Below are 56847 nucleotides of genomic sequence, written 5' to 3'. Positions count from 1 at the left end.
AGCGTGATCGTCCTTCTGGCCCTGATCGTCGCTGTCGCGTGCTGCGGTTCCGCGACCAAACGGTTTCGCACGCGCTGGGCGGCCGTCACACTGGACATTCCCTCCCGGGGAAGCCTCGTATCGCAGCTTATTTTCGGCGTGATCGATGTGGTGGGGGCGGGCGCTGCGTTGTGGGTGTTCTTGCCCGGCACGCACGCCGGTTTCATGAGCTTTCTTGCCATCTACTCGGCGTCGCTTCTGCTCGGTATCGTGGGCCATACGCCCGGGGGCGTCGGCGTATTCGAATCCGTGATGGTCTTCGCGTTGCGCGGCGACATCGCTACCCCATCGCTTCTGGCGGCGCTGCTGGCCTATCGCGCCGTCTATTTCGGTCTGCCGCTCGTACTCTCCGCGGCCGTGCTGGTGGGCTACGAAGCGCGGGCGCTGCGCAAACGCTTGCCGCTGCGTACGGTGGCGCGCTTGGGCCGCATTGCGCCGCTGTTTCTGTGCTTGATCACGTTCGTGGTCGGCTCGATGTTGATCGTGTCGAGTGCGACGCCGGCGCTGGCCCATCGCCTCGCGTTGTTGCGTGAGCTCGTGCCGTTGTGGGCGCTCGAAGGTTCGCAGTTGGTGAGCGGCGTGTTCGGCGTATTGCTGCTGTTCGTGTCGCGCGGGTTGCTGCGCCGGCTCGATGCCGCATGGTGGCTGGCCGTCGTACTGACGGCCGTCAGTCTCGTGTTGTCGGTCATCAAAGGATTGGCTTTCGTCGAGGCGGGCGTGCTCGCCTCGTTGCTCGTCTTGTTGCTCTGCACGCATCGGGGCTTTACCCGGCGCGCGGCGTTGTTCGCCGAGCCGTTTACGCCCGGATGGTTGATTTCCGTGGCGATCGTGCTGATTTGCTCGGCATGGGTGATGTTTTTCGCGTACCGCAACGTGCCGTATCGAACGGATCTGTGGTGGGAGTTCGCGTTCCATGCGCCCGTGTCTCGCTCGCTGCGGGCGATGCTCGCGTCGAGCCTGGTCGCCACGGCTTTCGCCGTGTGGCAGCTTTTGCGCCCCGCGGCCGGACGCTTCGTTCATCCTAGCGCCGCGGACCTGAGCGATGCCGTCAGGATCATTCGTTCGCAAGAGCGCAGCGATGCCGGGCTGGCCATGATGGGCGACAAGAGTTTCTTGTTCTCCGATTCGCGCGAAGCGTTCCTGATGTTCGCCAAGCATGGCCGCACGTGGGCGGCGTTGCACGATCCTGTCGGCCCGCGCGCCGAATGGCCCGAACTGATTCGCAAGTTCGTCATGCTCGCGCACAAGCACGGGGGACGGGCCGCTTTTTATCAAGTCAGAGCCGACTCGTTGCCGTTGTATCTGGATTCCGGGCTGACTCTGATGAAACTCGGCGAAGAGGCGCAACTCGCGCTCGAGCAATTCGATCTGAGCGGACCGAAGCGCGCGGCGTTGCGTTACTCGATGCGCCGGGCCGAGCGCGACGGCTGCGCCGTGGAGGTCATCGACGCCGCGGCCATGCCCCAGCATATGGATTCTCTGCGCCGGATTTCGGATGGCTGGCTCGACAGCCGTTCCGCGCGGGAGAAGAGCTTCTCGGTGGCGGCTTTCAGCGATGCGTATCTCGCGGCGCAATCGGTCATGCTCGTTCGGCAAAACGGCGTCCCCGTTGCATTCACGACGTTTATGACCACCGATCTGAACGTCGAGGCGACGGTGGGGGTCATGCGTCATGTGGCCGATGCCTCGCCGTTCGTGATGGATTATCTGTTCGTGCAACTGGCGATGCACTTGAAGGACGCGGGTTATCGCCATTTGAGTCTCGGTGTCGCGCCGTTTTCCGGGGTGCGCCCGATGCCGCTCGGTTCGCCGCTTCACCAACTGGGCTCGCTCGTCTGGCGTTTCGGCGGCCGCTTCTACAACTTTCAAGGCCTGCGGGCTTTCAAGGGTAAGTTCCAGCCGCGCTGGGAGCCGCGTTATCTCGCGGTATCGGGTTGGGCGAGCGCGGTCCTGACGCTACTCGATCTTTCGATTCTGGCGGGGGGCCGCCGTTCATGACACTTCACGCAGTATTGAAATCGTTCAAATGGCTGGCGTTGTTCGCGAGCGTGTCGTCTGTTTGTATCGGTGCGCAAGCGGCTGAAACACAGATTTCGGGCGGACGTTACGGCGATGTCATCGTCCAATGGCCGCAAGGAGAAATGCGCGGCTTCGTCGTTCTGTTCTCCGCGGGCAAGGGCTGGACCGCGGCCGATTCGCAAGCGGCACACGCGTTGGCCGAGCAAGGCGCGTTGACCGTGGGCGTGGATACCGGGCGCTATGCGGCGAACCTCGCGGCGGCGGACAAGGCATGCCGGCATTTGGATGGAGATGCGGAAGCGGTCAGCCATCAGCTCGAACGCCAGTTGAAGTCGAATCGATATTTCGCGCCGATCATGGCGGGCACGGGGCAAGGGGCGACGCTCGCGCTGCACGTGCTCGCGCAGGCGCCCGCGAATACGATCGCCGGCGCGGCGGCCGTCGATGCGCAAGGCAAACTGAACGCGGACTTCGCGCAATGCCCGCCCGATCCGACGATCAGCCGCGGCAGTGCGTTGCCCGGCTTCGTCGAGGTGGGCGTAAGCAAGCCAAGCGCGATCGGTGCGATGCAAGCCGCCGAGCGCTCCGCCGTGAAGGAAGGGGCCGATACGCCGGGATTCAATTTCGGGAAGAACGCGGATAGCATGGCGGCGCCGTTGTTGGCCAAAGCGCCTCGCATGTTCCCGGCCGCGACGACGAGAGCCGATCAGCTCGTCGCATTGATCAAGCCGCATTTGTTGGCCGAAACGGTGGGCGAGCAAGACGTCTCCGATCTGCCGCTCGTCGAATTGCCCGCGGCGCATCCGCGCGGGATGCTTGCGATCGTCATGTCGGGCGACGGCGGATGGCGCGACCTCGACAAGACCATCGGCGAGCAACTGCAAAAAGACGGTGTGTCGGTCGTGGGTTGGGATAGCTTGCGTTATTTCTGGAGCGAGAAAAGCCCCGAGCAAGTAAGCCGTGATTTGAGCCGCGTGCTACGTGCTTATGGCGCGCGCTGGCATGCAACGTCGTTCGCGCTGATCGGCTATTCGTTCGGCGCCGACGTGATGCCTTTCGCCTACAACTTACTGCCCGCCACGTTGCGCAATCAAGTTTCGATCGTTTCGCTGCTCGGCTTCGCGCCCGCCGCCGATTTCCAGGTGCGCGTGACGGGCTGGCTGGGCATGCCGGCGAGCGACAAGGCGCTGCAAGCGAAGCCGGCCATGGATCGGCTTCCCGCCGGGCTCGTTCAGTGCTTCTACGGCGAAAACGAGACCGACACGTTGTGCCCCGCATTGACCGCTACGCAAGAAGTGATACGTACGCCGGGCGGACACCATTTCGATCACGGCTACGACGTGTTGGAACGGCGCATCCTCACCGGCTGGGAAAAACGTATGCATGGCGATGGCGGCACGCACGCGAGCCAATAGCGCAAAAGTGCCGAACGGTAGAACGCCCACGGTTCAAGCGGGACCGGCCGAACGAGCGGTCGACTTGGATGCCATGCACAAGGCATTGGCGGGGCGGCCGGACGCGCAAGCGCAACTGCAGCGCACTACAGCGGCGCGAAGAACGTTCGGGCGATCACGCGGTGGCTTGTCGATCACGGCTTTGCGCAACCGAACCGTTTGCTCGTCTACGGGACGAGCGCGGGCGGTTATGGTGCGCTTGCCAACTACTCCACTGCACAACATGCTGCAGCCGCAAGCGCATAGCTCGATGCTCGACGACCGGATCGGGTATTCATGAAAACGGCATCGATGCCGACGTAGGCACCTTCGTCGCCGATTTGCTGGATCAGCGACGTTCCTCGCGTGGGTGGATGGCATCCTCAATTTGACGGGCGCGGCCGGACCGATCTCGGGGCATGGCGCCTAACGAGCGCTATGGCTTCGAGGCGGACACGGCCTCGCTCGACGGCTGCATTGCATCGGCAGCCGTTACTCTGTCATATCGGGGCGGTACGCCCGAACCAACGATACGAATTGTTCTTTGTATCCTAGCGTGTCCGGGTATGACGCCACATGACTGATGAGGTCGAACACGGTCACCAGATCTCTGCGGATGCTTTCATCCAACGCCCATCCGTCGAGGAAATCGAAGCGGCCGTATTTTTCCGGATCCCACCACGCAAGCAGGAAATTGGCGACGCGAGCCGCCTGGTGGTTATCGCGGTCTTTGGTAATTTCGAGCAGGCGCGAGAGTGCTTGTTTTTCGGCCGTCAGCATGAAACGCTGCTGCATTTCTTCGGGGTTCAGTGCGGTTCTCCTGGCCTATTGAACCGATTGTTCGCGGTATTCGTAATCGTCGATGCCCGCCGCGGCAGTGACGCCGCGGCGGGCTATGCGATTCGCCACACTCGCGAAACGGGGTTTACCAACGATAACCGACGCCCGCGCCCGCACCGATGGAGCCGTGGCCGGAAACGCCCGTCGTCATGGACCCCTTGACGATCCATTTGCCCGTCGCGACGGAGAGCCCGAGCGCCATTGCGCTCTGTCCGCCGTAGGTCCCCGCGCCGAGCGCCACGACCTTTTCTCCCGGCAACACGGCTTGCGGCAAGTTCGCCATCGCGATGGCCGAGGCCGAGCCGGCGTTTGCATCGCGGCGATACTTCTGCATGTCGTCGCGAACGCTGCTGATGGCGCTATTGAGTTGGCGCACGTTCACCGCATCGGTGGGAGCCGTACCGTCTGCCACGTTGGTAATTTGACGCTCAGCACCCGGCGCACCGACCGAAACCGTGTTGTCCCGGTCAGCGATTGAATTTGCACCCAGGGCAACCGAATTGTTGCCGGTGACGCTGCTGTTCGAGCCGATTGCGGTTCCGTTCGTACCCGTAACACTGGCGTTCGTGCCGACAGCCGTGCCGTTGGTCGAAGTGACGACCGCTTGATGGCCGACCGCGGTACCGCCGTCAGCGGTAACGTTGCTGGTCGAACCCACGGACGTTGCATTGACGGCATCCGCCGTTGCGCCCGTACCGGTCGCCGTGCCCGTCGCGTCGAGAACGTTGGTGTTTCCACCCGGCAGCGAATTGACTTTTCCGACTAGCGACGACAGTTGCGTGGCGATGCCGAAGAGTTGCGAACCGTTCACCCCGTCGGTGCTGGTGGCGGTGATCTGCCCCGCGGCAACGTTCTGCAGCTGATGTTCCTGACCGACCGCACCGATGCTCACGACGCCGGTCGGCGTCGCACCCGCGAAGCCACTGTAGGTCACTCCGCCTACCGTGGCGCCGCTCACGTTAGTTGCAGCACGTGTCACCGCGCCGGAACCGAGAGCCGTCGATTCGGCTGTCGACGCTGCGGCTGCGTTACCGATCGCAATGGAGTTGGCGCCCGTCGCCTGAGTGAGCGTACCCAGCGCAATCGCATTAGCCGATGCCGCGTTTGAACTAAAGCCAATCGCAACGGACGTTTGTTGCGATGCGGTCGAAGATTGCCCGATTGCCACGGCCGATCCACCGCTAGACAGGGCTGAGTTGCCGATCGCCGTCGAACTGCCGCCGCTTGCATTGGCCGAGATACCCACTGCCGTGGCGGCTTGGGATGCGGTTGCAAGCGTGCCTAACGCGGTTGCATCGGCGCCGTTCGCGGCCGATGCGCGGCCAAACGCTACGGCGTCGTTCGAGTTCGCGACCGAATTCGCGCCTTGTGCGATCGCGCCGCTTGCCGTTGCTGCTGCGCCTTCGCCAATAGCGATAGCGTTCGTCGCGGTCGCCTGCGCCCGGGAAATTGCAACGCTGCCCGTGCCGGATGCAACCGAGTCTACGCCGACGGACGTTGCATCGCTCGCATTCGCGCTCGCTTGGAAACCCACGGCGGTACCGCCGGCGGCCGAGGTATTGGTACCGATCGCCGTTGAGAAGTCGGAGGTGGTGTGCGCTTGAGCGCCAATTGCCGTCGAATCGCCGTTCGTTGTGCTCGCGGCTCCCCCGAACGCCACCGAGTTCGTACCGATTGCGCTGGAATTTGCGCCCACGGTCGTCGCGTTCGTACCGGTTGCCGTAGCGCGGTCACCGACGGCCGTAGCCTGTCCGCCCTGCGCCGCGACCGCATTGCCCACCGCGGTATTCTGGCTCGAGCCGTCTGCGCCGGCGACAGCCGGGTTCGTCCCGCCTGTCGTTGCCGTCGGCGCGGCGGCAGCACCGCCGACCGTGGAGACGAGGCCCTGAGACTCGCCGCCCACCGCGAGGTTGTCCGCGTGCGCATAACCCGCGGTTAGCGCCAACGCCGTGACGATCGCGAGTGACACCTTCGATCGCAGAAGGGGGGCTGCTCCTCGCGTCTCGTCAGCAGCTACCAGCGTCTCAACGCTACTATTCGAAAGCACAGCTTGTCGGTTCATGTTCATTGCGTTTCCGGTTCTGACTTTTTTAATGGGCAAAAGAATTTCCTTTTGCGCTCTCCGTGGTGGCGCCGCAGGCAATGGGGTGTGCGCGTGCCTCCGCTCGGCTGCTGCCGCCGCTGTTATCGCCGCAGTCAAAGCCGCTCCTCACAGGCGCTTTCCAAGCAACGCGTGGAAATGCCGTGTCAGGACGTAGAGAATTATGGGAAGGGCCATTCGCCCGGGTGTTTGCTGGAGGGACGAATGGCTTTGCTGGAGGGAAAATTCTGTCTTTATCGGTCAGAAACCCGGCTCGATAAGCCGTCGCAAGCGGTTTGCCGTCCGACGCGATTCGATGTCGCGAGCAGCGGACGGCTACATGAATCGATGCGAATTCGAAGCTTGTCAGATCGCCAAGCCGCCCGATACCTCGATGCGTTGGGCGTTGACCCACCGGTTGTCATCGGCGAGCAGCGAAGCGATCATGGGCCCGATGTCGTCGGGCAAACCTGCGCGGCCGAGCGCCGTCGCTTCGGCGACGAACCGATTGATTTCCGGGTTGTCGCGCACCATGCCGCCGCTGAAATCCGTTTCGATTGCGCCCGGTGCCACCGTGTTGACGGCGATTCGACGCGGCCCGAGTTCCTTGGCCAGATAACGCGTCAGCACTTCGACGGCCCCTTTCATCGAAGCGTAAGATGCACTGCCTGCGATCGAGATGCGCGTCAGGCCCGATGAGATATTGACGATCCGCCCGCCGTCATTGATGAGGGGCAGCAGCTTTTGCGTGAGGAAGAACACGCCTTTGAAGTGGACGTTGTAAAGATCGTCCAAGTCTTGCTCGGTCGTAGTTTCGATGGGCGCGTGATGCGAAATGCCGGCGTTATTCACGAGATAGTCGAAGCGATCGGCGCCCCACTGCGTGAGCGATTCACGTACGCTTGCGACGAATGCATCGAACGTCTCACACTTGCCGGTATCGAGCGGCAGCGCGACGGCGCGCTGGCCGGCTTGTTCGACCTGATGCACGACGGCCTCGGCTTCGGCTCGATTCGCTCGATAAGTGAAAATCGAATCCACGCCGCGACTCGCGAGGTGGAGCACGGTATTGCGCCCCAGCCCGCGGCTCCCGCCTGTCACGATCGCTATCTTGCTCGGGTTGTTTGCAGTAATTCCCACCGTCATCGTTGCGCTCCAAGTTGATCAGGATGAGCGCAAGCTTAGGCGGGCCGTGCGGCGAACTGAATGCCGGATTCGGCTGCGTTCTTGCCTAATCGTGCTCGGCTGCCGGCGCCACCGAAGCGCCGGCTATTCCGTGCCTTTCGAGCGCCTCGGCGACGAAGCCCGATGCCTTCATCTCTTCGACGAACGTGCGCAATGCTTGCGCGGCCGCGTCACCGCGACGCTTCGGCGTACCCATGGCCTGCCGGATCACCATGAAGCGCTCGCTCAGCAATCGAAGCCCCGGTGCAGTTCGCGCGTCGGCTTCCAGTTGCTGCTTCACGCCCGCCGCCACCTCGAGATTGCGTGCGAGGAACGTCGACACCACGGCCTGCGAAGACGGCGCGCGAACGATCTGCGCTGCCTTCAGTTCTCGCGTAAGGAAAAGGTCATATGCGCTGCCGTTGCCGACTGCAACGCGGTTGTGCGATCGATCGACGTCTTCGTTGGTTCTGATTGGCGCGTCGTCACGCACTAGATAGAAGCCCTCGATCAGTACATAGGGCGCGGTAAATTCGATTCTCTCGCCGCGCAGGGGATCGATCGCGAAAAAGCCGAAATCGGCGCGCTCTTCGCTGACCGCCTCGAGCGATTTTCCGGCCGTATCGAATGCCACCAGTTCGAGGTCGACGCCGAGCCGTTCCGCAAAGGCATGAGCGAGATCGATCGAGACGCCGATCGGCTCGCCGGTGCCGGGATCTATATTGGCGAGGATCGGGTTGCCGAGATTGATCGAGGCGCGCAGCTTGCCGGTGGGGGTAAAAGCACTCACGATGGACGGATCGATGGGCATGGTCGCTCGCGTTTAAATGGGCTTGCGCGCTGAACGGCTGAGTAAGGTTTCCATTTCAGCGACGACTGCACGGCAATGGACGAAGTATAAGAGACGAAAAAAGTTGAGCGCCAAGCAGGCGCTCGGCATTGATCACGGTTCGCGCTTAACGCATGCGGCGTGCGCGGCATCTGATCCGCGCAGGCAGTAACATAGCGGAACGCCAACGTATGGGGAATTAGATGACGCGCGCATTAGTGGAAAGCGTCAAACGCTATACCGAGAGTCAAAGTGGGCAAAGTCCTTTCGTCACGCCTATCGAAGGCGTGACGATTTTGCGCTCGGATCATGAAAGACATCCGTCGCACCTCCTCATGAAACCGGCGCTATGCGTCGTCGTGCAAGGTGCGAAATGGACGACCTTCGGTGGCAAACGATACGACTATCGTGCAGGGCAAGCGCTGGTCGTCAGCGTCGAATTGCCGGCGATGAGCCGGATCGTCCAGGCAAGCCCCGATGAGCCTTACCTGTGCGTGGTGATCGAGTTGGACCTGGCTGTCATGCGCGAGGTGATGGAACAACTCGATCGTCCCCCGGTGCCCGATGGCGAACTCGGGCATGGCGTATTCGTCGCGGACTTCGACGGGCCGCTTGCCGATTGCGTGCAGCGCACGATGCGATTGCTCGATACGCCGCACGCGATCCCCGTCATCGCGCCGATGATCATGCGTGAGATCTGCTACTGGCTATTGACCGGACGTTACGGCGCGGAAGTGGCCAAGCTCGTTCTCGCGAATGGGCATGTCGAGCGGGTCGTCAGCGCAATCCATGATCTGCGGCATCGATTCGCCGAGACGGTACGCATCGAAGAACTCGCTTCGGTGGCGCAAATGAGTTTGTCGGCATTTCATCGTCAGTTCAAGGCACTCACTTCGATGACGCCGCTGCAATATCAAAAGCAGCTTCGCCTGCTCGAGGCGCGCCATCTAATGTTGACGGGCGCAGCGAACGCCGAAGCGGCCGCGTATCGCGTGGGTTACGAAAGTCCTTCGCAATTTAGCCGCGAGTACGCTCGAATGTTCGGCGCGCCGCCGCGGCGCGATATCGCTGCTTTGAGTGCAGCTTAATTGCCGTGATTGCCCGTTAGTCCTTCGGTAATGCAGCCTTGCGGCTGCCCTTCGGCTTCGGTTCGACACCGATACGCGGATCGCGCGCGAGCACGATGGAGACGACTCGCGCGACGACCGATTCGAACTCCGGATGCGCCTGCGAAACATAAAGCCATTTTCCGATGACGGGATGCACTTGCAAGGCGGGCATCGCTTCGATAAGCGAGGCGTGATGATCTTGCGACGTGCAGACGAGCATGCCGTTCCAGGGCTCCTTTCGGTCGCCGGCGGTAATGCATAGGCGAGCGTCGATATAAGCCGCGTCCATGCTGAACATTCGCTTGGGAACATAAGTAGGATCGCGTTCGAATGCGTCGAGGATCCAAGACAGCGAGTTGCGAATCGAGGCTGGCATACGCGGATTTCCGATTCCGATGTTAATGTGCGCGGCGGGCCGCTTGTCGTGCCTCCCAGGCCTCGAGCGCCGCTTCGTATCGATCGAGCGCTTCTTCGTAAAGCTCGAATACGCAAGGCGAGCAACCGCTGTGGCAGCAATCGTCTTCGTCGGGACGTTGCGGCGGCGTTGGGCGAGGATCGTCGTTGGACGGCTCCGGACGGGAAAGCTTGGGCACGGCGCTCGGCGAGTGAGTTCGAGCGCTTAGTATAGATTCGTTTGCTTCGCGTTATTCGGCGCGGCGGCGCTCGTCGACACCGAGGCGCCGCGCGGCCCGAATGATATTTAGCCGCCGGTCATGCGAGCAATGCCTCGGCGTGCGCGTACGGTTGCCCCAGTGCTTTGGCGACGGCCTCGTGCGTGACCTGGCCCTCGCACACATTCAAGCCGGCACGCAGGTGCGGATCGTCGCTCATTGCGCGCTTCCATCCCTTGTTCGCCAATGCAATCGCGTGGCCGAGCGTGGCGTTCGTCAGTGCGAACGTCGAGGTTCGCGCGACGGCTCCTGGCATGTTCGCAACGCAATAATGGATGACGCCGTCCACTACAAAGGTAGGTTCCGCATGCGTCGTCGGGTGGGACGTTTCGAAGCATCCGCCTTGATCGATGGCGACGTCGACCACGACGGCTCCCTTCTTCATCGTCGAGATCATGGCGCGGGTGACGAGCCTAGGCGCGGTCGCACCGGGGATCAGTACCGCGCCGATGACGGCATCCGCGCTCGCGACGCATCGTTCCAGCGCGTGTGCGCTCGAGAACATCGTCGTGATGCGATTGCCGAAGATCAAGTCGAGTTGGCGCAGGCGCTCGACGTTCGTATCGAGAATCGTGACCCGCGCGCCCATACCGACAGCCATTTGCAATGCATTCGTCCCGACCGTTCCGCCGCCGATCACGACGACGTGTCCGGGCGCGACGCCGGGCACGCCGGCCAGCAGCAATCCCATGCCGCCGGCGGGCTTCTCCAAGTGGGCGGCCGTCACTTGAATCGACATGCGGCCCGCCACTTCGCTCATCGGCGCCAGCAAGGGAAGCCCTCCGCCTGCGCCGGTAATCGTCTCGTACGCGACGCACACGGCGCCCGAAGCGATGAGATCGGTGGCTTGTTCGCGGTCCGGAGCGAGGTGGAGATAGGTGTAAAGGATTTGACCGCGCCGCAACATGGCGCGCTCGACGGCTTGCGGCTCTTTGACTTTGATGATCATGTCGGCGCGCGCGAAGATTTCTTGTGCGTCGCCGCATACCGTGGCGCCGGCCGCCGCGTAGGCTTCATCGGGAAGGCCGACGGCGGCTCCCGCATCTTTTTGAACGAGCACTTGATGCCCGCGGCTGACTAGCTCGCGCGTGCCCGCGGGGGTTAGGCCAACGCGGTATTCCTGGTTTTTGATCTCTTTGGGAATGCCGACCAGCATGATGCACCTCCTCCGTGTACGGAATCGATTGATCGAATTGTCAGCCCGGGCTTGTGGCATGGGATGACGTCGGTCAAGTTTTTGGCTTGCATGACCGCATTGGGCAGGGGAATGCGAGTGTTGCCATTTCGCTTTCGTGCGTCGCTCGTGCTGCTTCGCAAGGGCTAAGCGAATTCGTAGTTCGAAGCGATTTCGACAAGGGCATGGCCTGCTGAACGACATACTACGCCGTTGCACGCGATGTGCGCGGGGGGATGAGGCTTGGTGGGAACGAGCGGGACCGCATGGCGGAGGGGTTCACAGCACGCCGCGCTTCTGCCATGATTCGCACATGGAACCCTTTAACGAACTGATTGACTCCCATGGTCATCACGGCCGCTCAAGACCGCGCCGTGGTTCGTTACGTCCATAGCATCGAGCGCAGGGATCAAGAAAACCCTGTCTCGTGCGACACCACCCAGGCGCCAATTTAGATGGCGCCTTTTTTTATTTCTACGGAGTCACTATGACGATGCTGCGCGGAACCCGTTTCGTTGTTGGAAAAGAAGCCGCTGCCATGCGGACCCTCGAGAGCCGCTTCCGGAGTTACCTTCATCGAACGTGGCGCTGAAGAGGCGATCGTTCCGGCGCTGTGGTCGCAAGATACGTTTATCGAAAAAGCCGGCGGCAGTGAAATCATCGATCAGATGTGGGCCTTTCCCGATAAGAAGGGGCGCGCCTGCTGTCTGATTCCGGAAGCGACCGCTTTGTTTCAAGAGCGATACGAGCAATTGATCGATGGCAAGCGAGAGCGCTTGCTTTTTTATGTGGCGCGCTGTTATCGATACGAGCGGCCGCAGGCGGGACGCTACCGCGAATTCACACAATTGGGCTTCGAATGCCTAAGCGAGGAGCCCCGGCGCGCGTCGGAGTTGAGCCAGCGTATCGCGAAAGGGTTCTTCGATTCGTTGGGCCTTCGCTACACGTTCGATAGCGCGGCTAGAAGAGGGCTCAGCTATTACCTGGACGGTCAGGGCTTCGAAATGCGCTGTAGCGAGCTTGGCGCTCAGCAGCAAGTAGCCGGCGGCGGCGCATACCGGGAAGGCGCAGGTTTCGGCATAGGCCTCGACCGGTTATTGCTCGCGATGTCGGCCCAGCGATTGCTGGAGTGAAAAGACCCCGGGACTCGGCCGGCTGATGCGGCCGATGGCTAACGCGCGCATTACGCGCGCGTTGGTCGAATAGCGACGCTTAGAGATAGCTGCAAACGTAATCGAGCGTCTCGATCACGTCGATATCGAAGCGGCTCTTGCCCGGCACTGAAAACGACTCGCCGGCACCGTACGTCGCCCACTGATCGCTGCCTTCCAGGCGGATGCGGCATTGTCCGGCTTGCACTTCCATGAGTTCGGGCGCGTCGGTGCCGAAGTTCAGCGTGCCGGGCAGGATGACGCCCAGCGTTTTGCGAGTACCGTCCGGGAACAGCACGGTGTGCGAGACGCATTTGCCGTCGAAGTAGACGTTGGCGCGTTTGATAACGGAAACCTGATCGAATTGCGTTGCTGCCGTCATGGCGGTCTTCCTCCTGGTGGTCGCGAGTGGATAGGCTTGCGCCGCATTGCGCCATTGCGCAACGGGAACGCGCTAAGGAAATGCGCAAACCCGCCATCATACCGGTTGCGCTTACGGCGTTCCGTACGCGCCTTGCTCGAAATACATTGGTCGGCCATATGGCACCGAGTATGATGCCCCTTTAAAAAGGGTACGGCCTCGGCATGCTAGCGCTCAAACTCACGCTTGTTCCGCTATTCCTACTGATCGTATCGATGTCGGGCAAGTGGTGGGGGCCGTCGATTGCCGGTTGGTTGGCCGGGCTACCCGTCGTGGCCGGCCCCATTCTCTACCTACTGGTACTGACGCACGGTTCGATTTTTGGCGCCCATGCCGCCGAGCGCTCACTTTCCGCGGTGTTCGCATCCGAGGCGTTCAATTTCGCCTACGCCTGGACGTGCCGTTCTCGCCGATGGTCAATCGCGTTGACAGCGGCGCTCACCGCGTGGTTTGGCGCCGCCTACGGTCTATCGCTATTGCCCGCTTCGACGGGGTGGGGCGCCCTGACGGCATTCGTCGCCGTATGTTTCGGTCAATCGTTCTTGCCGCGAACGAGCGCCGCCGCGGTTGCCGTATCGCTGTCCCGCGCCGATCTGGCGGCACGGATGGCGGCCGGGGCGATCCTGACGCTGATCGTGACTTCGATTTCCGGCCGGGTCGGCCCAGCATGGAGCGGTCTGCTTGCCGTATTCCCTTTACTCGGAATCATTTTGTCGGTGTCTTCCCACCGCGCGCACGGCGAGCAATTCGTTATTTCTTTGTTCCGAGGCATGGTCCTCGGCCGGTTCTCGTTTGCGGCCTTTTGCTTGACGCTATCGTTCTCCCTACCTCGCCAGGCTACGCTGCCGGCCTTCGCGGAAGCAGCGGTTCTTGCGATGACCGTGCAGTGGTGTACGAGGCAAGCCGCGAAAATACGACGCTCCAAGCCGAGCGTCCTTCCCGTCGCGGCACGCGACTGACGCCGTCGCTTATCGATCGAATTGTCCAAGACCGATTCGCGGACAGCGCGATCGGTTTCGGCTACCATCGATCGCTTGCTTAGGGGCCGTTGTATAAGGCAAACCTCGAGCAGAACCCGCCATCCTTTCGACGACTCTTCATGAAACGCGCTCGACGGTTTTTCGATGAACTGAATCGCGAATATTCGCAGCTTTTAAAAGCCGAGGGCGATCTGTACTGGTCGGTCTATACAGGTCTGAGCGATGCGAACGCCGAGTTGGCCGAGGCAACATTAAGGCGCAAAACGTTTGCCGGCGATGCGTCGCGCCTCGAGAACGCGCGCGCGCATTGTGCGCGCATTCTCGACGAGGATGCCTCCCCGGAGCGCGATGCACTCGCCACCGGGCTTCAAGGATGGATCGCCGTACTCGAAGCTGGCGCGATCGGAAGCGGCCGCGCCGCGCAGTTGCTGAGCGAGTTGACCGCGTTGGACGCCGATCTTTTCGCAAGACGCCAAGCCTACAAGATGACGCACGTCAACGCCGAGGGGCGGCGCGAAGACGCGTCGCCATCGGCATTGCGAAACAACCTGGCATCGAACCCCGACGAGTCGGCCCGCAAGAGTTCGCACGATGCGCTGCATGGCCTCGAGCGATGGGTGGCAACGAGCGGTTTCGTCGAGATCGTGAGCAAGCGCAACGCGCTCGCGCGAGAGCTTGGATTCCGCAATTTCTTCGACTATCGGCTACAGAAAAATAGCGGTCTCACCCCCGAACAACTATTCTCCGTTTTCGATGAGTTCGAGCGAAGCACGCGTGACACGCATCAAAGCGCATTAGCGCGTTTGGTGGCGCAACAGGGCCCGAATGCATTGCTGCCGCACAATCTGGCGTATGCCATGCAAGGCGGCACGGCGCGGGATACCGACACCTACTTCCCGCTCGGCAAGGCGCCGGAGCGCTGGGCCGAATCTTTTCGACGGATGGGCGTCTCGTACCAAGGTGCCCAGATCGAAATCGACCTACTCGAGCGCCAAGGAAAGTTTCCTACGGGATTTTGTGTTTCGCCGGAACCCGGATATCGCGACGATGTATTGGGCCCGGTAGCCGCGGACGTTAGATTTACGTCTACGGCGTGTCCGGGGCAACCCGGTGCCGGCTTGCGCGGGCTGACCGTTCTTTTTCACGAGGCCGGTCACGCCGCTCATTTCGCCAACGTTACGATGAACTCGCCTTGCTTTTCACAGGCTTTTCCGCCGAGTTCTCCCGCTTTGCTCGAGGCACAAGCGAAATTCTTCGATGCGTTCCCGACGGATCCTTGTTGGATGAAACGGTACGCGAAGGACTATGCGGGGAACCCAATGCCCGATGACGTGATTCGGGCGCGGGTAGAAGCGCGTCAAGCCTTCCTGGCCTACTATGAACGCCGCGATCTCATCCCGACATATTTCGAGTGGGAAATGTACAGCATGGATGACGCCGAACGAACGGCCGATTCCATACTCGAGCTGGCGAAGTCCGTGACGCATAGGGTGCTCGGCATTGCGGGACATACGGATTACGTCTTGGCGACGCCACATCCGATTTATCATGATATCGCCGTCTATTACCAAGGCTATTTGCTGGCCAAGATGGCCGCTGCTCAGGTTCGCGCGTACCTCACGAAATCGTTGGGTTACATCGTGGATAATCCTCGGGTCGGCCCGCTGCTTGCCGCGCACTGTTGGGCGCCCGGCAATAGCGTGACCCTCGATCGGATGCTGATGGACTTGACGGGTGAGCCGTTGAATCCGTCCTATCTTGCGATGGAGTGTAATTGCTCACCGCAAGCCGCTTGGGATCAAGCCATGCAGGCATTCGACCGAAACCGTCGAGCGGATCGGGAGCAGGCGCCGAGTGAACTCGATGCCTCGATTTCTCTAGTCCACGGCGACGAACGAATTGCTGATAACAGCGTGTCGTTGCCCGCCATGTACGTGGCGTTCGAAGACTGGATCGAACGATATTCCGCGAGGTCTTCATATGCGAGCGCATCTTAGAGTTGCCCGGCCCGCAAGCGATCTGGCTCGTACCGAGCGTATGTATTGCGAGGCGTTCGGGTTCTCGGTCCTGGCGCGATTCCAGGATCACCAAGGTTTCGATGGCGTGATGCTGGGTAACGCCGGGATGGATTATCACTTCGAGTTCACCCAGTGCGCGGGCCATCCTGTCACACCGAGTCCGACGAGCGAAGACTTGACGGTGTTTTATCTCCCCGATCGGCAGGTGTGGCAGGCGGCATGCGACCGCGCCGAGGCGAGCGGATTCATCCGAGTGACGTCGTTCAATCCATACTGGGACGTGTCGGGGCGGACTTACGAGGACCCCGACGGCTACCGGATCGTATTGCAACACGGAGCTTGGACAGCATGAATACGGATGTGCCGCGCTCATTGCATACGGAGGCCGTATGAAGTTTATGTTGACGTTATTGCTTTGCCTTTCCGCCACGATCTCGGAGGCTGCGGGCATCAAGTTCGCCGAGATTCCCGCCAGCGCCGAGGGTCCCGCATTGAAGGTGGCAATTTGGACGCCGTGTGCGTTCGCCGCGGAAGCGATGACGCTCGGACCCTACGTCATGAAAGCGCGGCCCGATTGTCCGACCGCCGGTGAACACCTTCCGTTGGTCGTGATTTCACATGGTCACGGCGGATCGCTGCTCAATCATTACGATCTGGCTCAAACGCTGGCCGACTCAGGATATGTTGTCGCGGCAATCAATCATCCGGGCGATAACTTTTCGGACCTGAGCCGTACCGCCGACGAGTCGGTTTTCATCGAGCGCCCGAAGGACATCAAACGCTTGATCGATTACATGCTCGGCGCGGCGCCGGACGCATCGAAGATCGACCGGGAGAAGATCGGCTTTTTCGGGTTTTCTCGTGGCGGCTACACAGGGTTGGTGTTGGCCGGCGGCAATCCCGACTTCCTCCACGCGAATGTCCCTTGCCCCGACCCAACGCTCCCGGTTTGCCGGCAATTGCGGCATAAGCAGGTTCCTCGCGAACCGCTGACCCACGATTCACGGATCAAGGTCTTCGTTCTAGCAGACCCGCTGGACGAGTTTCCGAGTGCGAAGACTTTGAAAGACGTCAAAGCGCCGATTCAGCTCTGGGCCTCTCAGTTCGGCGGCGGCGGCGTGCTGCCCGAAACGATGCCGGCGCTTGCCCGCGCGCTTCCGGCTGAGCCCGATTACCACTTGGTGGCCGAGGCGGGACATTTTGCGTTTCTTCCCCCGTGCACCCCACAACACGCGAAGGCTTCGCCGAACTTGTGCGTCGATGCGAAAACCTTCGATCGCGTCACTTTCCATCAGGCGTTCGACGAAGAGGTGCTGAAGTTTTTCGACGTGCATCTGCGCTAAACCTAAGTGGGAAAAGACGTCGAACCGTGACAGGCGGGGCGCGCTCGCCCCGTTACGAGCTGCGTTCCGCTCACGGCCCCGCGCCGCCTCCGTCAGTAAAAATGCCGCCAAATATTGACGACATTTTTATGCCGCGCGGCAATAGTTTTTCGGCATCTTTGCGTGCGATTTGCTGCAATGTCACTATCGACAACGACCGGTGAGGCAGCCAAGTGCTCAAGCTCATGATCCCCGTACTTTACGGCGGTGGCGCCCCCGAAGCCGCGCGGCACGCAGCCTTTCTGTTCGCCGAGCGGTGTGTATCGGAGGTCGAACTGATCGAGGTACTCGACGATGCAAATCAAGGGCGCGCGGCCGCATTCCATTCCCCCGGAGACTTACGGCGCAGAGAGATGTGGTCGGTGCGTGACGCACTGACGACTACCCGGGCGATCTTGGAAGATGCCGGCGTACCTTATACGTTCAAGCGCGTATTCGGGCCTGCGGAGCGCACCATCGCGGAGCATGCGGCAAGCGATCACGCCGACATCGTCGTGCTCGACGCGGGACGACTCGGCTTTTTTCGAAGATGGGGAACGTTCGCGCGATTGTGGCGGTTATGCTCGAAGCCTGTCACGATGATTCATTGAGACCGGACCTTCCAGGTCGATCCACGCCGGGATGCGTGCAACGCGTATGAGCGCTTCCCCGGGCCGGGCCTAGGGCGCCGTCGACTCTTCTTGGTAGACTTGCGCTTCGAGCAAGTCAACGGGGGAGCACGTGAGCCTCGAGGAATACTACAAGCGGCTGGAACTGCCGGGCACTGCCACGCCGGCGGACGTCAAGCGCGCGTACCGGCGGCTCAGAGCGAAGTACCATCCGGATCGCAATAAAGGGCGCGAAGCAACGGTCGAACCGGTATTCAAGCGCATCCAAGAGGCATTCGAAATCCTTATCGGCGAACGAAAGGCGCCGGTTTCGGTCACGGCGCAGCCGGCGCGTGCGGCGACACCGACGCCCAAGCCTCCCCCCAGACCCGCGCCGCAGTGGACCTGGGCGTGGGGTCAGACGTCGGAAGAGAGCCGCGCTGAAACGGAGCCGCCGCCGCGTAACCCTCGCAGCGGGCCGCCTCTGCGAGGGGCCAATTGCCTGACGGAGCTGTTCGTGCCGCTGGAGGCCGCGATCCATGGCGGCGACGTGGAGGTCAGCTACGAGGTGCAAGGCGTCTGCGGGCAATGCCACGGTCACGCGCGCGGACGTTGCCCCGTGTGCTTCGGCAAGGGCGTCGTGTCCTATCGCAAGTGCGAGACGATCAAGGTCGAACCGGGAGCTTGGGATGGGCAACGTATCGTCGTCGAGGGGGCCGGGCACCCGGGGACCAACGGCGGTGCGGCCGGCGATGCGATTTTTACGATCGTGATCGTCTGCAGTTCGGCTTTCCGGCGCGACGGATTGAGTGTCGCCTGCGATATCGAGGTGGACTTCGTCACGGCCATGCTCGGCGGAAGTTACGAAGTGAACGTGCTGGGACGCGCATTGCCTATCTCGATCGAGCCGAACTCCGGTGCGGGCACGGCGATCCGGTTACGTGGACAGGGGCTGTCGGACCGCCACGGCACGCGAGGCGACTTGACGTTGCGCATCGCGCTCGCCATGCCGGCCGCCGCCGCACACCTCACCGAACAAGAGCGCGATACGTTGCGCGCGCTATTCGCGGCGGCACAGCGCCGGGTCACATGAACTCCCGCCGGACGGAAGGCGAAACAAGCTATGTGTTCGTCAGCGTCCCCTCCGACGTGGACTGGGCTCGCCGAACCGTCCTTGAATTGGCCGAGCGCGAGCGTTTCACGCCTAAGCGGGCCGGTGCCTTGGCGACCGCCGTCACTGAAATCGCGCGCAATATCGTCGTGCATGCGGGGAGGGGCCGCATATCGTTCGCGCCTGTCACCGACGGGGCGCGGCGGGGGATTGTCGCCGTGGCGAGCGATGAAGGGCCCGGCATTCCCGACATCGAGCGCGCGATGCAAGATGGATTTTCCACCCAGGGCAGTCTCGGCTTAGGGCTTTCGGGCGCGAAGCGCCTCGTCGATGAATTCGAAATCGAATCTCTCGCCGGCACCGGCGTGAAGGTTGTGTTGACGCAGTGGAATGAAGACGATCCTTTCGAAGAATGACGCGCAGCTCATCGTGCGTCCTTGGTTTCGATAGAGGCGAGCGGAAAAATCGCCGTCAATACGAATCCCGCCCCGGGCTGCGTCAGGATACGAATTTCTCCGCCGAGCAGCGTCGCGCGTTCGCGCATGCCGAGCAGACCGAACGAATGGCGGCCTTTCGATCCATCGTGTACCGCGCCGCGTCCGTTGTCGGCGATGCGTACGATGCAATGCGGGTCTTCTCGCAAGAATTCCAATACCACCTCGGTCGCGCCCGAATGGCGCGCGACGTTGGTCAACGCTTCCTGTACGATCCGGAACATCTCGATACGGCATTCGCGATTGAACGCGATCGTGCCCGCTTCGATGCGGCGAACGACGCGAATGCGGTAGCGCGCCGAAAATTCGTCGATCAAGTTTTCGATCGCGGGAATCAATCCCAAATCCTCGAGAATGACGGGATGCAAGTCGGCTGCGATGTGCCGAACGGATCGAACGAGTTCGTCGATCATCGCGTAGATGCCGCCTAGCGCCTCTTTCGGCGGCCATGGCTTTTTGCCGTCGGCGCGATAGTCCAACATCGATGTCGCCATTTTCAACGCTGTCAATTGCTGACCTAGATCGTCGTGAAGTTCGCGGGCGATCCGCGCTTTCTCTTCTTCTCTCACGTGCTGAACGTGCGCGGACAAGCGCCGCATTTCTTCGCGCGAAGCGTGCAATGCTTCTTCGTTGCGTTTGCGATCGGTGATGTCGAGAATCCAGCCAACCATGCGATAGGGCACGCCGTTCTCATTCCACATCGCTTGACCCTGAGCGTGCACCCAGCGCAGTTCGCCGAGCTTCGTGCGGATGCGGTATTCGACGTCGTAGACACGTCGCTCATCTAAGTGCGACTGCAACGATTGCGTGATTCTCTCCAGGTCTTGCACCTCGATGGCCTGGAGATGCGCTTGACGTTCGTTGGGCAATTCGCTGTCGTCATAGCCCATGATCCGCTTGAAGTGCGGCGAGAAATAGATCTCATCGGTTTGCGGATTCCAATCCCAAAGCCCCGCCATTGCGCCGCTGACCGCTAATTGAAAGCGTTCTTCGCTGGCGGCGAGCGCGGCGCGATAGCCTTCGATGGACAGCTCGAACGGCGCGAGAAGCTCGTTGAAAAAGGTGCTCGCGGCCTCCAGCAAGCGTGCCCGATCGGCAGCCGGGGCCGGCAGGACGAACGCATCGAGTGCGGCGCGGTGCAAGGCCGCCATATCGAGCAGGCCCATTGCGTCGATCATTGCTTGCCGCCCGAGTTCGTAGGCCTGGGCGAAGCCGGCCTCGCTTTCTCGTTCGAGGTAAGCACGTAGGGCGCTGAGGTATTCGGCACGCAGTACGCTGAGCGGCGTGGTCATGGCGGCGCCCCAACGTAACGGGCGACCAGGACATGCGCATCGTCCGTTCCCTTGGCGTATCGCGCCAAAATCGACTCGGCGATTTCTTGCACGCCGAATTGCATGGTGATGCCTTTGCCAAACGAGCTTTGAATACCGTCGGTCGCCATCACGAGCGTGTCTCCGCGCGCCACGGGATGGCGCTCCACGCGTAGCGACGGCAGGCGGTAGCCCACCACGCCGCCGCGCGCGGCGATCGCTTCGTCGCGCAACGAGGCACTCGGGCCGGCGCGGATGAGCAGGCTATCGACGTTGCCGACCCCTGCCCAGGTCATCGATGCATCGCATGCGTCGAACCATGCCACGCTCATCACGGCACCGCGCGTCTTGCGTAGCGCCTCATGGCATCGTTGCACGAGTTCGGTCAACGATGCACCCGCGTGCGCCTCCATGACCGGCATTGCGGCGCTGACCGCCTTCGCCGCATCCGGTCCGTGCCCGAGGCCGTCGAGCAGCGCGACGAGCGCACCATGTTCGTGCTCGACGACGGCGTGCATATCGCCGGAGACGTGCTCGAGCGCGCGGCCGGCCCATCCCCATTCGATGACCGAGCGCCCCGGCGAGACGACAGCCTTCATCGCACCCACCTCTTCATGCGTACGGTGGTGCCTTTCCCCACGACGGACGTGAGTTGGAATTCGTCCATGATGCGTTTCGTGCCCGGCAGTCCTACGCCGAGGCTTTTGGCCGTCGAATATCCATCGCGCATCGCGAGTTCGATGTCGGGGATGCCGGGGCCCTCGTCCTCGGCCACGATTGAAATCCCGATGCGCCCGCCATCGTCGATCCGGCATAGGATGACTTCGCCTCGGTGCGCATAGCTGACGATGTTGCGTGCGATCTCCGAAATCGCGAGGGCGATGATCGTGCGATCGGTATTCGAAAACCCCACGTCGGCGGCCAATTCGCGCCCCTTTTGGCGTGCGACGACGACATCCGACTCGCGCTCGATCGGCACGCGAATTTCAGTTGTCATGATCCTCGCTCCTGCTCGCGCTCTTGTCATCGCTACTGCAATTGCGCAGGTAGTCGAGGCCTTCGTCCAAGTCGAGCGCCGTCGCCACGTCCTCGAGATCAAGACCCAATTGCACCATCGCGAACGCGACTTCGGGCTGAATGCCGACGACAACCGTCGTGGCCCCGCGCAGCTTCGCCACATACGCAATGCCGCGTAGCGTTCGCGTGGCGAACGAATCGAGGACGTCGAGCGCCGTCACGTCGATGACGACCCCGCGGCTTCGGAATCGCCCGACCTTCTCCGCGAAATCGTCGCGCAGTTCGATCAGGTCCTGATCCGAGAGTGCCGACTGAATGGTCGTGATGAGTACGTCGCCGAGCTTGAGGATGGGAACGGACACTGTTTCAACTCGCCACGTTGGCGAGCGCGGGCGCCGGCTCGCCGGGTATCACTCGATAGCCGAGATTGCGCTCGGCCAGCTCGATGCCGCCTTGCAGATCGCCGACCGTATCGAGGCCGCCAAGCTCGATGCCGAGCGCGACGAGCGACTGCGCCACCGGCGCGGAGATGCCGGTCACGATGACCTTCGCGCCCATCAGGCGCGCGGCCGTGACCGTTTGCAGGATGTGGTTCGCGACCCGTGAGTCGATCGTCGCGACGCCCGTGATGTCCATCACGACCATCTTCGCGCGGTTGGACCGTATCGCCTCCAGCAAGCTCTCGGTAATGAGGCGCGCGCGGTAGGTATCGATCACGCCGATGATGGGCAATAGCAACAAGCGATCGCGCAATTGCAGCACCGGCGTGGAGAGTTCGCGTATGGCGTCTTGCTGTTGACGAATGATCCGCTCGCGCTCGAAAACGAGTACGTCGACGATGAGGCCGAGGTCGAAGAAAGCGACCTTCTTCAACGACATGAACGCTTCAAATGCATCGACCGGCGCGCGATTGGCGTGCCGCACGATCTGGGTGCCGATATGCCGGAGCAGGTTCAGAAAGGCGCCGAGAAAGACGCGCGTGTCGAGCCCCGCTGCCGCGTACAGAAGCCCCAATTCGATTCGTTGCTCGACGTATCGCTCCCCGTAGTCGCCGGATACGAGACCGCGCAAATGTTCGAGCTTCAGTTGCCGCGCTCTTTCCGCAAGAGCGCGATTCTCGATCAAAGGACGCGCCTCCTCGAGCTTCGCTAAATGGTCGAAGAAGGCCGCTGCGTAGTCGTCCAACTCCCGCAACACGACGTCTTTGATGGTCTCGATTCGCTCCAAATCGACCGGGGTGAGCCCGACGATCTGTTTGCGGCGCTCGATCGCACCGCTCGTCAGCCCCATTTGATGCATCAAGGCGAGCGATTCGCGTGAGTCTGCGTGGCCTGGCATGCGCACCTCCTCGGTTGCCACCGGAGCGAGATACGCCCCTGAGCACACATCGGATTGGGGGTTCTGACACGGCTCGCCGGCAGCGCTTGGCCTACCGGCGGCACACCGCGCCGCCATGAAGACGGCGGTCCGGTATGCCATGCGAATACATTTCACGCCACGACGGCGATGACGGTTAGCGGTATGCGTTTTAGCCGAATCGCACCCATTCAACCCGATAATTGGGCAATTGATCGAAGTATAGACACGGGTGACGAACTGGCAAGGTTGATGCCCGCGACCATCGAAACCATCCGCTCATCGCTTCCTCGGTCCCGTCGACTCGCGCACGATCAACTCGGGCGCGCGGACCACGTAACGCTCCTGCGTCGGCGCGGTGCCTTCCACCATCTCCAGTGCCAGGGCGACCGAGCGCGCGGCGATGTCCGCCGTGGGCAACCTGATCGTCGTCAATGCGGGACGAAACTGATGCGCAAGGGTAATGTCGGTGAGGCCGATCACGGAAAGGTCGTCCGGCACGCGCTTGCCGAGATCCGCGGCGGCTTGCATCGCCCCGATCGCCATCAAATCGTTCGTCGCGAAGATGGCCGTCACCGCGGGCTTGCCGCGCATGAGTTGCATGGCGCCTTCGTATCCGCTTTCGATCGAATCGTGCGACTGAACGACGGCTAGCGACTTCTCCGGGTGGCCATGCGCCGCGAGCGCGGCGGCGAAGCCGTCGAGCCGGATCGTTTGAGGGCCACCGGAGCCCGCACCGACGAGCGCGCCGAACTTGCGATGCCCGAGCCCCGATAAATGCGCCGCGGCCAGCGCGCCCGCCGCGGCGAAATCCACCGTGACGCAGGGCAGCGCGAGCGAGGCTTGCACGTGCTCCCACATGCAAAGGACGACGGCGATGCCCTTGCGCGCAATGTCTGTCAACTCCCGCTCGCCGAGGTCGGTATTCATGACGATGACCCCCGAGGCAAGCGAACCGGCGATTTGGTCCAAATACGCGCGCGTGATGGCGGGATCGTCGTCGGTATTGCAGACGAGCAGAAAATAACCGCGTTTGCGCGCTTCCCGTTCGGCCGCCAATACGAACTCGGGATAGAACGGATTCGTGATGTTCGACAGCATCAACGCAAGGGTCGAGGTACGCCCTCGTGCCAATGCGCGCGCGGTGAGATTGGGCCGGTATCCGAGTTCGCGGATCGCCGCCATCACCCGCTCGACGGTTTCCGGTTTCACTTTCTGCGGATTGCGCAATACGTTCGAGACGGTTGCGCCCGTGACTTTCGCGCGTCGCGCGACTTCGGCCAGCGTCACCACAAACTGTTTCCCCCGACTTCAAACGACGAAAAGCGCCGGCGCGGCGGCGCAAAATGCGCGCATTGTTCAAATGCTGGGACGGTTTCCCAAACGTTGCGCAACCTCGATCGATTGCGCTACGTTCCATCCCATCGAGACAGCATTGCATAACAGCGGAGACGACATGGTACGAGCATATGGGCGGTTTTGGCGACAGAAATTTAAGCGCTTAAATTCGTTTGTCACCGGCGCAACGTCTGCGCAGCGGAGGGGCTGATGGCGTCTATTTCGTTGCGGCATGTTTCGAAGCAGTACGGGCAGCACGCGCCTGTGCTGCGCGAAGTCAACTTGGATATTGCGCAGCATGAGTTCTGTGTGTTTCTGGGACCGTCGGGCTGCGGCAAGTCCACGCTGTTGCGCATCATCGCGGGCCTCGAGGACTTGACCACCGGTGAATTGTGCATCGCGGGCGAGCGGATGAACGAGACGCCGCCGGCAGAGCGTGGCGTCGCCATGGTGTTTCAAAGCTATGCGCTGTTTCCGCATATGTCGGTGTTCGAGAACATGGGTTTCGGCTTGCGCATCGCTCGTGTGCCTAAAGACGAGATCCGCCGCCGTGTAGTGGAGGCGGCCCGCGTGCTGCAACTCGAGGCATTGCTTGCGCGCAAGCCGCGAGAACTCTCGGGCGGCCAGCGCCAGCGCGTGGCGATCGGGCGTGCCATCGTGCGCGAGCCGAAAGTGTTTCTTTTCGACGAGCCGCTGTCGAATCTCGACGCGGCATTGCGCGGCCAAACGCGCATCGAAATCGCGCGCCTCCATAGCCGTTTTCGCGAGGCGAGTTCGGTGTACGTCACGCACGATCAAGTCGAGGCGATGACGCTCGCCGACAAAATCGTCCTGCTGCGCGCCGGAGAGGAAGTCGCCCGCTCGGGCAGCATCGCGCAGATCGGCGCGCCGCTCGATCTCTATCATCGGCCCGCGAGCTTGTTCGTGGCGGGCTTTATCGGATCGCCCCGGATGAACTTTCTCCCCGCCACGATCGAATCGGCCGGCGACGATTGGGTCGGACTTCGATTGAACGATAGCGACGAACGCTTGATGCTGCCGGGGAACGCAATGAATCTACCGCTTGCGGCCGGGCAGCCCGTCACGTTGGGCATTCGCCCTGAGCACCTTTCGGCTGCGCCCGAGGTCGACGTGGCGGCGCGCAGGCGATCGATCGTGCGCACGGTGCAACTCGTCGAGCAACTGGGCGAGGCGGCCTACGTCCACCTCGATCAACCCGGCGGCGCGCCGTTGCTGGCCAAGGCGCAGGGCACCTGCGCGCTGCACCCCGGCGATCGGCAGGCGTTTCACTTGACCGACGGCGCTTGGCACTTATTCGACGAAACAGGCAATGCAATCGAACTCGCTCGTACGCGCGACGCGCTGATGACCGCATAGCAAACCGCCGCAGCAAACGGTCGGCTGACCGACCCCAAGACCAACGAAAGGAGACAGAGATGAAGTTACCCGTTCGCATGCTCGCGCTCGCTTGCATGACTTGTGCAACCTTCGCCGCAGTATCCAACGCGCAGGCCGGAACGCTGAACGTCACGGTATCGGCGCGAGGCAATCAGCGTTCGACGTGGCAAAACGCGTTCGACGAATTCAAGAAGGCCAATCCGGATGTGGATTTGAAAGTCAGCTACGTGGGCGAGGAGGCTTACAAGGTGCAGATGTCGGGCTGGCTTGCGACAGATCCGCCCGACGTGCTCAGTTGGCACAACGGCGAGCGCATGGCCTATTTCGCCAAGCGCGGGTTGCTGGCGGATTTGACGCCGGATTGGCAGAAGAACGGCTGGAATCAGACGTATGCCTCGGTCAAGAGTTCGTCGACGTATGCGGGCAAGCAGTACAGCGTGCCGCTCGGCACCGACGCGTACGGTTTCTTCTACCGAAAGGACTTGTTTCAAAAGGCCGGTATTACCTCTGAGCCCACGACTTGGGCGCAACTGCTGGACGACTGCAAGAAGCTGAAGGCAGCAGGCATTGCTCCGATTGCCGTTCCCGCGCGCGATGCATGGACGTTGGCCGCGTGGTTCGATTATCTGGACTTGCGCGTGAACGGCTATGCGTTCCACCAACAATTGATGGCCGGCGACGTGGCTTATACGGACCCCCGCGTCAAGCGCGTGTACGAAACGTGGAAGACGCTGATCGACGACAAGTATTTCATCGATAACGCGCTGTCGTACGACGTCGATTCGACCAGTCCGCTGCTCGTCAACGGGCAAGCCGCGATGCTGTTGATGGGGACGTTCTTTTCGGCGGGCCTGCCGCCGGCAACCCGTAGTGAGATGGGTTACTTCCGCTTTCCGATCATCGATGCTTCGATTCCTGTCGCCGAAGACGGCCCCGTCAACGTATTGATCATGCCGGCCAAGGCGAAGAACAAGGCCGATGCGCGGCGCTTGCTGGCCTTCATGGGACAGCCGGAAATCAACGGCGAACTCGCGAAAGGCTGGGGGCAATTGCCGTCGAACAACCGGGCGGCCGAGCCGCAGGACCCCATCTCGAAGGTGGGTTTTCATACGCTGTCGAGCACCACGGGGGGCATCGCCCAGTTTTACGACCGCGATATGACCAAGGAAATGGCGGACGAGGGGATGAAGGCGATGCAGCAGTTCTACTCCGACCCGAGCCAACTCGATTCGATCTTGCAACACCTCGAGGCCACACGTAAGCGCATCTATAAGAAGTAGGCTTAGCGAGCGATCGGGGGAGGGCGCGGCTGTCCCCCGTCCAATTTTGTCGGAGTACGAATCAATGTCGATTTCCGTAACTCAGCGATCGTTGCGAAGAGGCGCGCGCGCGGCGGCGAAAAAGCCGATGCCGCTCGGCGAGCGACGGACGCGGGCCGCACTGCTTTTCTTGCTGCCGGGACTGGTGCTGTTCTCCGTGTTCGTCATCTATCCGATCTTGAGCAGTATCTGGCTCAGTTTCCATCATTGGGACGGGATGACGGATAAGACGTTTGCCGGCCTCGATAACTATCGGGAGATGTTTGCCTCCGATACGTTCTATGTCGCGCTGAAGAACAATCTGATTTGGCTCGTGCTATTCCTGCTCGCGCCGCCCGCCGGGTTGGCGCTTGCGTTGTACCTGAATCAGAACGTATTCGGCATTCGGCTCGTGAAGTCGCTGTTCTTCGCACCGTTCGTGTTGCCGGGCGTCGTCGTCGGACTCGTGTTCTCGTGGTTCTACGATCCGACGTTCGGTTTGTTGAAGCTGATCGTGGGGCACGGCATTCCCGTGCTCGGTGACCCACACTACGTTACGTACGGCATCATTTTCGCCGCGCTTTGGCCGCAGATTCCCTTTTGCATGATCCTCTACCTGACCGGGCTCACGGGAATCAATCCGGAAATTATCGAGGCGGCGCGCATGGAAGGGGCACGCGGCGCGGCGCTTTTATGGCATGTGATCTTGCCGCAGCTACGTCCAGCCACGTTCATGGCGGTCGTATTGACCGTCATCGGCGCATTGCGCAGCTTCGATCTCATCTCCGTGATGAGCGGCGGCGGCCCGTTCGATAGCTCGACCGTGCTTGCCTACTTCATGTACGACCAAGCGATCAAGTATTACCGCGAAGGCTATTCGGCCGCCATCGCCGTCGTGCTGTTCGCCATCATGCTCGTTTATATCGCTTGGCAACTGCGGCGCCTCGTGCGCAACGAGTCGTAAGGAGTTTCGCAATGTATCCCATGCCCGTTCAGCGGTGGCGTCCCATACCGAGGGCGATCTACCGCGTCTCTTTGCCGTTCGCGCTGTTGCTGTGGCTCGTCCCGTTGCTTGCCGTTCTCGTCACGTCGGTGCGCTCGAGCGACGAACTCTTGGCCGGCGATTACTGGGGATGGCCGAAGCATTTCGCGCTCGTGGCGAACTACGGCACTGCGCTCACGCAGACGCCGATGCTCCATTACTTTTGGAATAGCTGCGCGATCACGTTGCCCGCGGTTGCGGTCTCGATCTTCCTCGCCTCGATGGCAGGGCATGCGCTGGCCAATTACCGTTTCCGGGGCAACGCCGCGTTGCTCGGTTTGTTCGTGGCGGGAAACTTCGTACCGATCCAGATCTTGATGATCCCGGTGCGCGAATTGATGGCGAGCCTCAATCTCTATAACACCGTGGGTGCCCTCATCGTCTTTCACGCGGCTTTTCAAACGGGATTTTGCACACTCTTCCTGCGCAACTTCATCCGCGAACTGCCCTATGAGCTGATCGAGGCCGCGCGTATCGAAGGTGCGAGCGAATGGGCGATCTACATGCGCGTGGTGCTTCCGCTCGTGCGGCCGGCGCTCGCGGCGTTGGCGATTCTCGTCTTCACCTTCGTCTGGAACGACTACTTCTGGGCGCTGTGCCTCACGCAGGGCGATGACGCCGCGCCGATCACCGTCGGCGTGGCCGCGCTCAAGGGGCAATGGACGACGGCTTGGAATCTCGTCTCGGCCGGCTCCGTGCTGGCGGCGTTGCCCTCGGTGGCCATGTTCTTCGCCATGCAAAAGCATTTCGTTGCCGGTCTGACTTTCGGCGCCACGAAAGGCTGATCGACAGGCCGGGCTGATCGGCACCCAACCACTTCAACACAAGCGGGTGCGCGCAGCGATCACGCGCGTGCCCACGGCTACGTAATCGAGGAATCTTCAATGCGGCTTGGCGTTTGTTATTACCCGGAGCACTGGCCCGAGAGTCAATGGGAAAGCGATGCGCGGCGCATGGCGCAAATGGGCATCTCGCGCGTACGGATCGCCGAATTCGCGTGGTCGCGCATCGAGCCAGAGCCGGGCCGATACGATTGGGCGTGGCTCGATCGCGCCGTGGATACGCTTGCCCGCCATGCGCTCGAGGTCGTCATCGGCACACCCACGGCTTCGCCGCCGAAATGGCTAGTTGACACGCATCCTGACATGCTTCCCGTGTTGAAAGACGGCAGCGCGATGCAATTCGGCTCCCGCCGGCATTACGATATTTCGAGTCCCGCCTACCGCGAACACTGCGCGCGTATCGTCGAAGCGATGACGCGGCGTTATGGTGAACACCCAGCGGTGGTCGCCTGGCAGACCGACAACGAATTCGGTTGTCACAACACGTTGCCGAGTTATACCGATGCGGCGTTGTCGCGTTTTCGTGGCTGGCTTGCCGCGCGTTACGAAACGATCGAGGCGCTGAATGCAGCCTGGGGCAACGTATTTTGGAGCATGGAATACCGTGGCTTCGACGAGATCGAATTGCCGCATCGCACGCCCACCGACCCGAATCCCTCGCACGTCCTCGATTTTCGGCGCTTCCAATCGGATGAAGTAGGCAGCTTTCATCGGTTGCAAGCCGATTTGATTCGAAAGCATTCGCCGGGACGCGACGTGTTGCACAATTTCATGGGCTTTTATGCCGCATTCGATCACTACGCGTTTGCGCGGCACGGGCTCGACGTCGCGGCATGGGATAGCTACCCGGTGCCACGCACCGAGGTGCTGCCGCTGCCTGAGGCGGATAAACACCGGTGGGCCCGCACGGGTCATCCCGATGTGTCGGCGTTCAGTCACGACTTATACCGCGGTGTCGGCAAGGGCCGCATGTGGGTGATGGAACAGCAAGCCGGGCCGGTGAATTGGGCGCCATGGAATCCCATTCCGCGGGACGGTATGGTTCGGCTTTGGACATGGGAGGCGTTCGCGCATGGCGCCGAACTCGTTTCCTATTTCCGCTGGCGGCAGTGTCCCTTCGCGCAGGAGCAAATGCATTCGGGGCTGAACGCGCCCGACGATCGGCTCTCTCCGGGCGGCGAGGAAGTGTCGCGGGTCGGCGGCGAGTTGCGCGCGATGCAGGCCTGGGCAAAGGCGCCGATGCGTAGCAAGCGCGCATCGGTCGCGTTGTTGTTCGACTACGAAGCCGACTGGGTTATCGAAACGCAGCGGCATGGGGCCGACTTCGACTATCAACACTTCGCGTTCGAGTGGTACAGCGCGTTGCGCGAACTGGGGCTCGACGTCGATATCGTGTCTGCCCGGGACGACGTGGATGGGTATCGGCTCGTGGTGGCGCCCACCTTGCCGATCTTGCCCGATAGCGTGGTCGATCAGATCGAGCGAGGGGCGAATCATTGGGTGTTCGGGCCGCGGACGGGCTCGAAATCGGATACGTTGGCGATCGTCGAACACCTGCCGCCCGGGAAGTTGAAGTCGGTATTGCCTGCGCGCGTCGTCGAAGTGGAGTCGCTACGGCCATCGCTTCGACCGACACTGCGCTTGGACGGCATCGAGGGCGAGGCGGTAAGATGGCGCGAGCATGTGCAACCGGGCGCCGGTACCGACGTATTGGCTCGGTTCGACGACGGTTCACCGGCAATGCTTCGCCGCGAACGTGTGACGTACATGACCGCCTGTTTCGATCGCGTGTTGCTTGTAGCCGCACTGGCCAAATGCGTTGGCGATGCCGGAATCGACGCGACGCCGTTGCCGGAAGGCTTGCGGCTGCGCAGGTGCGGGGCGTTGCGTTTTGCCGTCAATTACGGCGATCGGGAACGGAAAGTGCCTGCGCCGGATGGGGCGCGCTTCGTGCTGGGCGGCCCGCTCGTGGGCCCCATCGATGTCGCCGCCTGGATCGAAGAAGACTGAACGGTGCATACACGTTTCACCGAACTTGTCCGCACGGCGCACTTCGTGCCGCTTGCCGTCGCGACGCTGATGCTCGGCGTCGCGTTGTCCTTTACCGCCCCGTATTTATCGTTATTCGGGATTGAAGAGGCTTCGATGTCGCCGTTGCGGCTCGGCGTCTTCATGACGCTCGTTTCGGCAAGCGGCGTGTGCGCGAGTACGGCGGCGGGACGCTGGTCGGATCGCCGCGGACGCCATCGCGGGCTCTTGATCGCGTCGCTCGTCGTTGCGATGCTCGGCTATGCGAGCTTGGGCTTCGTGCGAGGCTATACGGCGCTCATGGTGGTCGGTGCGGTTTTGCTGGGCCCGGGCGCGGCAGCGCTCTCGCAAATATTCGCATTCGGCCGCGCCGCATTGCGAATCGAAGATCCCGCGCAGAGCGAGTTCGCTTCGGCCACCTTACGTACGCTGCTGTCCGCCGCGTGGGTGTTCGGCCCCGCGGTGGGGGCGTTGGTGTTGGCCCAAACGGGTTTCAAGGGACTGTTCGCGTTTGCGGCGGCGAGCTTCGGCGCCAGCGCGGTGATTGCGTTGCGCATCGCCGAAACGCACGCGGGCTCGCAGGACGAGGCCGCGGTCGTTGCCGCGCCGGCTGCTGGCTCCGCGCCGAGTGCGATCAACGCGGACATATCGAATCAAGCGTTCGCGGCCTACGCGCGCCATGCGATTCCGCGCATCTTGATCGCACTCGGCTTGATCGGACTTACCGCCAACGCGACGATGATCCTGCTGCCGCTGTACCTGCTTCATGCGCTGCACGGCACGCGCCTGACCGTATCGGCAGCGCTCGGTATGGGGGCATTGCTTGAAATCCCGATGATGCTTTGGCTCGGCGGCATGTCGTCGAGACTACGCAAGCCGAGGTGGCTGGGCGCATCGGCGGCCGTGCATGCGGCATACTTTCTTGCGCTGGCGGCGGTGTCTCATGCCTGGGCGGTGGTGCCGCTACAAGCACTTTCCGCGACCGTGGTCGCGATCACGTCTTGCTTGGGTATGACCTATATCCAGGATTTGATGCCCGGTGAGACCGGCGCCGCGACAGCGCTCTTTTTCAACGCCTCGCGCGTCGGGTCGATTCTATCGGGCGTGTTGTCCGGAACCATCGTCGGTGCATTCGGATATCGCGCGGCGTTCCTGCTATGCGCGGCGCTGGCGGTTTGCGCGTTTGCATTACTCTCGTTCGACGGCCTGCGGTTCAAAAGGGCAAACGCGCGCGCCGCGGTGCGGCGCGCGTGAGTCCGATTCAACGCCGGCGCAATGCATCCAGCGATGCAAGTGCATTGCCATGGAAATCGAACAGTGTGTTGTTGTCCCACTGATCGCCCGCACCGGTTTTCCAACCGACGCCCGGCACCGGCGTCCATTCGGGCTCCCACCAGAACACGCCTTTTCCGCGCTCGCCCGGCACCGCTTTGACGAGATCGACCAAAGCGCCGATGAATTGGGCTTGCCCTTCGGGTGTGGGCGGATAGGCAACCGAGCCCGTGTTCGTCATCGCGTTCGGTTCCGAGTCGCCGTCGCTCGTCGTCCAGGGGTAAGCGGTTTCCACGACCATGATGTCCTTGCCGTAGCGTGCCGCGAGATCGTTCATGTTCGAGCTGAGATCGGCGAGCGCGCCTTGCCATTGCGGGTAGTACGACAGCCCGATGACGTCGAACGCGACGCCGCGCTGTACGGCATTGTCGAACCACCAACGGCTCGTGGCATTGTTGCCGCCGCTGTCCAGATGGAGCATGACCTTGGTCCGCTCATCGACGGATTTCACCGCATCGTGTCCGGCTTTCAGTAGTGCTGCGAGGTTGTCCCACTGATCGTATTTGCCGAGCGGCCAAAGCATGCCGCCCGTGATTTCGTTGCCGACTTGAACCCATTCCGGCCTCACGCCTTGCGCGCGCAGCATCCGCAATACGTCGGCCGTGTACGTGGAGAGGAGGTTGCACGTTTCGCTCAAGCTCAAACCGGCCCACGCATGCGGCGGATATTGCTTGCCGGGGTCGGCCCACCAGTCGCTGTAATGGAAGTCGATGAGCACCCGCATTCCCAACGCGGCGGCCCGGCGAGCGAGCACGCACACATGTCGCGCGTTGTTATATCCGGCCGCGGGGCTTTGATTCGCGGGGAAAAAGTCGGGGTTGCCCGGATCGTTCCAGACTTTGATGCGAATCGAGTCCACACCGTGGCTGCGCAGAATGTGTAGGCAGTCTCGAGCGACACCATGGTCAAAATAGCGGGCGCCGTGATCCTCGAGTTCGAGCAGCGTCGATACGTCGGCGCCCATGGCGAACCGCCCGCTGCCGCGGGCCGGCACGCCCGTGTCCGCGGCATTCGCAGGTTGGGGGAATCCCGCGCCCATGCTCGCCGCGGCGGTCGATGCCATCCATGCCAGTACAGATCGTCTCTTCATCTGAGTGCCTCCTGGTTTGCTGTTTTTAGACTGCTTCGGCGAGCGGGGCGACCATCGGATTTAAGCGCTTAAATTTCGGAGCGAACAGACGAGCCCATACGTCCCTCGGAGCGAAGGAATCCTAAACGTCGAGGTGGTGCGTGCCGTTGCCGAAGCAGTGGTGCGAGCCTATCAAAGCGTATCGCGCGATGCAAAAGGCTCGGCATTTGTCCAATATGTGGTTTGGCTCCGGCAGCCGGGCACGCGTGCCGAACGAACGGCCCCGCGCGTTAGGTCACCGGTACGCCGCGATGAGCGGTGAGTAGCGATGAGATGACCTCGGGCAGCGTCGTTTTGCCGAAGCGGCGTTCTGTCTTGCGCGTGTCCTCGACCTCGATTTCGCCGGCGTTGTGGGCGTCGTACAAGTCGGCAACCAGGCTCGCATGCTTCTCGGTCAGTCCCGCGCGCAGCAACGCGGCCGGCCATTCGCTTCGGGGCAGTGCGAAAGGCGTGACCGTCTTGTTGCCGACCTCGCTCAGGACCTGCGCGACATACGCAGCGCTGATTCGCTCGGGACCTTCGATACTGACGATCCTCGGCAAACCTGATTGGGGCTCATCGAGCAAAAGTTCGGCCGCCGCCAGGCCGACATCGTGCGCGGATACCGTCGGAAACAATTTGGTTAGAGGATGATGCAGGCTCGGGAGGATGCCGCATTGCAAAACGGTGGGTAACGCGCGCCCCCAGTTCTGCATGTGCTCGGCCGAGCGCAGGAGCGTCAGACGTCCAGCGAGCGAACGCAGTTGCGTCTCGAGATAGTGGAAGAGCAAGGTGATCCCCGTGCCTTCGCTCAGTTCGGCGCCGTAATCGGACAACGCCAATACATGAATGCCGGGGGCACTAGCCAACGCATCGGCGGCGACATCCACCATGTTGCGCATCGTCGATTCGGGATCGACATCGGCTGCGGGGATCGGACACAAGATTTGCACGGCACGTGCGCCGTTGATGGCGGTGCGCACGGACGCGGAGTCGGTGAGATCGGCCACGACCGCCTCGCAGCCGATCGTGGCGAAACGCTCCGCCTGACGTTCGTTGCGGACTACCGCGCGAACGGGGTGCCCGGCTTTGCGCAAGGCGGCCACCGTTGTGCTGCCGACGTTCCCCGATGCACCGAAAATGACGAACATGCTTTGCTCCTCCTTGGCGTGTATGGGCGCATGCTACGTTCCGGCCGGGGCAAAGGCGATCAGGAGAGGATAGAAAAAAGCGGAAACGGATGATTGATTGCGCGCTTCGCCGCACGAACTTTTTCGCCATCCATTAGACTCGCCGAAGCGATAACGCGCGAACTCCTTGGGATTGGACGCCATGAACGCTTCAACTTCACGTGCCATGCTGGGCGACGGTACCCGGACAAGCTTGCTCTCGAGCCAGGGCCGGGGATGGCAAGGATTCGGGGCGGAAGTATTCGCCATTTCCGCGGGCACGCACCGAATGCCGGCGTTCGAACAGCATCGCATCGGTGTGCATATCGGCAAGCCGGTACGAGCGAACTGTATCTGCGACGGCAAGCGGCATGCACGGGTGCAAGCACACGGAGATGCCGATGTCGTGCCCGCCGGCATGACAGGGGAATGGGCGGATGAGGCCGATTGCACCGTCCTGAGCGTGTGGATAGACGATGCGTTCGCCGGATCGATCTATGAGCAATTGGAACTGAAGCATGCTCGCGCGGGTTTTCCAATGCGGCTACAAATGCGCGACCCCCGATTTCAGCATTTGGCGTGGGGTTTGCATGCGGAACTGCAAGCCGAGGATGCATCTGATTCCCTTTTCGCCGAAAGTCTTTGCACGGGAATGCTCGTCCGATTGCTGGGCACCGTGCCTGCCCTCGAGCGCAAGCGTCGCGCGCTAACGCCGAAAGCCGCGGCACGCGTGGCCGATTTCATCGATAGCGGCCTAGACCGACGATTGACGCTGGCGGAATTGGCGGCGCTCCTCGATATGAGCATCCCGCACTTCAAAGTATTGTTTCGCGAGACATTCGGCGTGCCGGCCCATCGTTATGTCGTGCAGCGGCGCGTCGAGCGCGCGAAGGCATTGCTATTGACGGGGGCGTGTGACGCCGCGCAAGTGGCCGCCGAGACGGGGTTTTCGCATCAAAGTCATATGGCGTATTGGATGCGCAGAATTCTCGGCGCGAGTCCGCGTGAGTTGACGATGAAATCGAAGCCGCGCGGCGTGTGACGGCTTTGGGACTGGCCGTCTATATTTGCCGGCATGCCGGCCTGTGCGGGAACGGAGTATGCGCGCGGCGGTAATATGGCTGACACCGCCCGTCGGTGATAATGACTGAGTTTCGGGCCGCTAAAGGGGCGGGCCGCCGGACATCTTCGTCTTCAGGGAGTATGTGATGGATAAGCCGGACTCGAGATCCGATGCGCAGTTCTTTGCCGAGCGGCAGCGCCGCTTTGAAGAAGAGCTCGTCGACGCATACGACGAAGAACTCGAAATGGAGGTGGACGACCGAATCCTGGACGGTTCCGATGCGTTCACGCCTGAGGCGCGCGCTCTGCGCCGGCATTATTTCCGAGAGTTGTTCCGGTTGCAAGGCGAGCTCGTGAAGTTGCAGGACTGGATCGTCGAAACGGGCCACCGGCTCGTCGTGATTTTCGAGGGCCGCGATGCGGCGGGTAAGGGTGGCGCGATCAAGCGGATTACGCAGCGCCTCAATCCGCGCGTCTGCCGGGTGGCCGCATTGCCCGCGCCGAGCAATCGCGAGCGCACGCAATGGTATTTTCAACGCTATGTGGCCCATCTTCCCGCGGGCGGCGAGATGGTGCTTTTCGATCGCAGTTGGTATAACCGCGCCGGAGTGGAACGGGTGATGGGCTTTTGCTCGGATGACGAGTACGAGGAGTTCTTCCGCTCGGTGCCCGAATTCGAAAAGATGCTTGTCAGAAGCGGCATCCAGATCGTCAAATACTGGTTCTCGATTACCGACGAAGAGCAGGAGATTCGTTTCCAGGCGCGCATTCACGATCCGCTCAAGCAATGGAAGTTGAGCCCCATGGATCTTGAAAGCCGGCGCCGCTGGGAGGCTTATACGCAGGCGAAGGAAGTCATGTTGCAGCGGTCGCACCATAGCGATGCGCCATGGTGGGTGGTGCAGGCAGTCGATAAGAAACGGGCGCGTTTAAATTGCATCCATCATCTGTTGAGCCAGGTGCCTTATCGCGAGGTGGAGCATCCCGTGATTCAGTTGCCGGAACGCGTGCATAACGAAGACTACATTCGTCAACCGGTGCCGGGCAGTATGATCGTCCCCGAGCTTTATTGACCGCTCCGCGCATCGAGGACGAAAGTCGCGGCGCGTTGCGAGCGTCGGCGAGGCTAAGACGGGGCGAGACTTCTGGAGAGTGAACGATGGCAAGTTTCGTGCAATGGGTTCCCGAATCGGGAGTCGGAGCTGAACACCTTGTCTTTACCTCCGGCGCACAGGGTTTCGCCGCTCAAGCCGTCGTGGTAGGTCACCGGTTCGGCAAACCTTATGGCGCATCTTACCGGATCGAGATTGCGCCGGACTGGTCCGTGCGTAGGGTGTCCATCGCGCTGACCGACGGCGGCACCTTGGAACTGCACTCGGACGGAATGGGCCGATGGCTTAACGAGCAGCAGCAGCCCATCTCCGCGCTAGATGGCTGTATCGACGTCGATCTTTCATGCACGCCCTTCACGAATACATTGCCGATTCGCCGACTTGGCCTGCCCGCAGGACAGCGGCAACTCATTCGCGTTGCCTACGTCGCCATCCCGTCGCTCACGGTTGAGCCTGTCGATCAGGCATACACCTGTATCGAGCTCAACCGTAAGTACCTTTATGAAGGGATATTCCGGAAATTTCAAGCGGAGCTTTCGGTCGATGCCGACGGTTTCGTAGAGGACTATCCATCGCTGTTTAAGCGCGCAGTTTGACCGCGGGGACAATCTCCGCGATGCGTTCCTCAGTCCTCAGCCCCCGCGTAAGCCGCCTTCAATGCGGCGACATCGAACTTATTCATTTGCATCATGGCCTTGGCGACACGTGCCGACTTGACGGGATCGGGATCCGACATCATTGAAATCAGGTCGTCGGGCACGATTTGCCAGGAGACGCCAAACCGATCCCTGAGCCAGCCGCAGTTGTCATAGGCGCCGCCGCCCTCGACGAGCTTTTCCCAGTAACGGTCGAGTTCCTGCTGGTCGGCGCAGTTGACCATAAACGATATCGAGTGATTGAACGATTCGCCGCCTTCGTGGCTCATGGCGATGAAAGGCTGGCCAAACAGCAGGAATTGCACGACCTTGGTCGAGCCCGCAACGGGCACCGGCGTCACGCGAACGACGCGCGAATCGGGAAAGACGCTCGCATAAAACGCCGCGGCCTCCTCGGCTTGGGTGGAATACCAAAGAAACGGCGTGATTTTCTGGATCGACATGGAGAAGCTCCTTCATGTTGACGAAGTGAAAGCTGCGGCGAGGGCCGTCATCGATACGACGAACGTAGCGTATCGAAATCGACATCGCATTTGCTAGCGGGAAGCGCTCCGAAGGACCCCATCCAAGCCGAAGCATTCAAACATCCGTTTGACTGCCGCTTGAATCGGGGCCACGTCGTGCTGTCCCCTACGGCTTGTAGTAGGTCGGCGCATTTGTGGGTGGATCGTCATTGTTCCTAAGATATGAGAACTATCGCATTTTCTAAGCGACGATCTTAGGAGGCCAACAAACGATGAACGAACCGCCTCGTTTGCAAACATGTCCGCGCCACCGCCTCGAATGCCGGATCGCCGGCGCTGCGTGGTGGAAACGCGGGTTGACATTCGCGGTGCTCGCATTCGCCGGCTGCACGGCATTGCCACCGCAGCAGCAGGGCGCGGCACCGCAAAGCGCCCCGCAAACTCAATGCGTCGGCGCAATAGAGCAGCCGTATGGCCTGACTCCCATAAGCGATCCGGCGTTGCTCGACGGCACGGTACAGCCTCCCGGAAAGGGCGGCTTATGCATGGGGCAGGCTTATCAAGTCACGCAGCCGCTTACGGTCTACCGGGTATGGGACTCGAGCAAGCCCTGGGGCGAATTCGGAAAATGGTGGAGCTTTACTCCGCCGGCAGGGCCGCGCGACGCCTATCGCGTAGCCAATGAGATCTGCCCGAGTTGGAGTGCGCTGGATCGGGTAACGCAATGCCGATTGAAGGTAGGCTCGGAAATCGTCATTGGGACCGGACAGAGCGCCACGTGCGATCCCAAGGACAACGCCAGCTATCCGCCCTCCGCTCAGATACAAGTGTTCGTGCCGAACGACAACTCGAACCCCGGCAAACAACTGATCTTCGATTGCGTTGCGCAAGCAGCGTGGCCGTGATTCGCCCTATCGTCGACCGGGCCTGACACATTGTCGGAACGAGCGTGTTTCTCTAGACTGCGATTCATTGCCGCCATTGGCCGGGAGAAGTGCGATGTCACGCAACGACGACGAGACGTTTTGGCACAACGCTAGCCGGCACCTGGTTCGGTATGGCGGCAAATTCGAGCCGATGATCATCGAGCGAGCGCAAGGCAGCTTCGTCTATGACGCGGACGGCCGGGCGATTCTCGATTTCACGTCGGGGCAAATGAGCGCGGTGCTCGGCCATAGCCATCCGGATATCGTCTCTGTCGTCAGTGAGTACGCCGGTAAACTCGACCACTTATTCAGTGGGATGCTTTCGCGTCCCGTTGTCGATTTGGCGACGCGTTTAGCCGAAATCACGCCAGCCGGCCTTGATCGCGCGTTGCTGCTCAGCACGGGCGCCGAGTCGAACGAAGCGGCCCTCCGGATGGCGAAGCTCGTCACGGGAAAATACGAAGTCGTCGGCTTCGCGCAGTCTTGGCACGGGATGACGGGGGCAGCGGCCTCGGCGACCTATAGCGCTGGACGCAAAGGCGTGGGGCCGGCAGCCGTCGGTTCTTTTGCGATTCCCGCGCCGTTCACGTATCGGCCGCGTTTCGAACGTGCTGGCCAATACGATTACTTGGCGGAATTGGATTACGCATTCGATCTGATCGATCGCCAGTCCAGCGGCAACCTTGCCGCGTTTATCGCCGAGCCGATTTTGAGTTCCGGCGGCATCATCGAATTGCCGCTGGGCTATATGGCCGCACTCAAGCGCAAATGCGAGGAGCGCGGCATGCTGTTGATCCTCGACGAAGCGCAAACGGGCGTGGGGCGCACCGGGACGATGTTCGCCTGTCAACGCGACGGCGTGACGCCGGACATCCTCACATTATCGAAGACGCTGGGCGCGGGGCTACCGCTCGCGGCGATGATCACCTCGGCGTCGATCGAAGAGCGGGCGCACGAATTGGGGTACCTGTTCTACACGACGCACGTGTCCGATCCGCTTCCCGCCGCGGTTGGCTTACGCGTACTCGACGTGGTGGAGCGCGACGGTCTCGTCGCACGGGCCAATGTGATGGGCGATCGTCTCAGACGAGGGCTGTTGGATTTGATGGAGCGTTTCGAATGTATCGGCGACGTTCGCGGAAGAGGGCTGCTGCTGGGCATGGAGATCGTCAAGGATCGCCGCACGAAGGAGCCCGCCGACGGGCTCGGCGCACAGATCACACGCGAATGCATGAAGCTCGGGCTCAGCATGAACATCGTGCAATTGCCCGGCATGGGCGGCGTCTTTCGAATCGCCCCGCCGTTGACGGTTAGCGAGGACGAAATCGACCTAGGCCTGGACTTGCTCGCGCAGGCCATCGAGCGGTCGTTGTGAAGGGTCGATTTCGATCGAATGTACGGCATGCGCGCATGCTTCCCTCACCCCTTCGTCGCCCCGAACGTCAACCCCGCAACGAAGTGTTTTTGCATGGCGAAGAACATCGCGACCGACGGCATCGCGGCCAGCACGGACCCTGCCGATACCAGATTCCACGCCGTCGTCCATTGACCCTTCAGCGCCGCAACGCCCACGGTGATCGGTGCCGCATCGTCGCCTTGGGTCAAACATAGCGCCCAGAAATAGTCGTTCCAGACGAACGTGAACACCAAGATCGCGAGTGCGGCGAGTGCCGGCCGAATCAGCGGCAGCACGATCTTGAAGAACACCGTCCATTCGTTGGCGCCTTCGATGCGCGCGGCCTCGATCAATTCGAACGGCAGTTGCTTGATGAAGTTGCGTAAAAACAGTGCGCAAAACCCGGTCTGAAACGAAAGATGAAAAAGAATCAACCCACCCACCGAGTTGTATAACCCGAGTCTCAAAGACAAGTCCCGCACGGGAATCATCAACACTTGGATCGGTACGAAGTTTCCCGCGACGAAGGTGGCAAATAGCGTCGAATTCCCCGGGAACCGATAGACCGCCAACGCGAAGCCGGCCATGGCAGCGAGCGCGATCGCGCCCGCGACGGAAGGCAGCGTGATCTGCACGCTGTTCCAAAAGTAATGCAGCATCGGCGACGTCGTCAGCGCTTCGCGATAGTTGTCGATGAGCGTGACGTGCTTGGGCCATCCCCAATAATTTCCTTCGCTGAGTTCTTCCGAAGACCTGACCGACGTAACGAGCACGGCAATCATCGGCAGCAGCCAAATCAGCAGCGCGACGGGCAGCGACAGCTTATAAGCGCGACGGGCCGCGGGCTTCCACTTCTCGACGGGCATGGGATACATGTTCGCGACTCCTTATCGCTCGTTCCTGAGCAACCGGCGCAATTGATAAACGATGAAGAGCAGCATGATCGCGAACAGCACCACCGCGATCGCGGCCGAATAGCCGAGCCGGTAATACTTGATGGCTTGGTCGTACATGTAATAGGCGAGCACGGTGGAGCTCTCGAACGGACCGCCGCCGGTCATGACCGAAATCAAGTCGAAGCTGCGCAGCGCACCGATCACGGTGACGACGACGGCCATGAAAGTCGTCGGCCGCAGTTGCGGCAAGATGACGTGCCACAACAATGCCCAACCTCGCGCGCCTTCCATGCGGGCTGCTTCGATCTGCTCGCTGCTGAGCGTCGTGAGCCCCGTGAGATACAAAATCATGCAGTACGCTGTTTGCGGCCACAACGCGGCGAGGATGATGCCCGGCGTCGCGTAATGCGGATCGCCGAGCACGGGGATTCCGTGTCCGATGATCAGCGCGAGCAAGCCGAACGTCGGGTCGTAGAACCATGAAAAGATCAGGCCCACCACCACGCCGGAAAGAACGAACGGCGCGAAGAACAGCGACTTGACGATGCGGATTCCGGCTACCGCCTGATTGAGGTACAGCGCGATCGCCAGGCCCATCGGCGGGGCGAGTAGAAACATCGCGAGCCAAATGACGTTGTTCTTGAGCGCGGTGTAAAACGTCTGCGAATGAAAGAGTTCGATGTAGTTCGCGAGGCCGACGAACGTCGCGTCGGTCATTCCATCCCAGCTGTACAGACTGAGGCGGATCGTCGATAGCACGGGCCACACCACGTAGATCGCGACCATCACGCATGCGGGTGCCAGAAACAACATCGCCGCGCGACGTTGGCGGCGCGCTGTCGGCGAGATGCGGCGGCGCGCGCTGGGACGCGGGCGGCTAGACGGCGCGGACGGCGGCAAACCGTCCTCCCCCGGGCGGGCGGCGCCGGCGCCATTGGCTCGCTGGGTGATGAACTGAGACACGTCAACCTCCTAAACGAACGCAACAACCGCGCGCGGCACGTTCGATGAACGACATCGCGCGCGGCCACATCGGCTACTTCTTATAGATCCGCTGCCGAGCTTGCTCGAGACGGGCGAGTATCGAATCGATCTGCGTGGGATCGGAAACGAACTGCTGCATACCCTTCATGCCTTCGTCGGCCATTTCCTTCGTCATGTCGCGATCGTAGAACTGCGCAATGCCGCCCTTCGTGTTCGAAAGGATTTGGAAACCGATCTTCGAAATGGGATCGTCGGGCTCCGGCGATTGGCTGTTCGCCGACAACGAGCCGAGGCCCACCGCGAGTTGCGCCCCGATCTTGGGTGTCTCGGTGAACGCAAGGAACGCGCGCGCATCGGCCTTGTTCTTCGCCTTCGCCGGAATGTTGAGCGTTTCGACGGGACCGTCTTCCGCTGTCGGCACGTTGGCGTCGATGATCGGGAATTGGAAGTAACCCATTTCCGATTTGACCGTCGGCGAGAAACCGCCCGTGATGAACGTGCCCATCAGCATCATGGCCGCCTTGCCTTGGAATAGGAACGGCTGTGCCGAGTCGAGATCGTACGAGAGCGAGTTGTCGATGAAGTAGCCTGCGTCGAGCAGTTGCTTCCAAGTCGTATATACCTTCTTCACACGCGCATCGGTGTACGGGACTTCGCCGGCCATCAGCTTTTGGTGGAAGGCATTGCCGTTCAAACGCAAGTCGAGATAGTCGAACCATCCCGCCAGCGTCCACGCGTCGCGTCCGGCCACGGCGATCGGCGTAATGCCCGCGGCTTTGAGCTTCTTGCAGTCGTCGAGAAAGTCATTCCATGTCTTCGGCTCGCCGGCGATCCCGACTTTCTGAAAGAGGTCCTTGCGATAGAACATGCCCCAGGAGTAGTACACGGTCGGCGCCGCATATTGCTTGCCGTTATAGGAAGAGGCTTCTTTCGTGGAGGCATACGTGCTGTCCCAGCCGTTCTTGGACCAATCGCCGGACAAGTCCTCGAACAATCCGCGCTTGGCGTAATAAGCCATGCGTTCGCCGTCGTGCCAGTTCACGATGTCGGGCGGAGCCGTGGTCAGCCAGCCGGGCAATTGAACCTTGTACGCTTCTTCGTCGATGAAGGCGACTTTCACGTCGGTGCCGGGATGCGCCTTCTTGAATTCATCGACCACCTGCGTCCAGACGGCGCGTTGGCTCGCCCCCTTGAACGCGATGTTGATGTCGAGCGTGGCGGCGTGCGCCGCGGTGGCGAGCGGGCCCATCGCGAAGGCCGACGCGAGCGCGACGGCGGCGAGCGTGATGCGGGATTGGTGCGTCATGCCTGTCTCCTATGTATTACGTCGTTGTCGGTGTTGCATCTGAATCGGTACCGCGCGTTCAACGCGCTCGCGTGCGATAAGCGGCGACCCCTTGCGGCTCGATGTCGCGCGAGCCGATGAGGAAGTCGTCACTCGGTATGTCCGACGGCATCGTGTGCGTTTGCGTGCCGTAATTGAAAACCCACGTCACGCCGCCGCGCCGGCTCACGCGCACGGTGTCGCCGAGCGGTTCCGGTTCTAGTCCCGCTTCGCGCGCGATGCGAGCGAACAATGCTTGCGTGGACGCCTCGTCGAACAGGCTAGCCAGGTAATGCACCGCGCCGTATTTCACGTAGGCGGGGTGTCCGTCATTGAACGCCGCGCGGATCTCGATCGATTCACGGCTGTCTTTTCCGAGGTCGACGTCGATCAGATCGCGCCAGTGCCGCGCATAACCCGGCGCAACGCTGCCGCTGAACGCCACGCCCGGATTGACATTCGGACGCATCGAATCGACCCGCCAAACGCGCACGGGCATGATCGAGGCGAGGGGGCCAGGCGGCAGGTTGGACGGAATCTGTAGGTCGGCCGTCTTCGACCCGGTGCGCGGCCCGATGATGACATGGGCCAGCGTGTTCTCCAGCCGGCGCGCGAGATCGTCCGGCACCACGGGCAGCGGCGGGACGACGATGAGTGCATACCCGTCGAGCGAAGCGTGCGTCGAGACGATATCGACGTCGAATCCGAGGGCGCGCAGCGCCGAGTAGTATTCGACCGCGAAGCGCGGGTAGTGGAAATCGATCCCCTGCGGATGCACCTCGAACAGCCATTTGGCTTCGTAGTCGAACACGAGCGCCACGCGTGCTTTGACGTTGCCTTGCACATCGGCATCGGTATGGTCGGATAGCGCGAGCAACTCTTGCGCGACGCGCCGCGCTTCACTACCGCCGATGTCGAGGCGATTGTCGGGCGTGTTCAATCCGGCGTGCATTTGCTCTTGCGCGAACGGGGCTTGTCGCCAACGGAAATACGACACGCAGCCCGCGCCGTGGGCAAACGCCTCCCAACTCCAAAGCCGCACCATGCCCGGCAGCGGGGCGGGATTCCATTTCGCCCAATTCACGGGGCCTGGCTGCTGTTCCATGACCCAGAACGGCAGTTTGGACATGCCGCGGTATAGGTCATGATTGAACGACGCGAAATCGGGATGGCCCGTGCGCAAGTACTTCGCTTTGACTTCGGGTTCGTACCACTGCTCTTCCAACGCGCCGAGCGGGTAGCTGTCCCATGCCGCCACGTCGAGATCGTCGGCTACCTTGTAGTGGTCGAACTCGGTGAATAGCTGCATGAAGTTGTGGGCGATGGGGCGGCCGGGAGAGTGTTTACGGATGATCTCCACTTGCATGCGGTTATAGCGCGCCACCTCGTCCGAAGCAAAGCGCCGATAGTCCAGACGGTGCGACGGATGCGCCTCGGTGACGGTGCCGATCGGCGCGTCGATTTCCTCGAAGCTGCGGTATTCCATACTCCAAAACACGGTGCCCCATGCGCGGTTCAACGAGTCGATGTCACCATAGCGCATCTTCAACCAGGCGCGAAAGCGTTCGAGCGCGGCAGGCGAATAGCTGACGACGGTTTGATGGCAGCCATATTCGTTATCGGTCTGCCAATAGGCGAGCGCGGGATGCTTGCCGTAGCGAGCGGCAATCGCTTCGCAGATCGCCTTCGACGCTTCGAAGTAGGCGGGCGAAGAGAAATCGTAGTGTCTGCGCGAGCCGAATGCGCGCACGCGGCCATCGGCCCCGACCGGCAAGATGTCGGGGTGACGATCGATGAGCCATTTCGGCGGCGTGGCCGTCGGCGTACACATGACGACCTGGAGTTCTTCCGCTGCAAGGGTGTCGATGGCGCGATCGAGCCAACCCCAGTCGAACTCTCCCGGCGACGGTTCGATGCGGCTCCAAGCGAATTCGGCGATGCGCACCTGCTCGATGCCGAGGGCCCGCATCCTGGCGGCATCGTCGTTCCACATGGCCTCGGGCCAATGTTCCGGGTAATAGCAGACTCCTAGACGCATTGCATGGTCCTCTTATCGGTGTCGATGTCGTATCGATTACGCGTGTTGTTCGATGCTGCTGAGCGGCGCGACGGCGAAGCCGTCTTGCGCGAATAGGTGGCAGGCATGGGCCGGTGCGCGAAAGCGAACGGTGTCGCCTGGCTGCAAGCGCGCGTCGCCGGGCGCTTTCGCGATCAGCACCGCGCCGCCTGGTTGATCGAGATGTACATAGCTGTGCTCGCCCAACGCTTCGATTAGCGCGATGGGGCGAGCGAGCGTCACGGCGTTGCCTTCGCCCGCCCCCGGCGAGGCCGTGTCGCCCACTACCGGTTCAAGATGCTCGGGGCGCACGCCGAAGGTCACCGTTGAACCGACCTCGAGGCTCTGCCCCTGCAAGGGCAGCCGCACCGATTCGCCGCTGCCTTCGAGCGTGATCGAGACGCCGTCCGCTTCGATCGACGCGACCTTGGCGGGAAGGAAGTTCATACGAGGCGAACCGATGAACCCGGCGACGAACTTGCTCTTCGGCCGGTGGTAAAGGTCGAGCGGCGCGCCCACTTGCGCGATGCTGCCGAAGCGCTCGGTGTCGCTGCCGGCGTGCAGGAGCACGATTTTGTCGGCGAGCGTCATCGCCTCGATCTGATCGTGCGTGACGTAGACGACGCTCGCATCGGCGAACTGTCGATGCAGACGCGCGATTTCGATGCGCGTTTGGCCGCGCAACGTGGCGTCGAGGTTCGACAGCGGCTCGTCGAACAAGAAGACGCCGGGCTCGCGCACGATCGCGCGTCCGATGGCGACGCGTTGTCGTTGGCCTCCGGAGAGCGCTCTGGGATGCCGATCGAGCAGCGCATCGAGTTGGAGAATGCGGGCCGCGTCGCGCACCTTGCGGTCGATCTCGGCCTTGGGCGTCTTCGCGAGTTTCAGGCCGAAAGCCATGTTCTCGTAGACGGTCATGTGCGGAAACAGCGCGTAGCTCTGAAATACCATGGCGACGCCGCGCTGCGCGGCCGGTACATCGTTGACGCGCTTGCCGGCGATGGAAACGTCCCCTTCGGTCACGTCCTCCAAGCCCGCGATCATCCGCAGCAAGGTCGACTTGCCGCAGCCCGACGGCCCGAGGAAAACACAGAACTCGTTTTTGCCGATCTCGAGATCGACGTCCCGAATCACCGGGGCGCCGTCGCCGTAGGCCTTTTGCACACCGCGCAATGAAATGCTCGCCATCGTGCCGTCTCCATGTTCTAATCTGCGCCAGATGATTAAGCGCTTAATCAGTGCGCCGCAAAAAAGCGGTCATCGGGTGACCGGGGCGCTGCGTCTCGTTCGTTTTTATCGACTCGTTCGGTGCATGGTGCCGCGCTCGTCGCGATCATGCAAATGTTGAATAACCTTCCCATTTATTGAGAAAGCGATGCCGACCCTCAACGAGGTAGCCACCCGGGCGGGCGTGACGCCCGCCACGGTCTCGAACGTCCTGCGCAATAAGGGGCGCGTGGGCGAGGCCACGCGCCAGCGGGTGCTCGAGGCGATCGCGGCGCTTGGATATCGCCCACACTTGCCTGCGCGCGCATTGGCCGAGGGGCGTGCGCCGACGATCGCGCTGATGGTGTCGAGCATCGCGAACCCGTTCTATCCCGAGTTCGCGCTGGCGGTGGAAAACGCGCTGCGCCGCAGGGGGCAATTCCTCATCATCTGCAATACCGAGGGGGATCCGCAGACGGGGCGCGCCTATCTGGATCAGATCGCCGGGACGCTTTCCGAGGGCGTGTTGGTCATGAACGCGAATTTGGATTTCGAGGATTTGCGGATGACCGAATTGCGCGGCGCGCCGGTGGTGCTTTGCATGTGGGAGCGGCCGCTCGATCCACCTGGTTTGCCTTGTGTGGCGGTGGATTTCCGATTGGCGGGGGAATTGGCGGCCAAGCATCTGCTCGAGCTCGGGCATCGGCGAATCGGCGCGATCGTCGGCAGCAAGGTGTATGGGATTCACGCGGCGCGATACGAAGGATTCGTCGATGCGATGCGTGGGGCGGGGCTCGAGTGTGCCGCGGCACCCGTGCTTTACACCCCCGATACGACACGGGGCGGCTATGCCGCGGCGCTCGAGTTGTTGAAGGCGCATCCCGACCTCACGGCGCTCTTTACGACGAACGACTTGCCGGCGCTCGGCGCGATGCAGGCGGCGGCCGATCTCGGTCTAGACGTGCCGCGCGACCTGTCCGTGGTTGGGATCACCGATATTCAACTGGCGCGCGAATCGCGTCCCGCGTTGACCACGGTTGCCGTGCCGACGACCGAAGCGGCCGAGTTTGCCGTGGAGTTGTTGGTGGATCTGATCGAAACGACGGCCTCAAGGGCGGCGAGTGACGGCGCGCGGCAGGCGCGCGTTTGCGTGACGTCGCCGCCGCATCTCGTCGTCCGTGCCTCGACGGGGCCGGTGCGCAAGAGATAGCGCGACGAGGCCCCGAGCGAGGCCGGGTGTATCGAATCGCGGATCAATGCATCCCGGCGCGCACCGATCCCAGCATGTCGTGCACGCCGAAGGTCATCAACGAGAGGAAAGCCAGCAGCGCTAAGTAATAGAACGCGTAAGTCAGCTTCACCGATGCCGGGATCCCGTAGTAGCGCTTGTTTTCGGGGCGGTTCGCATCGTAGCGCCAAGCGCGCTGAAGTTGCGGCAAAGCCAAGATGGCCATGACGATCAGCAGCGGGCTCGGGTGCACGACGAACAGCCCGACGAGGACCGGCACACCGGCGAACCAGATACGCGGAGAAAGCACGGCCGTAATCCGGCCCCCGTCGAACGGCGACAGCGGGATCATGTTGAACAGATTGAGGAAGAAGCCCGCGTAGGAGAGCGCGAGCATCCATCCGCTATCGAAGTGACGCGCGAGGAAGTAGCAGGCGAGCGAAGCCAGCGTTCCCGCGAACGGTCCGGCCAGACCGACATAGGCTTCCGTTTCGGCATCGTGCGGCATCTGCTTCATTTGAATCCAGGCGCCCACGAACGGCACGAACGTCGGGGCGCCTACGTCGAGGCCCCGTTTGCGGGCGGCGGCGTAATGCCCAGCCTCGTGCACGAACAGCAAGAGGACGAAGCCGGCCGCGAACCGCCAACCGTAGAACATTGCATAGACGGCGATCGACAGCAGCATCGTGCCCGTCGTCGTCAGCACCTTGCCGAGCTTTAACCCGCCCAGCAGCAAAATCAGCAGCTTAGCCATGGTGCGTCGAATCGCCGGATTCTTGCTGCGTCGGCTGATCGTGGCGGTGCTCCCCGGCGTCGTACGGCGGCGCATCGCCTAGTGATGCGGGAGGCACGGCATCCGAGGGCGGCTTGTGGGCCGCCTTGGGCTTGCGGTTGAACAGGCGTTTGATTTTCGTGCCGAAGGCGAGCAGGGCAATGAGCCCGACCTTGAAGAACTTCACCGCAAAGGCGGCGATCACCGCGAACAGCCCGAGCTTTTTCACGGCCACGCCCGCGACCAGGGCGGCGAGCCCATATTCGGCGATGTGATCCGTGGAGGAATTGAAGTCGGCATAGCGCTTGCCGTCCGCATACGCGATATCGGCGAGCAATGCATTGGCCGTCGACTTATTCATGGCCAACGCCGACAGTTGGGTCACCATCGTCAACGAAAGGTAGCCGTCCCGTCCGAGCGCGATGGTGCGGTAGTTGACCGCGTCCCGGCTCGTGTCGGTTTGCCCTTTGGTCCTGACGATGGCCGACCACATCAGCCGGTGCGTGTTCGCATCGTAGACGGGCGGCTCGGCCCAGCCGGCGACTTCGAGCTCCCGCAATCCGCGCTCCTTGCGCGACGTGTTCGACTGCTCCGTGCCGTCGCGCAGGTTCTTCAGAATCTTGTCCGGGTCCCAGTGCTTTGCGTCGTCGTCACGGACATAGCCGTCCTTCTGGTAAGTGAGCACGGCGAACCAATCCTGGCCGTCCGTTTGAGGCACGATCAAGCCCACCATCGATTTTTCGTCGACCGAGTTGCCGTGGGCGCGAAGAAACCGAATGGCCGCCGGAGCCGGAACGAAGCCGACGCCGGCAGGCAGCGCGAACTTCGCCTCGTCGAGGACGGCGATCGTGGAGGGACCTTTGACCAACGCGGCATCCGCTTCTTTGGCGGCGGCCGCGAGTTCATCTTTAGTTGCCTGCGTTTGCGCGAAGCAAACCCCGCTTGCGGCGAAGATGAACAGCCCAATAACGAATTTGACGAACGCTCTCATGACGATTATGTGTTTTTTTTCTTGTCGGACGGCCCGATTGCCCACTCGAACTATATCGAGTTCCCCCTGGCTATCGGCACGCCCGGCCAACTCTTGAGCCGAGTTTCGCGTTCGTCGCGCTTCGCTTACAGGTAGAACATCCGGTCTTCGTCCGACTTCGTCGCGTGCGGCTCGGCTTCACCGCGATCTTCATAAAACGCGAGCACGGCCTCCAGCACTTGGGCCGGATCGTCGATCACCTGCATGAGCTTCATGTCTTCGGGATTGATGAGGCCCATCGGCAAGAGCGCCGTTTCAAACCAGTGCAAGAGCCCCTTCCAGAACTCGGCGCCCACGAGAATGATCGGCACGTGGCGCGACTTCTTCGTTTGAATGAGCGTGAGCACTTCCGCGAGTTCGTCCAGCGTGCCGAAGCCGCCCGGCATGACGATCACGGCATCGGAGTTCTTGACGAACGTGACCTTGCGCGTGAAGAAGTGGCGGAAACGCAGTGAAATGTCCTGCCACTGGTTGCCCGATTGCTCGTGCGGCAACTCGATGTTCAAGCCCACCGACGGTGCCTTGCCCGCATGCGCGCCCTTGTTCGCGGCTTCCATGATGCCCGGGCCGCCGCCCGAGATCACGGCGAAGCCCGCGTCGGAAAGTTTGCGCGCGATTTGGGTCGCGAGCTTGTAGTACGGCGAGCTCGGTTTGAGGCGGGCCGAACCGTAAATGCTCACGGCCGGACGAATCTCCGAGAGGTACTCGGTCGCCTCGATGAACTCTGCCATAATCGTGAACATCTGCCACGACGCGCGGGCCTTCTTGGCCGTTGCGCGTTCTTGATCTGCGAGCGATCGCAGACTCGGAATCACTTTTCTCTTGTTCATAATGCCTGCAGAACGGAACCTGAAAGGTAAGACCCTCGTTTTGGTCGACGGATCAAGCTATCTGTATCGGGCCTACCATGCGATGCCTGACTTGCGCGGCCCCGACGGCGAGCCGACGGGAGCAATCTACGGCTTCATCAACATGTTGCGTCGCATGCGCAAGGAAGTCACGGCAGAGTATAGCGCGTGCGTCTTCGATGCAAAGGGCAAGACGTTCCGTGACGATTGGTACCCGGAGTACAAAGCCCATCGTCCGTCGATGCCGGAGGACCTTTCCAAGCAAATCGAGCCGATCCATTTTGCCGTGCGCGCGCTCGGCTGGCCGCTGCTGATGGTGGACGGCGTCGAGGCCGACGACGTCATCGGCACGCTCGCCGCCGCCGCCGAACGGGAAGGCATGAACGTCGTCGTCTCCACGGGCGACAAGGACCTGGCCCAGCTCGTGAGCGAGCACGTCAAGCTCGTCAACACGATGACGAACGAAACGCTCGACCGCGAAGGCGTCATCGCGAAGTTCGGGGTGCCGCCCGAGCGCATCGTCGACTATCTGTCGCTGATCGGCGATACGGTCGATAACGTACCGGGCGTCGAGAAGTGCGGACCGAAGACGGCCGTCAAGTGGCTTGCGCAATACGAAACGCTCGACGGTGTCGTGGCGCACGCGAGCGAGATCAAGGGCGTCGTCGGCGAAAACCTGCGCAAGGCGCTCGATTTCTTGCCGATGGCCAAGAAGCTCGTGACGGTGGAGCGTGAGTGCGACCTGACCGAACACGTCGTCTCGATCGAGGAAACGTTGCCGGCTCGGCCCGAATCGCCACTCGAGTTGCGCGATCTGTTCATGCGGCACGGCTTTAAAACCTGGCTGCGCGAGGTCGAGGCGTTGATCGAGGGCGCGCAAGATGCACAGGCCCTAGCGGGCGAAACCGAGCCCTCGGGCGTGCTCGCGGCGCAGCCCGCGCCCAGGATTGCGCCCGAGCGCTGCTACGAGACGGTGCAGACGTGGGAGCATTTCGATACCTGGCTTGCCAAGATCGATGCTGCTGCGTTGACGTCGTTCGATACGGAGACGACCTCGCTCGATCCGATGCAGGCGCAGATCGTTGGTTTGTCCTTCTCGGTGGGCGCCGGGTGCGCGGCTTATATCCCGGTCGCGCATCGCGGGCCCGACGCGCCGCTGCAATTGCCGCGCGATGAGGTGCTGGCCAAGCTCAAGCCCTGGCTCGAAAGCGAAGACAAGAAAAAGGTCGGCCAGCATTTGAAGTACGACGAGCAGGTGCTCGCCAATCACGGCATCGCGTTGAACGGCATCGAGCACGACACGTTGCTCGAATCGTACGTGCTCGAGTCGCATCGGCCGCATGACATGGATAGCCTCGCCTCGCGTCATCTCGGGGTCAAGACCATCAAGTACGAGGACGTGGCGGGCAAGGGCGCGCAGCAAATCGGCTTCGACGAGGTGCCGCTCGATAAGGCCGCCGAGTATGCGGCGGAGGATGCCGACGTCACGTTCCAACTGCACGAGGCGCTCTTCCCGCAAATCGAGCCCGAGGCGGGCCTGTTGCATGTCTATCGCGACATCGAACTCCCGACGGCACGCGTATTGCGCAAGATGGAGCGCAACGGTGTGCTGATCGACAGCGAGCGGTTGCGCCGCCAAAGCAGCGAAATCGCGACACGCCTGATCGAATTGGAAAGCGAGGCCTATACGCTGGCCGGCGGCGAATTCAACTTGGGTTCGCCCAAGCAAATCGGGCAAATCTTCTTCGAGCGGCTGCAGTTGCCTGTCGTCAAGAAAACCCCGAGCGGCGCGCCGTCCACGGATGAAGAAGTGCTGCAAAAGCTGGCCGAAGACTATCCGTTGCCCAAGCTGTTGCTCGAGCATCGCGGCTTGTCCAAGCTCAAGTCCACGTACACCGACAAGCTCCCGCGCATGGTCAATCCGAACACCGGGCGCGTGCATACGAACTATGCGCAGGCCGTAGCGGTGACGGGGCGGCTCGCGTCGAACGATCCGAATCTGCAAAACATCCCCGTGCGCACGGCCGAAGGCCGGCGAATCCGCGAGGCATTCATCGCGCCCGAGGGCAGCAAGATCGTCTCGGCCGATTACTCGCAGATCGAATTGCGCATCATGGCGCATATCTCCGGCGACGAATCGCTGCTGCGCGCCTTCGCCCATGGGGAGGATATCCACCGTGCCACGGCGGCCGAGGTTTTCGGCGTGACGCCGCTCGAAGTGTCGAGCGATCAGCGGCGCATCGCGAAGGTCATCAATTTCGGTTTGATCTACGGGATGAGCTCATTCGGGCTGGCTTCCAACCTCGGCATCACGCGCGATGCCGCGAAACTCTATATCGATCGGTATTTCGCGCGGTATCCTGGCGTTGCGCGCTACATGGACGAAACGCGCGCGAACGCGAAGATCAAAGGCTATGTGGAAACGGTCTTCGGGCGCCGGCTATGGCTGCCCGAGATCAACGGCGGCAACGGCCCGCGGCGGCAAGCAGCCGAACGCGCGGCGATCAATGCGCCTATGCAAGGCACGGCCGCCGATCTCATCAAGATGTCGATGATTGCGGTGCAGGCATGGCTCGAACGAGAAAATGCCAAGAGCCGCATGGTCATGCAGGTGCACGATGAACTCGTGCTCGAAGTCCCCGACGACGAACTGTCGGTCGTACGCGAGAAGCTGCCGCAATTGATGTGCGGCGTGGCGGCGCTGAAGGTGCCGCTCGTGGCGGAAGTCGGTGCCGGCGCGAATTGGGAGGAAGCGCACTGATGCGCTGATCCCGGCGCTTATGCGGGCGCCCGTATGGCTTCAATAAGCCCGGGCTGCCTCGCGCGAGCGCCGCTTCGCGGACAATGACCGAGCGCGCCCCCGACGAGCGGGTGACCGAACCGAATTATCAACGGCATAGGGAGTATCGGCATGCATCGTTTCATCGTCGTGGGAGGAGGCGCGGGCGGGCTCGAGTTGGCTACCCGCCTCGGCGATCGCTATGGGGCGCGCGGCGAGAGTCAGCCTCGCGCGCTCGTCACGCTCGTCGATCGTTATCCGACACATATCTGGAAGCCTTTGCTGCACGAGGTCGCGGCGGGTAGTCTCGATCCGTTCACGCAGGAGCTCGAATACCCGGCGCAGGCGCGTTGGCACGGATTCGAGTTTCAGCAAGGCGAGCTGGCCGGCATCGACCGAGCGGGCAAGCGCATCACGATCTCCCCTGTCATCGATGCCGACGGCGCGGAGATTCTGCCGCGCCGCGAACTCCAATACGACACGCTCGTCATCGCGATCGGCAGCACCACGCACTTTTTCGGAGTGAATGGGGCCGCCGAGCATTCGATCGCGCTCGACACGGTCGCGCAAGCCGACCGGTTTCGCAAGCGGCTCATCGCAGCCTGCATGCGGGCGGAGCATCAGCCGCACGAGACGGTGGAGTCGGGCCCGGGCACGTCGCCCGAAAGCGAGCCGCGCATCCAGGTGGCGATCGTCGGCGGCGGCGCGACCGGCGTCGAGTTGTCGGCCGAATTGCGCAACACGGCCCAGGTGCTCTCCGCCTACGGTCTGCATAAGCTCGACCCGCGCCACGACATCGGCATCGTCCTGATCGAAGCGGGGCCGCGTATCTTGCCCGCGCTGCAGGAGCGCGTGTCGAGCGCAACGGCCGACTTGCTGCGCAAGCTCGGCGTAAAGCTCATGATCGGCGAGACGGTGGCCGAGGTCGCGCCCGGCATCGTGCGCACGGCGAGCGGCAAGGTCGTGCGTGCCGACTTGACCGTCTGGGCAGCCGGCATCAAGGCGCCGCCCGTCTTGGGGCAATTGGACGGACTGACGGTCAATCGCCTCGGGCAACTGTGCGTGCGCCGAACGCTGCAAACCGAAGTGGACGACGATGTCTTCGCGCTCGGCGATTGCGCGGCTTGCCCCTGGCCCGGCAACGAACGCAATGTTCCGCCGCGGGCCCAGGCCGCTCACCAGCAGGCGAGCTTCTTGTTGAAGGCTTTATCGAAGCGCCTGGAGGGCAAGCCGCTGCCCGAGTTCACTTACCGCGATTTCGGCTCGTTGGTTTCGCTCGGTCATTTCAGCGCGGTCGGCAATCTCATGGGCGGTTTGATCGGCGGGAGCATGCTCATCGAGGGCTTGTTCGCCCGGTTCATGTACATGTCGCTCTACCGGCTGCACGTCGCGGCATTGCATGGCTATCCGCGGATGGTGCTCGATACGATGGCGCATTGGCTGCGGCGTACGACGTTGCCTCGCGTTAAGCTTCATTAACCGCCGAGCGCGCAGCCTTCTCTCGGTCCGAATTGATTCGAGTCGATCCGGTTGCGCGACGGCGATCGCATAGGCTTCTGAGTTTTAGCCGGGAATCGGCCCGCCGAGTAGGCGGCGGGCCGATTCCGCCAAAACCATGAGCCATCCACCTCTTGCCACCCATATGGTCTCGTTTCCCGACGGCGAAACGGGCAACAACGCGCTAGGGTATTGCACGAGCGACTCGCGTGACCCGAATCGTTCGGCCACGCTTACACCGCTCGGCACGGCTTGGCAAAGATGGGCATTGAAGGGGACGAAAGTCGCCGTCAAATGGCTCAAGCTTGCCGGCGAGCCCGAATTCCTGCATGAACTCGACGGGGAGACATCGACCACCACCCGGCTGCCGCGGCGCTTGCGTCAACGTTCGGCCGTGGATCTCGTGACGATCCGAACGTCGCTTACGCAGCATAGCTTCCCGTCTGTCGCGCTCCATTATGGAAGCGCGTCCGGATTCACCGGCAATTTCATTTCCGTCGCGCCGCTCGGGCAATGGCAATGCAATTTGCCGGCCGGGGCGGCCGTGCAGGTCATGAATCTGAGCGAGCCGCGCAACGCATTGAAAAACGGCGCATTCGGCGTCCAGGCTTCGGTCGCGAAGAACACGTCCGCGGCGGTGCGGTTGTTGAAAGACTCGCCGGGCGGTTAGCGCGCATCGTCTGACGAAAGGAGACATGCCGCGGCACGCGGGCGGCGCGATGCCGCTCGCGTGCCGGCGGTCGATCGGGCGCTTAGGGGTTCGGTCCGGTCGCGACTGGCCGCGACGGGTCGGCGCACCATTCGCTCCATGAGCCGGCATAAAGCGCCGCACCGTGCAAGCCCGCCACTTCCATCGCGAGCGCATTGTGACAGGCTGTGACACCGGAGCCGCATTGGAGCACGACGTGCTCCGGTTGCTTTTGTCCAATGACCGCGCCGAACTCGTCGCGCAGCGTATGGGCCGATTTGAAGCGGCCGTCGGCCGTCAAATTGTCTTTGAAGAAACGATTGAGCGCCCCGGGGATATGGCCGGCAACGGGGTCGATCGTTTCGTTTTCGCCGCGGTAGCGGTCGGGGGCGCGCGCATCGACGACGACTTGCTCCCCGCCCTTCATGTTCGCGAGCAGATGTTGCGCGTCGACAGTCACGGCAAGCGGAGCGCCGGCTTTGAAGTCGCCTGGCGTGGCGGCGGGCGGCGGAGTCGTCTCGAGCCGGTGCCCGGCGGCCTGCCAGGCTTGCAAACCGCCGTCGAGTACGGCCACCGAGTCGTGCCCGAGCCAGCGCAGCAGCCACCAGAGCCGAGCCGCGTAGGCGCCGCCTTGAGCGTCATAGGCAACGACTTGCTGCTGCTGCTTCAGGCCTTGCGCGGCCAGTGTCGCGACGAGCGCGTCGCGCTCCGGCAGCGGATGCCGCCCGTTTTTGCCGGTCTTGGCACCCGAGAGGTCGCGGTCCAGATGGAGATAGCGGGCGCCGGCGATATGGCCTGCCGCATAGGCGCGTTCTCCGGCAGCCGGGTCCGCTAGGTCGAAACTGCAGTCGAAGACGAGCACGCTGCCCGGCGCGGCGGACAGGCGTTCGGCCAAATTGTCGGCCGAGATCAGCGTGGTGTAGTGCGTGTGCGGCATGATGGACTCCTCGTTGGCGAGCACGCTCGCGCGTGGACGGCGGATGATGGCAGTCTAAACAAAAAGACGGGCAAGAGGCACTTTCGCCATCTTGCCCGTCTCGAGGATCGGCCGCGTCGAACGACGACTGTGGACGATCGTTAGATCTCGCCGAGTTCGCGCCGCAAGAACTCATGGAAATGTTGCATGCCGTCTTCCATCGGGCTTTGGTACGGCCCGACTTGCGACTCGCCGCGCTCGAGCAGC

At 62.0% G+C, this 56847-nt stretch carries 53 protein-coding genes and 1 pseudogene (2 of these 54 running past the window's edge); 27 read left to right on the top strand and 27 right to left on the bottom strand.

Features of this window, described 5'->3' with window-relative positions:
* The 3 genes and pseudogenes from mprF to C0Z18_RS33910 form a co-directional block, all read left to right on the top strand.
* On the top strand, positions 1–2037 hold the 3' portion of the coding sequence (mprF, locus tag C0Z18_RS19710; RefSeq protein WP_102647105.1) for a bifunctional lysylphosphatidylglycerol flippase/synthetase MprF. The gene continues 561 nt to the left of window position 1, outside the view; only the last 2037 of its 2598 coding nucleotides appear in the window; its start codon lies off the left edge, out of view; the stop codon is at positions 2035–2037.
* Positions 2034–3473: a virulence factor family protein gene (locus C0Z18_RS19705; RefSeq protein WP_102647104.1), complete on the top strand. Its 1440-nt coding sequence runs from the start codon at positions 2034–2036 to the stop codon at positions 3471–3473. The genes mprF and C0Z18_RS19705 overlap by 4 nt, the downstream gene beginning before the upstream one ends.
* Before the next feature lie 123 nt (positions 3474–3596).
* Positions 3597–3774: pseudogene (locus C0Z18_RS33910) on the top strand (pectin acetylesterase-family hydrolase); the annotation flags it as partial.
* A 209-nt stretch (positions 3775–3983) separates the two neighbouring features.
* Here the strand turns inward: C0Z18_RS33910 and C0Z18_RS19690 are convergent.
* The 4 genes from C0Z18_RS19690 to C0Z18_RS19675 all read right to left on the bottom strand — a co-directional run bounded on the left by C0Z18_RS19690 (position 3984) and on the right by C0Z18_RS19675 (position 8386).
* On the bottom strand, positions 3984–4286 hold the full coding sequence (locus C0Z18_RS19690; RefSeq protein ID WP_102647103.1) for a DUF7673 family protein: 303 nt from the start codon (positions 4284–4286) through the stop codon (positions 3984–3986).
* A 130-nt stretch (positions 4287–4416) separates the two neighbouring features.
* Positions 4417–6399: a YadA family autotransporter adhesin gene (locus C0Z18_RS19685; protein WP_102647102.1), complete on the bottom strand. Its 1983-nt coding sequence runs from the start codon at positions 6397–6399 to the stop codon at positions 4417–4419.
* A gap of 378 nt (positions 6400–6777) precedes the next feature.
* Complete coding sequence (locus C0Z18_RS19680; RefSeq protein ID WP_102647101.1) at positions 6778–7557, bottom strand: SDR family NAD(P)-dependent oxidoreductase; 780 nt, start codon at positions 7555–7557, stop codon at positions 6778–6780.
* A gap of 85 nt (positions 7558–7642) precedes the next feature.
* Positions 7643–8386, bottom strand: coding sequence for an ABC transporter substrate-binding protein (locus tag C0Z18_RS19675; protein ID WP_102647100.1), 744 nt, complete (start codon positions 8384–8386; stop codon positions 7643–7645).
* Between the two features lie 221 nt (positions 8387–8607).
* On the opposite strand from C0Z18_RS19675, the gene C0Z18_RS19670 reads away from it, so the two are divergent.
* The gene (locus C0Z18_RS19670) at positions 8608–9492 is read left to right on the top strand and encodes an AraC family transcriptional regulator (RefSeq protein WP_102647099.1); all 885 of its coding nucleotides are present in this window, start codon (positions 8608–8610) and stop codon (positions 9490–9492) included.
* 16 nt (positions 9493–9508) lie between these two features.
* Here the strand turns inward: C0Z18_RS19670 and C0Z18_RS19665 are convergent, their stop codons facing one another.
* The 3 genes from C0Z18_RS19665 to ald all read right to left on the bottom strand — a co-directional run bounded on the left by C0Z18_RS19665 (position 9509) and on the right by ald (position 11340).
* Positions 9509–9889 (bottom strand): hypothetical protein, encoded by a 381-nt coding sequence (locus C0Z18_RS19665; RefSeq protein WP_102647098.1) that lies wholly within the window; start codon positions 9887–9889, stop codon positions 9509–9511.
* Between the two features lie 22 nt (positions 9890–9911).
* The gene (locus C0Z18_RS19660; RefSeq protein WP_102647097.1) at positions 9912–10106 is read right to left on the bottom strand and encodes an oxidoreductase-like domain-containing protein; all 195 of its coding nucleotides are present in this window, start codon (positions 10104–10106) and stop codon (positions 9912–9914) included.
* Positions 10107–10224: 118 nt separating this feature from the next.
* Complete coding sequence (gene ald / locus C0Z18_RS19655) at positions 10225–11340, bottom strand: alanine dehydrogenase (RefSeq protein ID WP_102647096.1); 1116 nt, start codon at positions 11338–11340, stop codon at positions 10225–10227.
* A gap of 533 nt (positions 11341–11873) precedes the next feature.
* On the opposite strand from ald, the gene C0Z18_RS19650 reads away from it, so the two are divergent.
* Positions 11874–12491: an ATP phosphoribosyltransferase regulatory subunit gene (locus C0Z18_RS19650; protein WP_233217397.1), complete on the top strand. Its 618-nt coding sequence runs from the start codon at positions 11874–11876 to the stop codon at positions 12489–12491.
* A gap of 79 nt (positions 12492–12570) precedes the next feature.
* On the opposite strand, the gene ppnP is transcribed toward C0Z18_RS19650, so the two are convergent.
* Positions 12571–12891 carry a pyrimidine/purine nucleoside phosphorylase gene (gene ppnP, locus C0Z18_RS19645; RefSeq protein WP_102647095.1) on the bottom strand — a complete coding sequence of 107 codons (321 nt, stop codon included), beginning with the start codon at positions 12889–12891 and terminating at the stop codon, positions 12571–12573.
* A gap of 203 nt (positions 12892–13094) precedes the next feature.
* Here ppnP and C0Z18_RS19640 point away from each other — a divergent pair, with 203 nt between their 5' ends.
* The 7 genes from C0Z18_RS19640 to C0Z18_RS19610 all read left to right on the top strand — a co-directional run bounded on the left by C0Z18_RS19640 (position 13095) and on the right by C0Z18_RS19610 (position 19424).
* Positions 13095–13889 (top strand): hypothetical protein, encoded by a 795-nt coding sequence (locus C0Z18_RS19640; RefSeq protein ID WP_102647094.1) that lies wholly within the window; start codon positions 13095–13097, stop codon positions 13887–13889.
* A gap of 140 nt (positions 13890–14029) precedes the next feature.
* Positions 14030–15907: a M3 family metallopeptidase gene (locus tag C0Z18_RS19635; RefSeq protein WP_102647093.1), complete on the top strand. Its 1878-nt coding sequence runs from the start codon at positions 14030–14032 to the stop codon at positions 15905–15907.
* Positions 15891–16280 (top strand): VOC family protein, encoded by a 390-nt coding sequence (locus tag C0Z18_RS19630; protein WP_102647092.1) that lies wholly within the window; start codon positions 15891–15893, stop codon positions 16278–16280. The genes C0Z18_RS19635 and C0Z18_RS19630 overlap by 17 nt, the downstream gene beginning before the upstream one ends.
* 37 nt (positions 16281–16317) lie before the next feature.
* Positions 16318–17271, top strand: coding sequence for an alpha/beta hydrolase family protein (locus C0Z18_RS19625; protein ID WP_102647091.1), 954 nt, complete (start codon positions 16318–16320; stop codon positions 17269–17271).
* 224 nt (positions 17272–17495) lie between these two features.
* Positions 17496–17900 carry a universal stress protein gene (locus C0Z18_RS19620; protein WP_102647145.1) on the top strand — a complete coding sequence of 135 codons (405 nt, stop codon included), beginning with the start codon at positions 17496–17498 and terminating at the stop codon, positions 17898–17900.
* Between the two features lie 130 nt (positions 17901–18030).
* Positions 18031–18990 (top strand): DnaJ C-terminal domain-containing protein, encoded by a 960-nt coding sequence (locus tag C0Z18_RS19615; protein ID WP_102647090.1) that lies wholly within the window; start codon positions 18031–18033, stop codon positions 18988–18990.
* The gene (locus tag C0Z18_RS19610; protein WP_102647089.1) at positions 18987–19424 is read left to right on the top strand and encodes an anti-sigma regulatory factor; all 438 of its coding nucleotides are present in this window, start codon (positions 18987–18989) and stop codon (positions 19422–19424) included. Before C0Z18_RS19615 ends, C0Z18_RS19610 begins: the two co-directional genes overlap by 4 nt.
* Positions 19425–19432: 8 nt before the next feature.
* Here the strand turns inward: C0Z18_RS19610 and C0Z18_RS19605 are convergent, their stop codons facing one another.
* From C0Z18_RS19605 to C0Z18_RS19580, 6 genes are all read right to left on the bottom strand, one after another.
* The gene (locus tag C0Z18_RS19605) at positions 19433–20794 is read right to left on the bottom strand and encodes a PAS domain-containing protein (RefSeq protein WP_102647088.1); all 1362 of its coding nucleotides are present in this window, start codon (positions 20792–20794) and stop codon (positions 19433–19435) included.
* The gene (locus tag C0Z18_RS19600) at positions 20791–21411 is read right to left on the bottom strand and encodes a SpoIIE family protein phosphatase (RefSeq protein WP_102647087.1); all 621 of its coding nucleotides are present in this window, start codon (positions 21409–21411) and stop codon (positions 20791–20793) included. The genes C0Z18_RS19605 and C0Z18_RS19600 overlap by 4 nt, the downstream gene beginning before the upstream one ends.
* The gene (locus C0Z18_RS19595; RefSeq protein ID WP_102647086.1) at positions 21408–21809 is read right to left on the bottom strand and encodes an anti-sigma regulatory factor; all 402 of its coding nucleotides are present in this window, start codon (positions 21807–21809) and stop codon (positions 21408–21410) included. Before C0Z18_RS19595 ends, C0Z18_RS19600 begins: the two co-directional genes overlap by 4 nt.
* The gene (locus C0Z18_RS19590; protein WP_102647085.1) at positions 21799–22191 is read right to left on the bottom strand and encodes an STAS domain-containing protein; all 393 of its coding nucleotides are present in this window, start codon (positions 22189–22191) and stop codon (positions 21799–21801) included. The genes C0Z18_RS19595 and C0Z18_RS19590 overlap by 11 nt, the downstream gene beginning before the upstream one ends.
* Before the next feature lie 4 nt (positions 22192–22195).
* Positions 22196–23167: a protoglobin domain-containing protein gene (locus tag C0Z18_RS33225; RefSeq protein WP_199189496.1), complete on the bottom strand. Its 972-nt coding sequence runs from the start codon at positions 23165–23167 to the stop codon at positions 22196–22198.
* 297 nt (positions 23168–23464) lie between these two features.
* The gene (locus C0Z18_RS19580) at positions 23465–24478 is read right to left on the bottom strand and encodes a LacI family DNA-binding transcriptional regulator (RefSeq protein ID WP_102647083.1); all 1014 of its coding nucleotides are present in this window, start codon (positions 24476–24478) and stop codon (positions 23465–23467) included.
* A 255-nt stretch (positions 24479–24733) separates the two neighbouring features.
* Here C0Z18_RS19580 and C0Z18_RS19575 point away from each other — a divergent pair, with 255 nt between their 5' ends.
* From C0Z18_RS19575 to C0Z18_RS19550, 6 genes are all read left to right on the top strand, one after another.
* Positions 24734–25900, top strand: coding sequence for an ABC transporter ATP-binding protein (locus C0Z18_RS19575; RefSeq protein ID WP_102647082.1), 1167 nt, complete (start codon positions 24734–24736; stop codon positions 25898–25900).
* A 59-nt stretch (positions 25901–25959) separates the two neighbouring features.
* Positions 25960–27201, top strand: a complete 1242-nt coding sequence (locus tag C0Z18_RS19570; RefSeq protein WP_102647081.1) for an ABC transporter substrate-binding protein — start codon at positions 25960–25962, stop codon at positions 27199–27201.
* 127 nt (positions 27202–27328) lie between these two features.
* Positions 27329–28183 (top strand): carbohydrate ABC transporter permease, encoded by an 855-nt coding sequence (locus tag C0Z18_RS19565; protein WP_408647074.1) that lies wholly within the window; start codon positions 27329–27331, stop codon positions 28181–28183.
* 11 nt (positions 28184–28194) lie between these two features.
* Positions 28195–29046 carry a carbohydrate ABC transporter permease gene (locus tag C0Z18_RS19560; protein WP_102647079.1) on the top strand — a complete coding sequence of 284 codons (852 nt, stop codon included), beginning with the start codon at positions 28195–28197 and terminating at the stop codon, positions 29044–29046.
* A 99-nt stretch (positions 29047–29145) separates the two neighbouring features.
* Complete coding sequence (locus tag C0Z18_RS19555; protein WP_102647078.1) at positions 29146–31113, top strand: beta-galactosidase; 1968 nt, start codon at positions 29146–29148, stop codon at positions 31111–31113.
* Between the two features lie 3 nt (positions 31114–31116).
* Positions 31117–32385: an MFS transporter gene (locus tag C0Z18_RS19550; protein WP_233217396.1), complete on the top strand. Its 1269-nt coding sequence runs from the start codon at positions 31117–31119 to the stop codon at positions 32383–32385.
* A 7-nt stretch (positions 32386–32392) separates the two neighbouring features.
* Here C0Z18_RS19550 and C0Z18_RS19545 read toward each other — a convergent pair whose 3' ends face one another.
* The gene (locus C0Z18_RS19545) at positions 32393–33553 is read right to left on the bottom strand and encodes a glycoside hydrolase family 53 protein (protein WP_102647077.1); all 1161 of its coding nucleotides are present in this window, start codon (positions 33551–33553) and stop codon (positions 32393–32395) included.
* Between the two features lie 269 nt (positions 33554–33822).
* Positions 33823–34722 (bottom strand): NmrA family NAD(P)-binding protein, encoded by a 900-nt coding sequence (locus C0Z18_RS19540; protein ID WP_102647076.1) that lies wholly within the window; start codon positions 34720–34722, stop codon positions 33823–33825.
* Between the two features lie 181 nt (positions 34723–34903).
* Between C0Z18_RS19540 and C0Z18_RS19535 the strand changes: the two genes are divergently transcribed.
* The 3 genes from C0Z18_RS19535 (at position 34904) to C0Z18_RS19525 (ending at position 37510) form a co-directional block, all read left to right on the top strand.
* Positions 34904–35782 carry a helix-turn-helix domain-containing protein gene (locus C0Z18_RS19535; RefSeq protein ID WP_102647075.1) on the top strand — a complete coding sequence of 293 codons (879 nt, stop codon included), beginning with the start codon at positions 34904–34906 and terminating at the stop codon, positions 35780–35782.
* A 166-nt stretch (positions 35783–35948) separates the two neighbouring features.
* Positions 35949–36875 (top strand): polyphosphate kinase 2, encoded by a 927-nt coding sequence (gene ppk2 / locus C0Z18_RS19530; protein WP_102647074.1) that lies wholly within the window; start codon positions 35949–35951, stop codon positions 36873–36875.
* A gap of 86 nt (positions 36876–36961) precedes the next feature.
* Entirely contained in the window at positions 36962–37510 is a 549-nt protein-coding gene (locus C0Z18_RS19525) for a putative glycolipid-binding domain-containing protein (RefSeq protein WP_102647073.1), read from the top strand.
* A gap of 29 nt (positions 37511–37539) precedes the next feature.
* Here the strand turns inward: C0Z18_RS19525 and C0Z18_RS19520 are convergent, their stop codons facing one another.
* Positions 37540–38013 (bottom strand): VOC family protein, encoded by a 474-nt coding sequence (locus C0Z18_RS19520; RefSeq protein ID WP_102647072.1) that lies wholly within the window; start codon positions 38011–38013, stop codon positions 37540–37542.
* 293 nt (positions 38014–38306) lie between these two features.
* Between C0Z18_RS19520 and C0Z18_RS19515 the strand changes: the two genes are divergently transcribed.
* Positions 38307–38939 carry a hypothetical protein gene (locus C0Z18_RS19515; RefSeq protein ID WP_102647071.1) on the top strand — a complete coding sequence of 211 codons (633 nt, stop codon included), beginning with the start codon at positions 38307–38309 and terminating at the stop codon, positions 38937–38939.
* Positions 38940–39033: 94 nt separating this feature from the next.
* Positions 39034–40335 carry an aspartate aminotransferase family protein gene (locus C0Z18_RS19510; protein ID WP_102647070.1) on the top strand — a complete coding sequence of 434 codons (1302 nt, stop codon included), beginning with the start codon at positions 39034–39036 and terminating at the stop codon, positions 40333–40335.
* A gap of 44 nt (positions 40336–40379) precedes the next feature.
* Here the strand turns inward: C0Z18_RS19510 and C0Z18_RS19505 are convergent, their stop codons facing one another.
* The 5 genes from C0Z18_RS19505 to C0Z18_RS19485 form a co-directional block, all read right to left on the bottom strand.
* Positions 40380–41231, bottom strand: a complete 852-nt coding sequence (locus C0Z18_RS19505; RefSeq protein WP_102647069.1) for a carbohydrate ABC transporter permease — start codon at positions 41229–41231, stop codon at positions 40380–40382.
* A gap of 12 nt (positions 41232–41243) precedes the next feature.
* Complete coding sequence (locus C0Z18_RS19500) at positions 41244–42203, bottom strand: carbohydrate ABC transporter permease (protein ID WP_408647073.1); 960 nt, start codon at positions 42201–42203, stop codon at positions 41244–41246.
* Between the two features lie 85 nt (positions 42204–42288).
* Complete coding sequence (locus C0Z18_RS19495) at positions 42289–43542, bottom strand: ABC transporter substrate-binding protein (protein ID WP_102647067.1); 1254 nt, start codon at positions 43540–43542, stop codon at positions 42289–42291.
* Positions 43543–43600: 58 nt separating this feature from the next.
* Complete coding sequence (locus C0Z18_RS19490) at positions 43601–45598, bottom strand: beta-galactosidase (RefSeq protein WP_102647066.1); 1998 nt, start codon at positions 45596–45598, stop codon at positions 43601–43603.
* Positions 45599–45634: 36 nt separating this feature from the next.
* The gene (locus C0Z18_RS19485; RefSeq protein ID WP_102647065.1) at positions 45635–46804 is read right to left on the bottom strand and encodes an ABC transporter ATP-binding protein; all 1170 of its coding nucleotides are present in this window, start codon (positions 46802–46804) and stop codon (positions 45635–45637) included.
* A 187-nt stretch (positions 46805–46991) separates the two neighbouring features.
* Between C0Z18_RS19485 and C0Z18_RS19480 the strand changes: the two genes are divergently transcribed.
* Entirely contained in the window at positions 46992–48032 is a 1041-nt protein-coding gene (locus C0Z18_RS19480) for a LacI family DNA-binding transcriptional regulator (RefSeq protein ID WP_102647064.1), read from the top strand.
* 43 nt (positions 48033–48075) lie between these two features.
* Here C0Z18_RS19480 and C0Z18_RS19475 read toward each other — a convergent pair whose 3' ends face one another.
* The 3 genes from C0Z18_RS19475 to C0Z18_RS19465 form a co-directional block, all read right to left on the bottom strand.
* The gene (locus tag C0Z18_RS19475) at positions 48076–48804 is read right to left on the bottom strand and encodes a site-2 protease family protein (protein ID WP_102647063.1); all 729 of its coding nucleotides are present in this window, start codon (positions 48802–48804) and stop codon (positions 48076–48078) included.
* The gene (locus C0Z18_RS19470; RefSeq protein ID WP_102647062.1) at positions 48797–49813 is read right to left on the bottom strand and encodes a DUF2167 domain-containing protein; all 1017 of its coding nucleotides are present in this window, start codon (positions 49811–49813) and stop codon (positions 48797–48799) included. Before C0Z18_RS19470 ends, C0Z18_RS19475 begins: the two co-directional genes overlap by 8 nt.
* A gap of 125 nt (positions 49814–49938) precedes the next feature.
* Positions 49939–50682, bottom strand: a complete 744-nt coding sequence (locus tag C0Z18_RS19465) for an LOG family protein (protein ID WP_102647061.1) — start codon at positions 50680–50682, stop codon at positions 49939–49941.
* 1 nt (position 50683) lies between these two features.
* On the opposite strand from C0Z18_RS19465, the gene polA reads away from it, so the two are divergent.
* From polA to C0Z18_RS19450, 3 genes are all read left to right on the top strand, one after another.
* Entirely contained in the window at positions 50684–53461 is a 2778-nt protein-coding gene (gene polA, locus C0Z18_RS19460) for a DNA polymerase I (protein ID WP_102647060.1), read from the top strand.
* Positions 53462–53611: 150 nt separating this feature from the next.
* Positions 53612–54958 carry an NAD(P)/FAD-dependent oxidoreductase gene (locus C0Z18_RS19455; protein ID WP_102647059.1) on the top strand — a complete coding sequence of 449 codons (1347 nt, stop codon included), beginning with the start codon at positions 53612–53614 and terminating at the stop codon, positions 54956–54958.
* A gap of 136 nt (positions 54959–55094) precedes the next feature.
* Positions 55095–55646 carry a hypothetical protein gene (locus C0Z18_RS19450; RefSeq protein WP_146014052.1) on the top strand — a complete coding sequence of 184 codons (552 nt, stop codon included), beginning with the start codon at positions 55095–55097 and terminating at the stop codon, positions 55644–55646.
* An 82-nt stretch (positions 55647–55728) separates the two neighbouring features.
* Here the strand turns inward: C0Z18_RS19450 and C0Z18_RS19445 are convergent, their stop codons facing one another.
* Entirely contained in the window at positions 55729–56601 is an 873-nt protein-coding gene (locus C0Z18_RS19445; RefSeq protein ID WP_102647143.1) for a sulfurtransferase, read from the bottom strand.
* 140 nt (positions 56602–56741) lie between these two features.
* On the bottom strand, positions 56742–56847 hold the 3' end of the coding sequence (locus C0Z18_RS19440; protein WP_102647057.1) for an aromatic ring-hydroxylating oxygenase subunit alpha. It continues 1001 nt past the right edge of the window; only the last 106 of its 1107 coding nucleotides appear in the window; its start codon lies beyond the right edge, outside the window; the stop codon is at positions 56742–56744.

Origin of the sequence: Trinickia dabaoshanensis (assembly GCF_002879885.1) — a bacterium.
GTDB classification, from domain to species: Bacteria; Pseudomonadota; Gammaproteobacteria; order Burkholderiales; family Burkholderiaceae; genus Trinickia; species Trinickia dabaoshanensis.
This window is presented reverse-complemented; position numbering and strand designations above follow the sequence as displayed.

Bases quoted from the DNA above. Each gene is read 5' to 3' on its own strand.
- ald (WP_102647096.1), bottom strand. From the start codon at position 11,340: ATGCTGGTCGGCATTCCCAAAGAGATCAAAAACCAGGAATACCGCGTT.
- C0Z18_RS19670 (WP_102647099.1), top strand. From the start codon at position 8,608: ATGACGCGCGCATTAGTGGAAAGCGTCAAACGCTATACCGAGAGTCAA.
- C0Z18_RS19625 (WP_102647091.1), top strand. From the start codon at position 16,318: ATGAAGTTTATGTTGACGTTATTGCTTTGCCTTTCCGCCACGATCTCG.
- C0Z18_RS19450 (WP_146014052.1), top strand. From the start codon at position 55,095: ATGAGCCATCCACCTCTTGCCACCCATATGGTCTCGTTTCCCGACGGC.
- C0Z18_RS19600 (WP_102647087.1), bottom strand. From the start codon at position 21,411: ATGAAGGCTGTCGTCTCGCCGGGGCGCTCGGTCATCGAATGGGGATGG.
- C0Z18_RS19705 (WP_102647104.1), top strand. From the start codon at position 2,034: ATGACACTTCACGCAGTATTGAAATCGTTCAAATGGCTGGCGTTGTTC.
- ppnP (WP_102647095.1), bottom strand. From the start codon at position 12,891: ATGACGGCAGCAACGCAATTCGATCAGGTTTCCGTTATCAAACGCGCC.
- C0Z18_RS19465 (WP_102647061.1), bottom strand. From the start codon at position 50,682: ATGAACAAGAGAAAAGTGATTCCGAGTCTGCGATCGCTCGCAGATCAA.
- C0Z18_RS19510 (WP_102647070.1), top strand. From the start codon at position 39,034: ATGTCACGCAACGACGACGAGACGTTTTGGCACAACGCTAGCCGGCAC.
- C0Z18_RS19560 (WP_102647079.1), top strand. From the start codon at position 28,195: ATGTATCCCATGCCCGTTCAGCGGTGGCGTCCCATACCGAGGGCGATC.
- C0Z18_RS19610 (WP_102647089.1), top strand. From the start codon at position 18,987: ATGAACTCCCGCCGGACGGAAGGCGAAACAAGCTATGTGTTCGTCAGC.
- polA (WP_102647060.1), top strand. From the start codon at position 50,684: ATGCCTGCAGAACGGAACCTGAAAGGTAAGACCCTCGTTTTGGTCGAC.
- C0Z18_RS19640 (WP_102647094.1), top strand. From the start codon at position 13,095: ATGCTAGCGCTCAAACTCACGCTTGTTCCGCTATTCCTACTGATCGTA.
- C0Z18_RS19505 (WP_102647069.1), bottom strand. From the start codon at position 41,231: ATGTATCCCATGCCCGTCGAGAAGTGGAAGCCCGCGGCCCGTCGCGCT.
- C0Z18_RS19455 (WP_102647059.1), top strand. From the start codon at position 53,612: ATGCATCGTTTCATCGTCGTGGGAGGAGGCGCGGGCGGGCTCGAGTTG.
- C0Z18_RS19535 (WP_102647075.1), top strand. From the start codon at position 34,904: ATGAACGCTTCAACTTCACGTGCCATGCTGGGCGACGGTACCCGGACA.
- C0Z18_RS19515 (WP_102647071.1), top strand. From the start codon at position 38,307: ATGAACGAACCGCCTCGTTTGCAAACATGTCCGCGCCACCGCCTCGAA.
- C0Z18_RS19475 (WP_102647063.1), bottom strand. From the start codon at position 48,804: ATGGCTAAGCTGCTGATTTTGCTGCTGGGCGGGTTAAAGCTCGGCAAG.
- C0Z18_RS19665 (WP_102647098.1), bottom strand. From the start codon at position 9,889: ATGCCAGCCTCGATTCGCAACTCGCTGTCTTGGATCCTCGACGCATTC.
- C0Z18_RS19555 (WP_102647078.1), top strand. From the start codon at position 29,146: ATGCGGCTTGGCGTTTGTTATTACCCGGAGCACTGGCCCGAGAGTCAA.
- C0Z18_RS33225 (WP_199189496.1), bottom strand. From the start codon at position 23,167: ATGCCAGGCCACGCAGACTCACGCGAATCGCTCGCCTTGATGCATCAA.
- ppk2 (WP_102647074.1), top strand. From the start codon at position 35,949: ATGGATAAGCCGGACTCGAGATCCGATGCGCAGTTCTTTGCCGAGCGG.
- C0Z18_RS19520 (WP_102647072.1), bottom strand. From the start codon at position 38,013: ATGTCGATCCAGAAAATCACGCCGTTTCTTTGGTATTCCACCCAAGCC.
- C0Z18_RS19675 (WP_102647100.1), bottom strand. From the start codon at position 8,386: ATGCCCATCGATCCGTCCATCGTGAGTGCTTTTACCCCCACCGGCAAG.
- C0Z18_RS19545 (WP_102647077.1), bottom strand. From the start codon at position 33,553: ATGAAGAGACGATCTGTACTGGCATGGATGGCATCGACCGCCGCGGCG.
- C0Z18_RS19605 (WP_102647088.1), bottom strand. From the start codon at position 20,794: ATGACCACGCCGCTCAGCGTACTGCGTGCCGAATACCTCAGCGCCCTA.
- C0Z18_RS19540 (WP_102647076.1), bottom strand. From the start codon at position 34,722: ATGTTCGTCATTTTCGGTGCATCGGGGAACGTCGGCAGCACAACGGTG.
- C0Z18_RS19630 (WP_102647092.1), top strand. From the start codon at position 15,891: ATGCGAGCGCATCTTAGAGTTGCCCGGCCCGCAAGCGATCTGGCTCGT.
- C0Z18_RS19490 (WP_102647066.1), bottom strand. From the start codon at position 45,598: ATGCGTCTAGGAGTCTGCTATTACCCGGAACATTGGCCCGAGGCCATG.
- C0Z18_RS19575 (WP_102647082.1), top strand. From the start codon at position 24,734: ATGGCGTCTATTTCGTTGCGGCATGTTTCGAAGCAGTACGGGCAGCAC.
- C0Z18_RS19470 (WP_102647062.1), bottom strand. From the start codon at position 49,813: ATGAGAGCGTTCGTCAAATTCGTTATTGGGCTGTTCATCTTCGCCGCA.
- C0Z18_RS19495 (WP_102647067.1), bottom strand. From the start codon at position 43,542: ATGACGCACCAATCCCGCATCACGCTCGCCGCCGTCGCGCTCGCGTCG.
- C0Z18_RS19680 (WP_102647101.1), bottom strand. From the start codon at position 7,557: ATGACGGTGGGAATTACTGCAAACAACCCGAGCAAGATAGCGATCGTG.
- C0Z18_RS19595 (WP_102647086.1), bottom strand. From the start codon at position 21,809: ATGACAACTGAAATTCGCGTGCCGATCGAGCGCGAGTCGGATGTCGTC.
- C0Z18_RS19445 (WP_102647143.1), bottom strand. From the start codon at position 56,601: ATGCCGCACACGCACTACACCACGCTGATCTCGGCCGACAATTTGGCC.
- C0Z18_RS19570 (WP_102647081.1), top strand. From the start codon at position 25,960: ATGAAGTTACCCGTTCGCATGCTCGCGCTCGCTTGCATGACTTGTGCA.
- C0Z18_RS19620 (WP_102647145.1), top strand. From the start codon at position 17,496: ATGATCCCCGTACTTTACGGCGGTGGCGCCCCCGAAGCCGCGCGGCAC.
- C0Z18_RS19685 (WP_102647102.1), bottom strand. From the start codon at position 6,399: ATGAACATGAACCGACAAGCTGTGCTTTCGAATAGTAGCGTTGAGACG.
- C0Z18_RS19690 (WP_102647103.1), bottom strand. From the start codon at position 4,286: ATGCAGCAGCGTTTCATGCTGACGGCCGAAAAACAAGCACTCTCGCGC.
- C0Z18_RS19565 (WP_408647074.1), top strand. From the start codon at position 27,329: ATGCCGCTCGGCGAGCGACGGACGCGGGCCGCACTGCTTTTCTTGCTG.
- C0Z18_RS19485 (WP_102647065.1), bottom strand. From the start codon at position 46,804: ATGGCGAGCATTTCATTGCGCGGTGTGCAAAAGGCCTACGGCGACGGC.
- C0Z18_RS19635 (WP_102647093.1), top strand. From the start codon at position 14,030: ATGAAACGCGCTCGACGGTTTTTCGATGAACTGAATCGCGAATATTCG.
- C0Z18_RS19525 (WP_102647073.1), top strand. From the start codon at position 36,962: ATGGCAAGTTTCGTGCAATGGGTTCCCGAATCGGGAGTCGGAGCTGAA.
- C0Z18_RS19480 (WP_102647064.1), top strand. From the start codon at position 46,992: ATGCCGACCCTCAACGAGGTAGCCACCCGGGCGGGCGTGACGCCCGCC.